The following is a 57,281-nucleotide window of genomic DNA, read 5'->3' as shown; positions in this document are numbered from 1 at the left end:
TTGCACACGACTTCAATAATCTCCTGCAGGTGATGATTGGCTATCTGGACATGATCCAGCGTACCGCCGATAAACCGCATTACGATCAGCAGCGGATTCTGCGCAGCGCAGGTAACGCACGAGACGCTGCTGAACGGGCGAAAACGCTCACTCAACAGCTGCTGGCCTTTTCGCGTAAGCAGAAGCTTCAGGGCCGTGTGGTGAACCTGAATGCCATCATCACCTCATCTCAGGAGATGGCCGAGCGCACGTTGATAGGTACCGACATCAGGCTGGCTCTGGCAAGCGATCTATGGAATTGCAGGGTGGACACGACCCAGACAGAGGTCGCTTTGCTGAACATATTCATCAATGCCCGTGATGCCATGGAATCACGACAGCAGCGACTACTGACCATGGAGACCAAGAACGTACAAATTCAGAACCTCGCCTCAATGTCATATGACGGGTTGATGCCTGGACGTTATGTCAGCGTGGCTATTACTGACAACGGCGCTGGTATGCCGGCCTCCATCGTCAGCCGGGTGATGGACCCCTTCTTCACCACAAAAGATGAAGGAAAGGGATCCGGATTAGGGCTTTCCATGGTGTACGGATTTATGAAGCAATCCGGAGGAACGGCCCGGATTTATTCCGAAGAGGGCATCGGCACAACGATTCGGATGTATTTCCCCGCGGATGACAGCCAGCTCAACACCCTGCCCGTCATGGAGGCGATCGTCGAGCCATCAGGCCGAGAACGGGTTTTGATTGTGGAAGACCGTCCGGACGTCGCGGAACTGGCCAGAATGGTTTTGGAAGAATATGGCTATACGTGCGGACTGGCCTACAGCGGCCAGGAGGCACTTGCCATTCTCAAAGGAGAACAATTTGATCTGCTTTTTACCGACCTGATCATGCCTGGTGGAATGAACGGCGTGATGCTGGCCCGGGAAGCCAAGCGCTTTTACCCCACCTTAAAGGTGTTGCTGACAACTGGTTATTCCGAGAACTCGCTAGAACGTACGGATGCGGGGGGCAACGAGTTTGATGTGATATCCAAACCCTACGTGCCCACCGATCTGGCGAAGAAGGTACGGCAGGTGCTGGAGGGACCCAACGGGGTGAGCTGATTGTCCTTTCTTGTTCGGTGCAGTCGTGAAAGCCTGCCAGCTTAATCTAATGGTGCATTGATACACCCTGCGAGACTGAGCTGACTTACTAAGCGTGCGACCACTGCACCTGGACAATACCGTGCCGCTCGGCGAGTGGCTTGCTAACGATCTGGACCCTGTCTCTGCGATGTTTCGGCATCTGCGCAACCCACGAATGCACTACAGCCCAGTGCCCGGCCTCAGCATTGCTCATATTTTGTCCGCGAGTACTACCAGTGCGAGCAGCTAAGTCTTGCAGCAGCTTGGTTGCTTAAAACATACCTCGGCTCTACATCAATGAGAATGATTCAAGAAAAATATGGGTCAGATCCAACGTCTGTCCCGTTTTGCGCTGCGTATCTACACTTTTTATAGGCAAGAAATACGTTATCGTTAGTTTTAAAGGGGGGGCAGCATGGAGACGACTAAACCGTTTAGGGTTCGCGATAGCTGGGTCTTGGTCGATTCTATGGTCGACACCTATTGTGAGATTGCGGAAGAGGCGTTCGGCTGCTTTCTCTTCGAGAAGGGCAACCCGGTTCCCAAACCGCAATGGCTTAGCGAATCGACAGACTACGACGATCAGAAAGCCAGAAAACAAGTGGCTGGCATAAAAACCATCGTCTTCTCTGCGATGGCCTTGGAAGCTGCGGCGTTTGAATTTGCCACCCTCCAGCTGGGAGAGCGCCTAGCAAAAGATTACCTGGACAAGCTGGATGTGGTGGGTAAATGGCTCATCGTCCCACGCTTGGTCTGTGGTCGATCGCTGCCGGAAGGATATTGGTCCACATTTCTGCGCCAGGGGTAATGCCCGCGAGCAGGTAGCTGAAGGCGATCAAGGACAAAAATCCCAGGGTGAAGAACTTTTTGGGTGACGGCGATTTTGGCAACAGCCACGACATCAGCAGCCATGCCGCCAACGTACCCAGCAGCCCGAGCGACTGGAAATGCCCGACGGTCTCCCACGAATAGCCCAGCGCGGACTGCAGGAAAGACGGCAGCACGTAGTTGTTGGCGCCCAGCATCAGATAGCTGAAGCAGAACAGCGCGATACCGTAGACGTAGCGCCGGTTGATCACGTGATGCACTTTCAACAAGGGCCGTGGGTGTTTATTCTCGTTTCGCAGGTAGGCCAGCAGCGCGAACGCAGCCAGCCCGACGAACACCAGAATGATGGTGGTTTCGTTCTAGAAGTCGTAATAAGAGCGTTGAAGCACGTACAGGATCGAGAACGAACTGACAGCCAGCAGCAGCACCTGACCGAGTCGACTCTGACTACGGGACTCGACCGGATGCCGGTCTGTCGGCAGAAATCTCAGCGCCAGCATTGCGACCAGCATCGCCACGACAATCAGAATCCAGAAAATAGCCTGCCAGGTGGAGTACGCAACTGCCAGTGAGGAAAGCACCGGTGCGGCCGAGGTGCCGCACGCTAGACCGATGGCAAAGGCCTTGATGCCGGTAAACCGGTAAGGTCCTGGCGAAATCATCTGCACCATGACCCGAGCCGAGGTCATGAACCCTCCGCCGCCCAGCGCCATCACCACCCGGCCAGCGGTGAACGTGACCAGATCGGCGCTGACGCTGCAGATCACCGCGCCAACGATATAAATGCCGATGGACGTCAGCAGGTAGTTGCGCCAGCCAAAGCGCTCGGTCAGCCAGCGTTGCTTGGAGATCGAGATCACGGCCAGACAGGCATAAAGGGCTGCCACCAGGCTGAACTCTTCAGGACTGGCTTCGATTTCACCGCGTATCGGCGCCGAGGCAAACGCGATCATGCCGGTTTGCAGAAACTCCAGACTGCACAACAGCGTGATGGTAGTCAGCAGCAGCCAGTACTTCCTGAACATCGCAGCCTCCTAACGCCTGGCACTGCTGAGCGCAGGCGCCCGTTGGGCTCCCTCATTTTCAGTGATGACGCTTTCGACCAGCGCGTCGGCGTTTTTCAGTTCGTTATCAAACACTGCCGTGCTGTAAAGGTCCTCGCGGGGTACGTCCGCACGCAATACATCGCCGTCTTGCGCGCGGGTGTCCACCTTTACCCGCATGGAGATCCCCAGGCGCAACGGATTCCGGGCGATCTCCTGCGGGTCGAGCGCGATTTTCACTGGCACACGCTGAGTGACCTTGATCCAGTTTCCCGTCGCGTTTTGCGCCGGCAGCAGGGCAAAAGCGCTGCCGGTTCCTGCATCAAGACCGGCGACTGTTCCGTGAAAAACGACATCAGTGCCATAGGAGTCGGCTGTCAGCGTGACCGGCTGCCCGATGCGGATATGTTCAAGCTGCGATTCCTTGAAGTTCGCGTTGACCCACAAGTGATCCAGCGGCACCACCGTCATCAGGGCCACGCCCGGGCTGATGCGCTGGCCCACTTGCACGCTGCGCCTGGTGACGACGCCTGTCACGGGCGCCAGCACCACGGTGCGGTCCCGGGCGACAAAGGCATCGCGCAGATTGGCAGCGGCGGTCAGTACGTCCGGGTGCGACCGCAGCGTGGTGCCATCCACCATTGCCCTGCGCTGGGCCAGGGGCTGGCGGGTCGACGCCAACCCGGCAGCGGCGTTTTTCAGAATATCTTCGGCGTGGCTGATCTCTTCACGGGACACGGCCCCGCTGGACGCCAGTTGCGCGCGCCGCTGCACATCCGCCCTGGCCTTGCCGACATCGTTGCTGCGCTGATCGACTTCCGCCTGCAGTTGCTCCACCTGGGAGTACTGAGTGCGCGCCATGCGGGTGGCCCTCGCCAACGCAGCTTTGCTGCGCTCGAACTGGATTTCGGCGTCCACCGGATTGAGCCGGACCACCGGGTCTCCAGCGCAGACGTAGTCAGTGTTGTCCGCGCCAATCCCCGTGACGGTGCCAGTGATCTGCGAGGTCACTTGAACGGCGTTGCCGTCCACATAAGCGTCTTCGGTGCGTTCATTGCCAACTTGATACCCGTACCACAGGGCCAACAGCGCAATGAGGATCAGACCGGCGCCGATAAAGACAACGGGGCCGGAGTGGCGAGATGCGGCGACAGGGACGCCGGACGCGGGAGATTGAGTGCTCATCATTTACTCGAAAGATCAGGTGTCAGGGCTGCGTTCGACGCAATGGCATCGGGACTGAAGCCGCCCCCCAGCGCCCGGCTCAGGCTGGCCTGGAGTGAAAGGCCTCGGGCGCGCAAGTCAACGAGTTGGCGTTGCTCGGCCAATGCAGCGTTTTGCGCGATCAGTACCTGGATATAGGAGGCAAGCCCGGCACCGTAGCGGCGATTGATCAGGTCGTAGGCATCATTGGCGGTCTGAACGGCCTGTTGTTGCTGGTCCACGCGTTCTTTCAGCCAGCGCAGAGAGGTCAGTTGATCGGCTATATCGTGGAGCGCGTCGATCAACGTCTGGTTGTAGCCTTCGACCGCAACGTCGTAAGCCGCATCCTGGCTGGCCAGATTGGCCCGTAGACGACCTCCGTCGAAAATCGGCAGGCTGATCGCCGGCCCGATCCCGAGCATCCGGCTGCTGCTGTCCTTGAAGTCGCCAAAGCCAAAGCTCTGCAAGCCCAGGGAGGCCGCCAGGTTGACGTTGGGATAAAAACCGGCCTTTGCCACGTCAATTTCATGCCCGGCTGCTTCGACTCTCCAGCGCTGGGCAACCACGTCGGGGCGCCGGCCAAGAAGCTCTGCGGGAAGACGGCTGGGTATCGAAAAAGGCTCGACCTCGCCGATGGCCGGCCTGCGGATGGAACGACCACGGTCCGGGCCTTCACCCATCAACGCCGCCAGCCGGTTCTGGTCCAGCTCCACGGCCTCTCTGAGCGCGGAGAGGGTGGCTTTGCTGGCCGGAATACTCGCTTGGGCCTGTTTGATATCAACCTGGGAATCCAGCTCGGCGGCGAAGCGCCGGTGCGTAAGATCGAGGATCGACTGTTGCTGGGCGAGCACCTGCTCGGCCAGGTCAATCTGATCGTAGTTTTTCTGCAATTCGATATACGCCTGCACCATCGCCGAGGAAATCATCAGCGTCGTCGCGTACCGGTCAACGTCGGCCGCCCGCTGACGGCCGATGGAGCCTTCCAGCGCAGCACGATTTTTGCCCCAGAAATCCAGCTCGTAACCCACGCCCAGCGAGGTCTGGTAGAGCGTCTGCCAGGTGCCTGAAACGCCGCCCGCTGTTCCGTTGGCACTGTATCGCTGTCGTGTATCGGAAAAACTGGCGTCTACCCGAGGCGCAAGCGCTGCCTGGTTCAGGCCTGTCAGGGCCTGGGCCTGGCGGACCCGGGCGGCAGCGCTGGCCACCCCGGGATTACCCGCAAGCGCCTCGCGGACCATGTCATCGAGCTGCCGATCGCCAAACGCCGTCCACCAGGTTTGCTCGGGCCAATGGGCGCCAGATACCGGTGCCTCATCCAGGGTCTTTTTACTGCTGGCCTTCAGGCCCTGCCACACCGAAGACTGGGGTTTCAGATCACTGTAGGAACATCCACCGAGGGCGACGGCGACCAGTGCGGTCAGAAACAGGCGGACGGGATGTTCGGTGATCAATCGTGTGGCTCCAACGAGAAGTCGTTAAGGGGTTGCGTTCAGGCATTGGCGTTAAGCAGTGATGACCCGTGCTGCCCAACTCTCGCTAACCTGCGGCGGACGATGGCCGCGCGGCGCACAGGGCCGACAGCAAGGGTTGTTCGGCAGACAAAGCCTCGACCGCCTTGTCCCAGGACGCTGAAACGGCCTGTGCCGCGTGCTGGTAGAGCACAGCGCCGTCAGGCGACAGGCGGATGGTAATAAATCGTCGGTCGGCGCCTTCCCGTCCTCTGCTCACCAGTCCGCGATGTTCCAGACTGTCCAGCACATTGGTCATGCCTGAAGACGTCAGATTGATCTCGCGCCCGCACTCGGCCGGGGAACTGGCTCTGCCGGAAGCGACTGTTTCCAGCACCTGAAACTGCGCCACGGTCAGGCCGAAACGGGAGATGGCTGATTTGATCGTGTGTTCGAGCACGCGATGAATCTTACCCACCGAGCGGTAAATGTCGGCATAAGCGGGGGGCATCATTGGGGCGCTCATCATGGTCTGAAATGAATAGCGGTATCGACGCCAGCGATGGACTCACTGCCGCGTTTTCACCAGGGTGGATTGAGTGCAAAGCAGCAAGTGCCGCCAATGGCAAAGGATGCTATCAGCATTTTTTTCCGTACTCATTGGCAACGTCGATAACCGTTATCCCTCTCCCCGATGGGCTTGGGCGGGTTGAACACTTGCCGGCAATGCACGCAAGGCATGCCGGCAAGCACGATGCAAATGGCAGCCATGGCCGGGAGCTCACTGCGCGCCTTGCACGGCAGCGCTCTGATTGCGCCGCCACCCTCGCGACGTGGACATGCCGGTTGTCCGCATACGCGCTGGCGCATGGATGGCGCGCTCCCTAGGCTAGGCACCTTCAAATCATCAAGGGCACCCACGATGTCGGTCGTGGTGGATAGGGCTTATGAATCGCAATGAGCTGCGCAGGGCTGACATACATCTGATGGTTGTGTTCGAAACCTTGATGCTGGAGCGCAATGTCACCCGGGCGGCAGAAAAACTGTTCCTCAGCCAGCCCACCATCAGCTCGGCGCTGAACCGGCTGCGCGGCCTCTTCAATGACCCGCTGTTCATCCGTGTGGGCAACCGGATGGAGCCTACGGCACGGGCCAGCGAGATCATTCATCATCTGTCTCCGGCGCTCGACGCGATGTCCGTCGCCTTGAGCCTGACCCGGGATTTCGATCCTGGCAGCAGCACCATGACGTTTCGAATCGGCCTGTCCGATGACGTCGAATACAGCCTGATGCCCGCGTTGCTGCAAGCGCTGCACGAGGAAGCGCCGAACGTGGCGATTGTCATCAAGCAGGTCAACGCGTGGAATATTTCCGAGCTGCTGGCCTCGGGCGAGATCACCGTGGGGGTCTGCATTACTAAAGACCTGCCTGCCAACGCCAAGCGAAAGCTGCTGAGAAACGTCGTGCCCATGGTGCTGCGCATCGATGTATCCGACACCCCGCTGACCCTGGATGAGTACTGCTCACGCCCCCATGTGGTCGTGTCCCATGTTGCGAACATTTCCAGCTTCGCCGACGAGTGGCTGGAGGCCGTCGGGCGCACGCGTAAGGCTGTGCTCTCAATTCCCCAGTACACAACCCTCCCCGCGCTCATGGCCGTCGGCAACATGCTGTGCAATATGCCGGACTACTTGGCACTAGCGTTGAGCGAGACCGGTGCATTGCATGCTGAACCCCTGCCCTTCGTAACCCCGACACTGGAGTTGTCCATGTCATGGTTAAGCGTCATGGACAGTGATCCAGCAGAGCGGTGGCTGCGTAGAAAACTTGAACGCGTCATGGGGACCGGAAAAAGCTCACTTTAACGGGTGCGTTGATATTAGGTCTGATAAAGCAGCCGCGCAGGCATTCATTGCTGCAGGGACAGCCGCCAATACGGTGCGCAGCCACCGCAGCGCCCTCGCCTACTGGCTGGCCTGGCTGCAACTTCGCTACGGTAGGGCCCTTGGGGACAGTCCACTGCCTGACCCCGTGGCCATACAGTTCATCCTCGATCACCTGGCGCGACCGCTGGACAATGGCGAATGGTCCCATCTTCTGCCGGCGGCCATCGACGCAGCACTAGTTAACGCCAAGGTAAAAAGCAAAACGTCGGTGGCCGAGCCCCAGCGAATCCATCGCCGTTAGGACCCTGCTACGTGAGGCGCGCAAGGCACAAAGTCGTCACGGCATGCGGGTGCGCAAGAAGACCGCGGTAGTGCTTGAGCCGCTGCAAGCGTTATTGGCCACTTGCACCAACGGCGTGCGGGGCATTCGTGATCGCGCCCTGCTGCTCCTGGCCTGGAGTGGTGGCGGTCGACGACGGTCTGAAGTGGTCGGTATTTCAGTCAATGATGTACGGCCGCTAGATGCAGACACCTGGATCTACACCTTCGGCGCGACCAAAACGGATACCAGCGGCGTGCGCCGTGAAAAGCCGTTGCGAGGCGCCGCTGCGCAGGCGCTAACCGCCTGGCTCGAAACAGCGCAGCCACATCTGGGCCACTGTTCCGGCGGCTGTACAAAGGGGGCAAAGTCAGTCGAAACGGGTTGTCAGGAGATCAGGTGGCAAGGATTGTTCAGCGTCGCGCGAAACTTGCGAGACTTGAGGGTGACTGGGCAGCGCACAGCTTGCGATCAGGCTTCATGACCGTAGCAGGACGGCGAGGCGTACCAATGGGGGACGTAATGGCGATGACAGAACACCGACGCGTGTCCACCGTAATGGGTTACTTTCAAGCCGGGGGCATTGTTTGAAAGCCAAGCGACGATGCTTTTGGCCAGGGCCAGCCTCCACCCGCGAGACACTCCAAGTGATATGAATGACGATGCGATACCGGACTGCGTCACGTAATCCAATGCGAGATCCATGCAGCGCATTTATCTGGCGAGCGCCACGACTACTCTCAGACAAAGCCCGACTGTATAGCTTGTGCAACCCACGCTCTCGCGGTGAAGCCTCAGATATGAAATTGAGAGCCGAAGAGAGCATGCCCGCAATGTTTGCCGTACGGCACTCGTGTAAAAAAAAGAAACAGACAAACGGCAAACAAAAAGTCAAATACCAGATACGCTGATCAGTGACCACAATTAATAAAAAAAGCTTAAATTGAATAGGTATCCTTGGGCTGGACACGACAAAAATGGTCTCTCTTCTCAATTACCAGAAGAACGTACGCATATGAAAGAAAAAATGGTTGGTCAGACTAATAGCGACGAGATGGTGACGGGGACACTGAGTACGGTGCCCAGACAAACCCTTCGTACATACGCCGACAACTCTGTCAGAGCTTACAAGTCGCACATAAGACACTTTCGGTACACCGCCGAAAAATCTCTGCCATCGGACCCGTTAGAAATCGCGGATTACCTGCTAAAATACAGCTCAACGCTTGCACCAGGCACGTTGATTGCACGATTAAGCGCATTATCTAAGTGGCATAAAGAACAAGGGTTCCAGGACCCAACTAAGGATCCGAGAATCTCCCAGCTTGTCTCCCACATCAAAAATCACAGTCAGCATACGACGACAAAAACTGTACCACTTCTGGTAGCAGACCTCGCAAAAATAGATATCCACATGCGAGAAAAAATTGAACGCCGTGAAAATTTTGAAAGGGAAGGTGTGGAGGAAAGGCTTATAAGAGATAGGGCGATGATGCTGTTGGCATTTTGGAGAGGGTTGACATTCACACAGCTGGCAGCTCTGAAAATTAGCGATATTGTCTTGCAGGATGGCGGCAGAATAATACTCAGTGCCCCTGCTACGGAGGGGACAGTCACGAGCATGAGGATGCCCGCAAGGAAGACTTTATGTCCTACTCAGGCACTTCAGGAGTGGCTAGAAATAAGAAAAAGCCGTCGCCACAATCTATTCTATGGCATCGACAGATGGGGAAAGGACACAGAAAAGAAAGTCAAACATTTTGTGGCCGGCTATGCTTTGGTGACCCGCTGCCAAGATGCCGAATTATCTTTTCCATTAAGCTCGCTTAGTTTTAGGCGGGGATTCGAACAGTGGGCGTTGTCCGCAGGATGGAGCGTTCAATCCATCCGCGAATACGTGGGCCTCAATGGCGTTCAAGAAGCTCTGCTACCTTTAACTAAGGGCATGTCTAACCAAGAGATCTGCGACAGCCTAGATGAGCAGTAATCGAAGCTGGGCTTCAGGGCAACGTTAAATCTTCAAGCAAGAAATGCGGCAAATTGAGCTTTTCACCATTTGAGCTGGTCAGCCAACCTCTCACGCCTTGATCGGCGGTGCCGGTACAGGTTGTGAATAACCAAGTGGGATTATTCGGGACCAGCACCCCGATGTCGGCAAACAGCGCAACGATATTTTGCCAATCGGCTCGAGCGGAAGAAACATCCAGTATTACCGCCGTCATCACGAGCCCGATCATTCTCGCAGTGACGGACGTCGCTCTTGTATGCCCAAAGAAAAGATCTCCGACAGCGGAACCGTGATTAGCAACAGGGGCGACGTTTTCCCGCAATAGACTCTTCGATAGTTGATAGCAGTAAGGTGGAGCGTCAACAGGCTTCATGTAGGCCCTGAGCACTGCCGAAAACAAGCCAAAGAACAAATTGGAGCGCTCAGTCATAGATTGCTCACGCCACGCACATAATTGATCTTGTATCTTATTAGCTACAACCGCCATAATACTAAGCAACCTCCCAACCTCCCCGGAATAACTAGGCCCGACCGCTTCACTGGGATGGTCGAGGATATACCTGCCCACTGAATTAATTCGGTACAGTGGGTTGTTGCAACGATATTCGCCTTTGAGAACCTGCAACGGGCAGAGGTGAATATCGCAAACTGTATAATGCGCGTATCCCCAATTTAGACGCCAGACGGGAAACCTTATGGATTTCAAATCTTCCCTGATACAGCTTGGACAAAATTGAACTCGCTCACAGGGGGCAAGCAACAACCCCCAAGAAGGCGCGCGATTGATAGACGCTAGAAGAGACAGCTCAATCTCTAAGGACTCACTGACACACCGCAGCTTATCCTCGGCATAATCAAAGTCGATGTCCCCATTTGCTATCGCGCTTTGCATTATCTCCTGAAGCATAAGCCTGCCGAACTCACTGACCATGGAGGTGTCAGGGATTTCTATATATCGAAGTATTAATGATGACAAAACCTCCCCTTGAACATACATTTCAACGCTCCACCTTTACGGGAATCTCCTTTCCCTTTTTCAAAATATCCAAGTCAATGCGCTCTGTCCCATCTATAATGGACCACCAGGCAGCATTTTTCAAAAGGTTGACTACCCGTCCGAGTACGCCCCCAGTTTCGCTAATCAAGTATTTCGTCACTGCCGGCCTGTCGATCAATGAAGGCTTTCGGAGAGGAAATGTGGATACATAGGAGTACACAAACGCCCGAAAAGTCTCATCGTCTTTCCAAGGAAGCAGCTCTATCTCATAGAAGCGTCTGGAAAACTGGCTATCGTGTTCGATTGCCTCTCTGCATTCGCTCGTTCCAAAAATAATCACAACCAGAGAAAAGGGAGGTCCCGACATCGTTTTCATATGAATGAGGTTTTTTAATTGTTCACGCGGTGTCGTGGCCAATAGGTTGTTGAACTCATCGATACCTATGCCCCTGACGTTACGAGCGCCGATAGCATTCAACAATCTTTTTTTGCTTCCCGAGTAGCTCGTTATAGTGCCTAACGTCAGCGCTGAGACGAGATCATTACTGAAGGTTTTATGATCGCGAGCGCGCTCGGAATCAATTTCAAGCTGGGCTAAACAATCAGTTGCGCCCGAGCTCATGCCAAATTCCATCATGACGCGGCGAAATAATGCACTTTTCCCCATTCCCGGTTGCGAATGAATAACCATGCAATACCCATCCCCTGTTCGAGGCAGGTCGACTATAAATCTCACCTGCGACAGGATCTTTTCCGCTTGAGGATAATTTATCCAAAAGTTCTCGGCGATAGCAGCCTTTCTGGCATCTAAACCTGCCTCTACTAGCTGTCGGCGTGAGGGTATCACGTGCTCGTAACTATTCAAGCTAGCCATGTTGATTCACTCAAATTCGATCTTAAACAAAGTGGGTGGGGTAGCAAAGTCATCATCTGGTTGCTGGATCTCAACACTTGTTTTTTCATCACTATTGATATAGGTCTCACGATCTTTATAGACAGATCTAGACTCCTGCATTTTTTTGAGCGTTTTGGTCGCTCGCTTAGCCGTCTCAACGATTTCTCTATTCTTTTCCACTAAGCGAAAAACTTCACGTTTGCTGACCAGACGTTTTCCGCTCACCTCACCCGCCGCTTTGATTTGACGATTCGCTGCTTTAAGTTCTTGTAATGACAGATCAGAGAGCGTCAGATCGGCAAACGGCACCCGAACATAACGCTCACCAGTCGGATTCACCCAGATAAAACGCAATGACAATGGATTATATTTGACCGCAACTTTTTTCTTTACGTATGCTGATAACGCACCAGACCAGTATCGAAAGCCATACATCTCGATCCCCTGTCGCGAAATAGTCCTCATTTTCTCCGGATAAAAATCCAAGAAAAATCGCACTTTATTCTCGACAATTGCCGGCTGCCTGAGACGTCCCTCACTATCAGTCCATGCCGACACCCACTTATCGTGCGGCGTCTGCTTGATGGAACGATGCTCAGTATTATGATAAATTGCAACAGCTCTAGCGAACCACTTTTCAAACTCGCTAAAAGTCAAACAGGCTTTCCCTTCACTATCATAATCGCCTTTCTGAACCACGTTGCTCATCGTAGTGCCAGGGAGAAAATGTATATACCCTACCGCCAACGTTCCAAACAACCGTTCAATATGCCCTCCCCACCAAGGCCTTCCCGGAGGTCGATAGTTCAGTTTTATCGCGTGCTTGTCTGCTGCTATCTTCAATGCTTTAGCTTTGAACTCCTTCGCATTATCCATTGCCAAGGACTCTAGCTTTCCATAGTAAGGATAGGATATATCTTCCAGATCCAGATGTGCGACCCAGTCGTCTTTCGGAAATGTCGCATGTGTGATCGCTTGAGCAACGCTGAAGCTGCTTGGCGCATCGATCGAAAGATAATATCCTACGAGCACTCGTGTATGCAGATCGATTATGACAGTTACCCAGGGCCTGCAAAGTGGCATCCTGGTTTTTTCGTCCACGATAATGCAATCTACCAAGCAATGATCCATTTCAGTCTTGGCTAATGGATGACTAGCCTTATTCTTCCTCGGGCGTGGCTGGTACATATCATTCGCACTTTTGTGGCCGTCCCTAAGCATCGCCAGCTGCGATTGTGATATGCAACGTATACGGTTCGCTACCGTGCCTACCGCAGGTGCTTTGAGCCCAGCTTTATCACATAGCTCTTCTACGTATTTAACAACCTCTGCGATATTAGACCCTGGGCCTTTCCACTTTTGCTTTATTGATAGAGCAACAATAGCCTCAATTCGTGTAGGAATTAATCGCTTCCCCTGCTTAACTCCCGGCTTGTCTTTGAGAAAGTCAGCAGGGCCGCTGGCGTTTTTAAATATTTTAACGAGTGCATAAGCTCTGGGCTCGCTAATTTTGAGTTTCGCCGCAAGATCACCAACTTTTGAATCGTCTGCTTCTACATAATCCTTTAGTGCGCTATACCTAAACTCAGCTAGTGCCCAGTCCTCGGCACTGGCCTTGGTTTCGATCGCGGGAACCGCGTATTCAGTCTCCTCAGGATCTTCATCTATCAAATCGCCCAGCTTTACTTCTCGATACTCGCTAAGGTCCTCGCTATACATGAGCGCGAGCCCACTTGGGGCGGCCCCCTCATAGACCCATTTCTTACTGTCAATCCAGAATCGTGCGCCCTTACGAATGGAATCCATGACGAATCACCGAGAACAGTCATTCACAATAATTCAAGCATAAATCTGCTCATTCGCAATAATTCATGATCTAGGAATGCTCCGTGGCCTGCCAAGTTTCCTAACATGCTGAAAATAAAAGAATTTAAAAAATCGTACTAATAGCTGATGCTGACAAATCGAGCGTGGCGATTCTCCGTTTCCTGCTCCAGGTACCAAAGCACCCAGTCTGATCCCGATACCAACGCTTGCCCTCGACGTTAACCACTCATCATCAGTTACCGCTCGCCACCCACGGCTGATAGCTTGCCGTTCACCCAAGCCCGACGATTCAACAATCGCGATCACCGCTTAACCCCAACGCAGCGCCCAACCCACTGCAGCGTTCAGCGGATCAATCACACAGACATCCAGCAACCCAATCGCCGTCAGGCTTCACACAGAGCGCACGTCAGCATCTGGCCGGCACCAGCAACAAGCGCCGCCGATCAAGCACCACAGGCGCAGCGCCCAAGACGTCGCAAAACCTATGACGACGCAGTCCACCGACATCTGCCTGACCACCCGCAGTGTGAACAGCGACTGCTTAATGCCAAGCTTCGAACTCGACCCCCAGATTAACCCGTGCCGATCCGATACCCGTGCAAGCCTTATGGACAGTCAGCCAAACTGCGTATCGGCCAGCTCACAAACTGGGATCATCAAGGTCCGCAAACGCCTGACCTGCCTCGAAAGCCCATAAAACAAGGCCTGCAGAGCAGCAATGCGCCCGCAGTAGCGCCTGATCAGCCCGCGAAATCACCACTCTTGGAGCCCAAAACTCACCCAAAAAGCGCAAAATCACCGATCAACATACGAATACACCACCAGATTGCGCTAAGAAGGCGTAAATCAGCCCCAATAAGCCAAGTCGCTCCAGGCAACCCCGCTAACACACCCCAACCCACAAATGCAATATCCGATAACTGTCAGACCCGGATATTGCATCTGCACGCATCCTGCTGGATTATGCCGCCATCTTCCGCATTTCCAGTCAGCGAATTCAAATGCCCGCGCCCTCGTCACCTCATCCGCTGTTCGAAACCTACGCCAAGTTCGGCGAGCTTAATTTCAGCTCCTTAAAGGAAGAGCTTCCGGCGATCCGTGATTATCTCGAGCAGTTCCCCGCAGAAACCCAGTCCATCGAAGGCTACCGCGCCGTGCGCAGCTTTCTCAAGTCCTACGCCGGCAACGAATCCACGTTCAATTCCTACCGCACTCACGTCGAACGACTGCTGCTCTGGACGATGCTCAAATCCAGAACGCCCCTCCTCGCCATGCGCCGCACCCAGGCCGAAAGCTTCATGGAGTTCTGCCTGGCGCCTGACCCCGCCTGGGTCGGTCCGGTGGTGAAATCCCGCTTCACTCGCCTGGGTGCGCGCAAGAAAACCGCGACGGACACCTACGTGCTCAACCCCGATTGGCGGCCATTCAGCCAGACCGTCGCCAAGGAAGAACGCAAGCGCGCTGAAGAAGAAAACCGTCCCGCCCTTCAGGACACGTACCGGCTGGCCCAAGGCTCTATCGCGCAGATCTTCGCGGTGTGTGGCAGCTTCTTCCAGCACGCGATCGATGAAGGTTTTTGCGAGCAGAACCCGTTTCGCGCGGTAAAACAAAAGAGCAAATACAAAGAGCGCAACACCGATAACCAGGACACGCGCATCCTGACCTCCCTGCAGTGGGATTTCGTGCTGGAGACCGCTGAGCTTATGGCCGCCGAAGACACCAAGTACGAGCGCACGCTGTTTATCGTGGCGACGATTTTTGCCATGTACCTGCGGGTGTCCGATCTGGTGGGCCGTGACAACTGGAAACCGACCATGGGCGATCTGCGCAAGGACAGCGCCGGCAACTGGTGGTACCACGTGGTGGGCAAAGGCAATAAAGCCGGCAAGATCAGCGTGCGGGACGACTACGTCGAGAACTACCTCAAGCGCTGGCGCCTGCATCAGGGTCTGTCCCCCCTGCCCGGCTTCCGTGAAAGCACGCCGCTGATTGCCACCCAACGCGGGCGCGCTGGTTTGTCGGACCGGCATATCCGCGTGCTGCTGCAGGAAGTGTTTGATCGCGCGCTGCAGCGCATGCAGGCCGAGCACTGGCCGGATGAAGACGTCGGCCGCCTGCGCGCGGCGTCCTTGCACTGGCTGCGCCACACCTCGGCGACCTTCGATGCGCCGCACCGCGACATGAAGGATCTGCAGGTCGATCTGCGTCACAACAGCCTCAGCACGACACAGAACGTCTACTACAACTCCGAGGATGAAAAACGGGCTTACTCGGTCAAGCGTTTGCCCATGAAAGAGCGATCGTGATCGGTCATTCCCCGTTCAGATTCTGAAACTCAGCGGCCAGGCTAACCGTTGAGGATCGCCTGATGAATATGCTCCAGCGGCATGATCCGCTGGGCAGCGTTGAGTTTGATGGCCTCCTTGGGCATGCCGAACACCACGCAGCTCGCCTCATCCTGTGCAACCGTGGCAGCGCCGGCGTCGAGCATCTCCTTGAGGCCGCGCGCACCGTCGTCGCCCATCCCGGTCATGATGATGCCGGTGGCGTTCTTGCCGGCGAACTTCGCCACCGAACGAAACAGCACATCCACTGAAGGCCGATGCCGGTTGACCTGGGGCCCGTCGATCACCTGGGCGTGATAATAGGCGCCACTGCGCGTGACTATCAGATGCTTGCCACCGGGGGCGATCAAGGCCAGACCTGGGAGAATGCGGTCGTTGTTACGCGCTTCGCGGACCTCGATCGCACAGATGCTGTTGAGCCGTTCGGCAAAGGAGGCCGTGAACTTCTCAGGCATGTGCTGCACGATCACAATGCCCGGGGAGACCCTCGGCAAAGCCTTGAGCACTGCTTCCAGCGCCTGGGTTCCGCCCGTGGAAGTGCCGATCGCGACGATGCGTTCAGTGGTCTGTGCCATGGCGTGGCCAGTGGCGGCCGGGAGGATGGCGTCGGCAGTGAGCTTGCCGGCCGGCGCTACCGGAACCGGGCTGGCGGTGCGCTTTCCCAGGTTCCTGACGTTGGAGTTGGCGGCAGCGCGTATCGCGGCCACCAGCTCGGCCGCCGATTCGAGCAGGAAATTCTTCAATCCGGTCGTGGGTTTGGTGATGATTTCCACAGCGCCTGCCGACAGGGCCTGCAAGGAGGTTTCGGCGCCTTTCTGGGTCAGCGAGGAACAGATCACCACCGGCGTAGGTCGCTCGCTCATGATTTTCTTGAGAAAGGTGATCCCGTCCATCCGTGGCATTTCCACGTCCAGCACGATCACGTCGGGCCATTCCCGGGCGAGCTTGTCCATGGCGAAAATCGGGTCGGACGCGGCGCCCATGACGTGGATATCCGGCGTGTCGCTGAGAATGGCCATCAGCACCTGACGCACCACGGCCGAGTCATCGACCAGCAGTACGCTGATTTTTTTGGTAGGCATCGTGTTGAAGTGTTCCCATTGGTTGGTGCCGAACCCAGACGTTGCCGTTCCACACGTCGAACATGATCGTGCGGTGACCGGTGCTGCCCATGTCCTGAGCCGTCAAGTGCAGGTGGTAGCGCTCGGCCAGGGCCAGCGCCGCGCGAATATTCAGGCTGGCCACGTCCTCCGTGCGCAGGTCGCGCGGGTGGTCGGGAAACATCCTGCCGCCGCCGAACAGCTTGACCTGGTAATCCTGCACCTGAGTGCCGTTGCTAAGGACGTGTCGAAGCAGCAATTCCATTGCCTCATCGCCATATCGGCCGTCCAGCGGCTGATCGTGACGCAGGCGTCCTGGCAGCATGAAGTGACACATGCCGCCGATCAGCCGTTGCGGGTGCCAGAACGTGATCGCCACGCAGGAACCGAGCAGTGTGCGCAAGCGCGTCGGCCGCGTCGCGAAACTGACCTGTCCCGGGGCCAACACCACTTCGGCCGCGCCGACGGGCATTTTCATGGCTTGCGATAAATCGACGGCGCCACCAGCTTCAAGGTGTCGTTTACACCGTTGAGGCTTTCCGAGTGACTGATGATCAAGTAGCCGCCTGGCTTAAGGAGCGGAAGCATGCGTGCGACGACCTGGGTCTTGGTCGGCTGGTCGAAATAAATCATCACGTTGCGCAGGAAGATCACCTCGAACTCACCCAGGGCGGGCAGCGTTTCGTTGAGGTTGACCTGGACGAAGTTGACGCGGTTGCGCAACGCCTTGTCGATCAGAAAGGTGCCCTCCTGGCGCCCGATGCCTTTCAGGCAGTACTTGACCAGCAGCGGCTGGGGCAACGTCTCGGCGCGACCCATGGCGTAATGGCCGCTGCGCGCTTTGGCGAGCACTTGGGTACTGATGTCCGAGCCGACGACTTCCCAGGGCGTGGTTCCAAGTCCCTCGGCCAGGGTCATCGCCAGGCTGTAGGGTTCTTCGCCCGAGGAACTGGCCGCGCTCCATACCCGAAACACCTTGCCCGGCGCAGCCTTGGGCAGCACCTGCTGACGCAGGAAGTCGAAGTGCTTGGGCTCGCGAAAGAAATAGGTCTCGTTGGTGGTCAGCAAATCCAGGGCGACCTGCAGCTCGCCCTTGCGCTCGTCCTTCATGATCAGCTTGAAGTACTCGCCATAGCTCTGCAGCTCGTAATGCTTGAGGCGCTTGAACAGGCGCCCGGCCACCAGCGCTTTCTTGGCGGGTGACAGGTTGATGCCGGCCGCGCGGTACAGCCAGCTCTGGAACTGACCGAACTCACGATCATCGATGGTCGCGTTGTCTGGCATAGGTTCGGGCCTCAACGCGGATCGAGATCAAGGGCCGGCGCTTGACCGGCTTCGGCAAGGCTGGACATCTCGTCGATGGACAGCACGTTGTCCACGTCCAGCACGATCACGAACTTGCCATCGACCTTGGCCATGCCGCTGATGAAATCGGACCGGATCCGCGCGCCGAAGCTGGGCGGCGGCTCGATATGTGAGGACGGAATCTCTTGCACCGCAGAGACGGTGTCGACCAGCAAACCGATGTCCTGCGCCTGCCCCTCCGCGGTGCTCGCCTCAATGATGATGACGCAGGAGCGCCGGGTGATCGCCGAGTTGGCCCGCCCAAAGCGCGCCGAGAGGTCAACCACCGGCACCACCGCGCCGCGCAGGTTGATCACCCCGCGCACAAACGCGGGCATCATGGGCACCACGGTCAGGCTGCCGTATTCGATAATTTCCTTGATCCCCAAGATGCCGATGGCAAACATCTCGCCGCCGAGCATGAAGGTCAGGTACTGCGCGTCCTCATCCACCGCAACTGCGGTCTGCCGAGTGGTCGTCACTGCGCCCATGTCGTTCTCCCTGTAGTCCCGCATCGATGCTTGTGATCAGAAGCGGGTGAATTCCGATTCGTCCGGGGCACTGGCCATGCTGTACGCGAACGCTTTGCGCGGCGGCTGCGGTTTCACCCGTGGCGGCTGATGGCCTGGCTTGCTGCCGGGGTTGTCCGCGCTGCTGCCTTGAGTGACGGGCCGCGGGGTTGAATCCAGCACGAAGAAGCTCATGGCCTGTTGCAGCTGTTCGGCCTGGCTGCTCATTTCTTCGGCGGTGGCGGCCAGCTCCTCGCTGCTCGACGCATTCTGCTGGGTCACCTGGTTGAGCTGGGTCATCGCCGTGTTGATCTGCGCAACACCGGCGGCCTGCTCTTCGGATGCCGCGCTGATTTCCTGCACCAGATCGCTGGTCTTGTTGATGGACGGCACCATTTCGCCGAGCAACTTGCCGGCCTTCTCCGCCATGTCCACGCTGCTGGAAGACAGCTCGCCGATTTCCTGGGCGGCGACCTGGCTGCGTTCGGCCAGTTTGCGCACTTCGGCTGCGACCACCGCGAACCCCTTGCCATGCTCCCCGGCCCGAGCGGCCTCGATGGCGGCGTTGAGGGCCAGCAGGTTGGTCTGGTAAGCGATGTCATCAATGATGCTGATGCGCTGGGCGATTTTCTTCATCGCCACGACGGTTTGCTGGACCGAGTCGCCGCCCTCGGTGGCTTCCTTGGCGGCTTTGCTGGCCATGCCATCGGTGACTTTGGCGTTCTCGGTGTTCTGGTTGATGCTGGCGCTCATCTGCTCGATCGAGGCACTGGTTTCCTCGACGCTGGCCGCCTGTTCACTGGTGGCCTGGCTCATCGATTGCGCGGTGGCGCTGACCTGCTCGGAGGCGCTGGCCAGGTTGTCAGCGGCGTTGCGCACCTCGCCGATGATGTGTCCCAGCTTGCCGACCATGTTGCGCATGGCGTTGAGCACCATGCCGGTTTCATCTTTCGTGCCCGGTGCGATAGGTGCACTGAGGTTGCCTTCGGCCAACTGCTCGGCGGCGGAGGCGGCTTGTCTCAACGGACGCGAAATGATCCGCGCGATGAACACGGCCAGGCCCAGGCCGATCAACAGGGCAGCGACCAGTGCCGCGATGATCGCCAGGCGGGCACTTTCGTACAGCGCCGAACCCTTGTCACCGGCCGCCGTTGCGCCAGCGTCGTTGAGCTCGACCATTTTCTGCAAGCGGTTGGTCAAGTCTTCGAAACGCACCTTCGACTCACCCCGGAGCAGGCTGCGGGCCTGGTCCTCTTGGTTCTGCCGGGAGAGATCGAGCACCTGATTGCTGCTGGTCAGGTAGGAAGCCCATGCGCTTTTCGCCGCTGCCAGAAGCTGACGATCTTCGTCGTTCGACAGCAAGTTTTCGTAGGTGCCCATGCGGGTTTCGAACTGCTGGCGGGCCTCGGTGGCTTCCCGCTCGGCCTGGGCCTTCTCTTCAGCGACATCGGTGCTGATGTGGCGGTTTTCTTTCAAGCGATAGTTGGCGGCAAAAAAACGCATGCCGGCCGCTGCGCGCATGGAGGGCATCCAGTTGCCACGGATGTCCTGAGCAGCCTGGTTCACGGCTCCTAGCTGGTGGATGGCGAAGACGCCCATCGCCGCAGTGAGGGCCAGAACCACCAGGAATGAGCTGATCAGCTTGGTGGAAATTTTAAGATCGTAGAACCATTTCATCGTGGAACCTCCAGGGTGTTGCAAATACGTCAGCGGGCGACGACGGTTGGCGAATAAGGCGCCTGGGTCGTGCGGGCTTCCAGTTGTACGATTTGATTGAGCAGTGCCGGTACGTCGAGGATCAGGGCCACCGCGCCACTGCCCAATATGGTGGAGCCGCTGATGCCGCGCAGTGCGCCAAACAACTTGCCCAACGGTTTGATCACGGTCTGGAACTCACCCAGCAGGTCATCGACGACCAGCCCGGCCTTGTGCTCGGCATAGCGCACCACCACCACATTCTGGCGTCGGCCGGCGCTGCCTTCGTGGCTGAAGTGCTCGCGCAGGTCCACTAGCGGCAACACCTCGCCACGCAGGTCCAGGTAGCCCTTGTCACGGCTTGACTGGCGCTGGTGTTCGTCCAGTTCGATGCATTCCTGAACCATGTCCAGCGGAGTCACGTAGGTGGATGTATCGATGCCGACCAGAAACCCGTTGATGATCGCCAGGGTCAGCGGCAAGCGAATGCGCACCACGGTGCCCTGCCCCGGGCGACTGTCCAGATCAACGGTGCCGCGCAACAGCGTGATGTTGCGCTTGACCACGTCCATGCCGACGCCACGGCCCGACAGGTTGGTCACTGCCTCGGCGGTAGAGAAACCCGGTTCGAAGATCAGGTTGTAGATCTCCTGATCGGAGAGCACCGCACCGCTCGCCACCAGGCCGCGCTCTTGAGCCTTCTCCAGGATCCGTTCGCGGTTGAGTCCGTTGCCGTCGTCGGCGATTTCGATGACGATGCTGCCCGAGTCGTGGTAGGCGTTGAGGCTCAGGTGACCCTTCCCCGCCTTGCCTGCAGCGCGCCGCGCATCGGCGCTTTCGATGCCGTGGTCCATGGCGTTGCGCAGCAGGTGCATCAACGGGTCGCCGATTTTCTCGACGACGGTCTTGTCCAGTTCGGTTTCTGCACCGCTGATGGTCAGCTCGATGTCCTTGCCCAGCTCCTGGCTGATGTCCCGCACCACGCGGCGGAAGCGGTTAAACGTGTCGCCGATGGGAATCATGCGCAGGTGCAGTGCGCCGTCGAGAATTTCCTCCACCAGTCCCGAGACCGTCGACGTCGCTTCCTGCAGCGGGTCGTTGTTGCAGGAACGGGCCAACAAGCTGGCGCCGGCGCTCGCTATCACCAGTTCGCCGACCAGGTTGATCAGTTCGTCAAGCTTGTCCGCGTTGACGCGCACGTAATTGCCGTCACGGGTTTTCGGCTCACTGGCCGCCGGCAGACGCTGCACCGAAGCGGTCAGTGGGCCCTGCTCTGCCTGGGCCACCAGCTCGCTGCCGATGGCCACAGCGCTGTGGGGCGCTTCGTCGATGGCCTCGATGCGCACCTCACAGTCGTCCCGCACAAAGTCGAAGACTTCATTGAGGGTGGCGTGGCTGGCCGTCGAGCGCAAATCGATCTCGAAGCCTAGGTAGCAGCTTTCCGGGTCCCAGCTGTCCAGTGCCGGAATGCTGTCAGTGAGGGTCGTGACCTGTGTTATCTGCCCCAGGGTTTCCAGGTAGCGCAGGAACGACAGCGGGTCCATCCCATTGCGAAACACGTCCACGCCGAAGCGCAGGGAGATATGCCAGAGCACCTCGGCGGACGTGTCTGCGCCGCCATCAACGCCCTCTTCTTCAGTGTTTTGAACGCTGGCATCGGGGACAGGGTGCGGCGCCTGATAGGTGCTCAACGCCTCGCGCAACGCCGCTTCACGCTCCAGGGCTGCCGGCTGGAGCGTCTCGCCACGACTGGCGACGACGTTGATCAGCTCCAGCATATGGTCGCCGCACTTGAGCAGCACCGCGATCAGCCGGGAGTCGACTGCCACACTGCCGTCGCGCAGTCGGTCGAGTACGTCCTCGACAATGTGCGTGAAGCTCACGACCGGGTTCAGGCCGAACAGGCCGGCGGACCCCTTGATGGTGTGGGCGGCACGAAAAATCGCGCCGATGGCATCCTGGTCGGCGGGCTCGGTTTCCAGTTGCAGGAGGGATTGCTCCATGACCTGCAACAGTTCGTGGGCCTCGACGATGAATGTCTGCAATGCCTGGTCGAGATTGATGCTCACCTGGACCTTCCTTGTCTATCAATGAACGTGCAATGAACGCGATTGGGGCACGCGTCGCTGGACTGGCTATGAAGCGGCTTTGCGACACAGCTCAAGGGCCTGCGTGACCGCCACGCTCTGGCCGGTGACGCTCAACGCGGTGCCAGCGCTGTCGGCTTCACGCTGGATGACCGCGAGCAACTGCAGCCCCGCGCCATCCATTTCGGTAACCTGCGAGAGGTCCAGCATCAGGCGTGGCGCGCCGCTCATCCGGGGCAACAGCTCGCCCGCCAGCTCGGCAACGGTGTAGATCGTCAGCTCGCCGTCAATGCTGACGCAGGTGCTGTCGTCGAGCGTTTCGATGGTGATCGGCATCGCAGCCTCCCTCGCGCAAGGATTCAGGGCAGGATCAGTTTCGACACCGCTGCCAGCATCTGTGCGGGCTGGAACGGCTTGACCACCCACGCCTTGGCACCCGCCGCCTGCCCCTCGGCCTTCTTCGACTCCTGGGACTCGGTGGTCAGCATGATGATCGGGGTGAACTTGTAGCTGGCCAGTTTCTTGACCTCCTTGACGAAGGTGATGCCGTCCATGTTGGGCATGTTCACGTCGCTGATGATAAGGTGCACTTTCTGCCCGGTGAGCTTGCCCAGTGCATCCTTGCCGTCGCACGCTTCGATCACGTCGTAACCGGCGCTTTTCAAGGCAATGCCTACCACTTGCCGCACGCTGCTGGAGTCGTCGACCACTAATACATTCTTCGCCATTATGAGCTCCTAAAAGAAGGTGATGTCTTGAGAGTTCTGCTGCACAGGCGTCTCGCCACGATGGGTGCGCCGCTGCTCGTCGGTGGCGTAGGTAGCGTCCATTCGCGCCAGCCACTGGCGGGCGTCGATGGACGTTGCCTGGTCCGGGGCCTCGTTTGCCTGCCGCAGGTGACCATGCAGGTCTTCCATGTTGTCTCGCACATGGCTGAGGATCTGGCTCACACGGTCCTGGAATTGCAGGTCGACCAGCACCTCCGTCATCTCATCACCAATGCCGCGGCTTTCCTGCTTGAGCAGGTCCGCGGATTCGGCCAGGCGGCCAGTGATGTTATGGAAGCGTCCGAGCACGACTTGAATGCTGTTTTCTGACGCGGCCACCGATTGGCTGTCCTGATCGGCGCTGCTGGAGGCGGCGTGCACCAATTGGGTGATGCCGTTATTGATGATGTCGACCTTGGCCGACATCTGCTGGCCGGTTTCACTGGATTTGCTCGACAGGCTGCGCACCGCGTCGGCCACCACGGCAAAGCCGCGACCGGCTTCACCTGCACGGGCCGCTTCAATGGCCGCGTTGAGGGCCAGGAGGTTTGTTTGCGCGGCGATCGCCGCTACGTCCGCGGCCATGGTGCGCAGTTCGCCGGTGTAGGCCGTGAGGCCGCGCACCTGGGCCAGGGTCTGGTCACGGCTGGTTTGAGCGGCCTTGAGCGAGTTGATCACCTGGCTCAAATCGCTTTCGCTGAGGGACAGCACTTCAAGCGCCCCGTCCGCCGTTTGCCCGTCGAGTTCGCCGGCAGCGCGCTGGGACGCCTGAACTGTTTCCTGCAATCGCGCGGCAATCCCGATGAACCGATGGGTCAGATTCACAATCGCTTCTTCGGTCTGATGCCGTGAACTCTCCACCTGCCGGGCCCAGATCGGCATGGCGCCCAGCAGCACCTCATCGAGTTGTACCCGCGAGTTAATGCTGTGGCTCGCGGCGTCTGCCGCTGACTGATCCGCTTGAGCCCGGGCAGTGGCGCGCAGCACCACGTCACGCCGGGAAGCAGCACTCCAGGCCCCCGCGCCAAGGCCGACGAGAACCAGCGCCGCGCACGCGATCAGGTTAGGGAGAGAGGTTGACTGACTGAGTACCCATGCAACGGCAGGCACGACCGGAATGAAAGCGAACCAGAGAAAACGCGGCTGAGCGGAACGGGGAATGCGGATGGATTGACGCTGGGTCATGGGTTCGATCCTTGAACAATGCTGCTGATGTAACTGACATCACGGTTATCTGCCCAGTGCGTCACAACTTGAGTCACCCCCGATGCCTTCCGTCTGGTTTATGACTGTCGCGTGACGCTGAAGATGCCTGCGCTCCCTGTAACCGCCGGCCACGATGACCCGATTGAGAGTCATTCCAACGTGCCAAATCGTAAACTTTTTTGTTGCGGCACGATGCGCAAAGTGTCCGAACCCCCTGCTATCGCATTGGCAGGATGATGGGATCAGGACTGGGCAAAGATCGACCATCGTCAACATCCTGATTAAGACTTATATAAGTGTCTGGCGATTGAAACGCGCTTCCCCGGGCAACTGGCGCGCTCTGCCCTGCAACGTTCCGGCATTGGTGAAGTTTGTTCATAAAAGCATTCTGGAGAGCCGTATGGTTCAGGCCAATACCCCGACGTAGAGTGTTGTGACAGCAGGTATCCGATGGGGATTGGACGCGAAAGCAATGACATCGCTGACCACTTACTCCATCACGGCTGATTAACATTTTTCGAATCACCCCACTGCATAAGGTGCCCACAGGATGCGCGACAAACGATTCGCCCTATTCACCCAAGCTCATGTCGGCGGCGCAAGGGGACTGACGCGGGCCTTCGGACTTCTGTTGGGCCTGACGGCGTTGAGCGAAAGCAATGCCTCGCCTGCGACCCCCGTGGGCCCTGCCCCCGCGGCCACGTCAGCCACCGCGCAGCTTCCAGAATCCCGTATCTGGATGACGGTTCGCGACACGCGCTTCGCGATCACCCTGGCGGATACACCAGCGGCGCGGGCATTTGCCGCCCTGCTCCCACTCTCCATCGACATGCCTGACCTGAACAATAACGAGAAGCACGCTGAACTGCCGACATCGCTGCCAACAAGTACGATTCGCCCCGGCACGATCCACAGCGGCGATCTGATGCTGTACGGACCACGCACGCTGGTCGCGTTCTACGCTACTTTCTCATCGCCCTATTCCTACACTCGTTTGGGCCGCATCGACAATGCCGCCGAACTGGCCCGCGTCTTTGGCAGCGATGCAGTACGCATCGCTTTTTCAAAACAATAACGTCAGACGATCTTTCTCAAAGGGCTGCGCTTTTTAACGGCCCGTTGGTGGACATCGTTTTTATAACGAAAGCACTCACGTTGCGATTCTTGAGTGACGGCGCCTGCCGTCATGTCGAGCGCCGCGGGCGAAGCGTGGTGCGCGTTAAATATTCAAAGACATTAACCAATTAATGAACGGGCATCCCATGAAATTACGTACTTTTGCGACAACCTTAGTGTCTGTCGCGGTCATAGCCGGCTGTACCACTGGAACACCGCGCGCTGAACCTGGAAAGTCCATCGTCGACATTAAGGCCCACGCAGGAGATGACGTGATCGCGAGACGTCTCGACGGAAATCAGGCCAACAGTTTGAATCACTTCATTGTCTCGCCAGGCAGGCATTCGATGGAACTGGGGATTGTGATGATCGGGTATCAGAACAGTCATCGTCGTTGCACGGCGACACTTGATTACGACGGGTTTGCAGCCGATGAACGCTATACGCTGGTACAGAGCCGAGCGGACGCAGAGGTCAAGGTGTCGCTGGTGGACAGTCGAGGCGTTGCGGTGGCTCAAGCCGGCAAGGTGCCTTGCCTTTAATGAGCCCATTGGCCCTGCAGGCATTGGGAAATGAAACGAGCGTGGCATCCAGCAAATGTGTGGATGCCACGCTGGCGTTTCAGGGTTTGGGCGCCGGCAACGCGAACGCCACGATCTTGTTGTTCAAGCGCGTTTTGAGCGCCTTCTTGCCCCCTGCCGCAATGACCACGAACTGCCTGCCGCTGTGGGGACCGATATAGGTCACGGGGCTGGCATTGCCGCCCCCTGGCAAACGCGCCGACCAGAGTTCTTCACCGCTGTGCACATCCAGTGCCCGAATCGTGCGCTCGGCGGTCGCCGCAATGAAGATCAGACCACTGCGGGTGCTGACCGAGCCGCCGGCCATTGGCGTCCCCACCGTCACGGGCAACATCGACGGGATGCCCAGCGGGCCGGTGTCTCTTGCCGTCCCCAGTGGTCTGGACCAGAGCAGCTTACCGCTGGCCAGATCCACCGCCGAAATCAGGCCCCATGGCGGCGCGTTGCAGGGCGTGCCAAGCACCGATAAGAAGGTTGTGCCGTAAGCGCCATAAGGCGTGTTGAGCATGGGCCGCTGCGCATCACCCCCCGGGCTCTGACCGTCCGACAGCCTGAACTTGCGTTCAACCGCCTCCTCCCGGCTGACCAGTTCGACGCGGTCCACCATCCGCAGCCAGTTGACGACCATCACGCCATGGTCGAGGTCCACCGACACACCGCCCCAATTGATCCCTCCGGCCGAACCCGGCGCGATCAGCACGGGCTTGCCCAGGGTAATCGGCGTCAGGTGCCCCTCGTAGCGTGACTGGCGAAACTGAATGCGGCACAGCATCTGGTCCAATGGGGTGATGCCCCACATGTCACGTTCCTGCAGCGTCGGCTGGCGAAACGCGGGCAAGCCGATCGACGCAGGCTGAGTCGCCGACAGCCGCTCGCCCTCCGCGATTCCGCCCTGAGGCACTGCCTGCTCTTGAACGGGCGCAATCGGTTTGCCCGTCTCCCGATCCAGGACGAAGACCTCGCCGCGCTTGGTCGCCTGAATCAGCGCATGGCGGATGACGCCGTCGACGGGCAGATCAACCAGCGTCGGCTGAGCCGGCACGTCGTAATCCCAGATGTACGGCGCAGATGACCCAGACGATGCCGGCCACCCCGTACCAGGCAGATCCGCCGTCACTGAGCAATACCGCACCGCCTAGAGTCATGGCGACACCCAAAATGGACAATACGCCGCCAACGCCCCGTCTGAAGAGCCGGGCTGTTCTGTTTTCCATGCGCATGATGTGCCTGTCTGTGAAGGTCTGTTGTGCTGCGGTCGGGGCTGGGCTTCGAAGCCGGATTCAGCCGCGCAAGCGACTGCCGTTCCCGACGATCAACGCACCGAGCACCAGCAATGCGGCGGCGCCCATGAACGTCGCGGCAATAGAGAGGTGATCCAGCAGCAGGCCACCCAGGGCGCCACCGACCATGATCGACAGCTGGATCGCCGCAACCAGCAAGCCGCCTCCGCTCTCCGGGTCATCACTGACGCTTTTGCTGAGCCAGGTGGACCACGCCACCGGAATGGCGGCGTTCAGCCCGCCCCAGCAGATCATTGCCACGGCGACGCCGGGCTTCAGGTGGCCGAACAGCAGCATCAACAGCGTCACCGTCGCCAGCAGCCATGGCAGCCAGCGCAACAGCGCATACATCCGGTCACTCACCAGCGCCGTTCCCGCATAGGTGCCGGCAAAACCCGCTACACCGAGCCCCAGCAGGAACAGCGACAGCTGCGGGGTGGTCGCGTGCGTGTAGGTTTCAAGGAACGGCCGAAAGTAGGTGAAGCCCGAGAACGCACCGGCGAAGGTCAACATCACCGCCATCATCCCGAACGCCACGTGGCGACGACGCAGCAGCGCGAACAATTGACGGACCGAGCCCGCCGACTTGGGCGGCATGGACGGAAGGCTGATCCACTGCCACAGCAGGTTGATCAGCACCAGCGGCACCAGTCCCCAGAACACGCCTCTCCACCCGATGATGCCGCCCAGGTAGCTGCCGATAGGTGCAGCAAATGCCGTGGCGATGGCATTGCCGGTGAAAATGATGCCGAGGGCTTTGGGCACGGTGTCGGATGGCACGAGCCGCATGACGGTCGCCGTGGACAGTGCCCAGAACCCGCCGATGGCAATCCCCAGAACGGCGCGCGCAATCATCAGGACCAGGAAGCTCGGCGCCTCGGCAATCAGGATCAGCGAGGCCAGCATCAGGCTGGTCAAGCCGATCAACACGTACCGACGATCAATGCGCCCGGCGATGACCGACATGAACAGGCTGGTGACGACGGCAAACAGTCCCGAAATGGAGATCGCCTGGCCGGCCATCCCCTGGGTCGCCCCAAGGTCGGAGGCAATCGGTGTCAGCAGGCTGACCGGCATGAATTCGGATGAAATGAGCATGGCTACGCACATGGCCATCGCACCCACGGCGCTCCACACACCTCGATCTGGCCTGGCAATTTCAGGCTCGGCTCTTTGTAGCTCAGCATTACGCATTCATACCCTCGACACGCGTCCGGCCCGTGCAGTCGCCTCACGCCAGGGTGATGTGCAACAGACGCCGGTTTTGATGGATTGAGTGGCGTCACGGTACAGGCGCGCTCCGCCCTCGCCTATCGGGGGTACGTGTGATGCGGTGATGAGCAATGCTCACTAATGACGGGAAGCGGAGCACTCTGTGGAACCGGCTTTAGCCGGGAAAGCGTCAGGCGTCCCGGTTTGAGCCGTTGCGGATCACCCCAGCGGCGCGATATCCCGGATCATGTCGATCAGCAGACGCAGCCCCAGCGGTTGCTGGCGATAGCTGGAGTAGTAGATGTGGAACCCCGGGCTCACGCACGCCCAATCCTCAAGGACGAGCTTAAGGGAACCGCTCTTCACATAAGGTGCGAGGATCGGTTCAGCGGCGTAAATCAGTCCGCTCCCTTCACAGGCCAATGCAATCGCGATTCGGGTCTCGTCGAGAATCACGCCACCGAACACCGGGACCGCCAGCTGCACGCCTTCTTTCTCGAATTCCCAGTCGTAAAGTTTGCCGGTGCCGACCTTGAACTTGAGGCAGCGATGCTGCTTCAGGTCTTCAGGGTGAACGGGAGTGCCCCACTTGCGCAGATAGTCGGGCGTGCCGGCGACCAGCCAGCGCACATCCGGCGACAGCCGATGGGCAATCATCCCTTCCGGCACGGTCGCGCCAAAGCGCATGCCGGCGTCGAAGCCGCCCTCCACGACATCAACCATGCTGTTGGAGATCGAAATATCCACTTCGATGTCGGGGTAACGCTCACCGAACAGCGGCAGTACGGGCGCCAGCAGCAACAGGGCGGCGTCGCTGAACACGTTCAGCCTGATCCTCCCCGTGGGCTCGTCCCGGTAACGGTTGAGCACCTCCATCGCTTGGTCGATGCGGTCGATGGGCTCACGAATCGACGCCAGCAACTCCTGACCGGCAGCGGTCAACGTGACATTGCGGGTGGTCCGGTTCAGCAAGCGCACGCCAAGCCTGGCTTCCAGCGCCTTGATGGCATGGCTGAGGGCCGACGGGCTGATGCCGACTTCCAATCCCGCACGGCTGAAACTCAAATGCCGGGCGACGGCCAGGAAGTACATGAAATCGGCGAGGTTGGCACGGGTGAGCTGCATCATCTACCTACGCAAGGTGTGAATCGGACCGGCAATGAACGGGTCGATCAACCCGAATGCGTGCGTTGCGCGGAGTATATCCGGGTTGACCGGCCGCTTTAGACGAGCTTGGCTCATTACTGCGCTGAGGGTCACTCAGCAGTCAACGCGTGTCGGGCAAGGATTATCGGGAGGCCTCGTACCGGGCAGCGGAAACGGGCTCCATCCACTCCACATTCTGGCCATTGAGGGATTCCTGGATCGCCATGTGGGTCATGCCCGTGCGGGCCGTGGCCCCGTGCCAATGCTTGACGCCGGGCGGCGTCCAGATCACGTCCCCCGGACGAATCGCCTGTTTCTCCCCGCCTTGTTGCTGCACCCAGCCCGTGCCTGCGGTCACCACCAGCGTTTGCCCCAACGGATGCGTGTGCCAGGCGGAACGCGCCCCCGGCTCGAACGTGACATAGGCCGCCGTGACCCGGGACGGCTCATGGGCGGATACCAAGGGATCGATGCGCACCGTGCCGACGAACATCGCCGGGCTCCCGAGAATCGAGGCTTGCTCGCCGTTCGGGACGAGGGTCACGGCGGGCGTGCTGTCGTCCGCCTGAACCTTGGCGAGCATCAGCATCATCCCCAGCGTGGTGATTGCTGCGACTGTGTGCATGGGCGAGCTCCTGGGTGAATGAGATGTCCTCATCAACCTAATTCACGCGGCAGCGATGTACTACAGGGCCCTGTGACAAACAGCAGTGAGCGATGCTCATGAATTCAGGCTGATCGCCCCTCTCCTGAAACGCACAACACTGCGAAGGTGTTCAACGCCACGACGGCGCCGTTAGCCCTGCTCAGGGGTGAATAAATCAGACCGTTTCAAGTAATCGGCAATCGCCGCCAATGCCTGCGCCGGGGAATTGAGCGCTGTATCTACGGTGAAGGGTTCTGTGTCCCAAGATTCATACTCATGATTCAGCACGGATTGCCAGGTAGGAGGCGTCAGCCCCGGGATATCGACCTGCCTGGTCTCCACCCTGCGTCGATGCTCCGTCCTGTCGGAACAGATGACCTGAAGATTCACCAATGGAGCACCGAATCGAGAGGATATGGCGCTCCATTCTCTTCGGCTTTCAAGCACGGGATTCACACAATCGACAACCACCGTGCCGCCCAAATCAAGGTTGCTGGCCGCCAACCCGTAGGCAATCAGATACCCCGTGCGGCCCACATCCCGCGCAAAATCCGGCGAATCACGAAGGGCTTGTTCAATCGTATCGATGCGCACATAAACAGCACCCAGCGTTGCGGCCAGACCCTTGGCGAGGGTCGTCTTACCGGTACCGGGCAGACCACTGAAGACGATGAGCATTTGAGACTCCCCATAGGATGTGCTGTTCAAGCAGGCTAATTTACTCCTGTGAGGGATGCCAACGCCGCCGGTGGTGTTCAAGATCAAATAAATCAGACCCTTTGAATATTCCCGCTGCTGGAGTTGTTTCGCAAATAGGCGCAGAGCTATCAGGCACGCTGGGACGGTTTGCGCGTTGTTGAGCGCGAGCCCGATTGCGGTCTCCAGGAAAGTTTCAAAAACCCCACGCCAGCGCGGTTAAGTGACGTCAGACTTAAGTAAACCGGCCCGTATTAAAAAACGTGACGTCAATTAACCGACTGCAAATTTACGCTCTAATCCCTCGAAAACCCAAAACCGTCATATTCCCGACGAAACGCACTTTCACCGCATTGCCTTCTGCCACCACCTCCCCTCAGAATCGCCACACACCCGCTGTCCCGCGCCGTGATTTGCCAAAAAGGAATGAGAGCAATGAAGAGCATCTTTGTGGTTGTGATGAGTATGTGTTCCGGTGCGGAAGGATGTGTGGACGAGAACCAGCCGACGGCGTATTCGACCCGCGCAGAATGCATGGAGAGCGTCGCGCTGATGCCGACGAGGAAAGGCATCAAATACCACTGTTCTTCGGTGCCTCAGGTGCTGATCACGCAGCAGCGTCGCACCACCAAAAACCACCTCGTGACCAACTCCGCCGAAGCGTCTGTCCGCCCTTGAGCGGCAACGCCGGGTCGGGATAAACCCGGCCCGGCGCAGTTCATTCCTGCAGCAGCTGATCAGCCCGCGGCCACCACGGTGATTTCCACCAGCAAATCCGGCGCGGCCAGACGTGATTCCACGGTGGCCCGCGCGGGTGCGTGCCCTTCCGGTGCCCAGGCGTCCCAGACTTCATTCATGCCGGCGAAATTCGCCGCGATGTCCGAGAGCCAGACCTGTGCGGTGAGAATCCGCGTCTTGTCCAGGCCGGCCTTGGCCAGATAGCTGTCGATCTTCTCCAGCACTTGCGCGGTCTGTCCTTTGATGTCGAGGGTGCGATCCGTCGCGGTCTGGCCGCCGAGGAAGGTAAAGCCATTGCACTGCACGACACGGCTCATGCGTTGGTTGGTTTCGATACGGTTGATTTCCAGCATGTGAACTCCTGATGGGTCGGTAGGGTGTACGGAATCAACGGGCCACTGACGGTACGTTGATCGGGATGTGGGCGTCATTGAGGCGTGTCTTATCAAAGCGGGCGCTATCAAAGCGTCCTATGTCGAATGCCTCCAGCGAAATGTCCGAATGCTCGCCAAGGATCTGCTGGGCCAGGCGCTTGCCGGTGCCGGGGCCCATCTGGAAACCGCTGCCGCAGAATCCGAACGAATAGCTGAGGTGACTGGCCTTGCGGCTGGCCCCTATCACCGGCAAGTCGTCAGCGGTAAACGCTTCGACGCCGGCCCATACCCGATTGACGCCCAGGTGCTTGAGGTGGGGAAACAGGTCGGTGACGGTCCTCGCGCTGATGCCCAGGCGCGCCAGATCCACTTCGCCGTGGCGGGCCGGGAAATCCACGCTGCCAATGAGCTTGCCACCAATCACCACGGTGCCGTTGGCGAATTGCTTGAACGACAGCGAGCGACCCGTTGCGCCCAGCACCGGCGCGCAAAACGGCGCGACGCGGTGGGTCACCATCAGCATCAGGCCCTCGGGATGAGCCGGCACCGATTCGCCGACCTGTTCTGCCAGCTCCCGCGCCCAGGCACCGGCGGTGATGACCAGATGCCCGGCGCTGAACACCCCGGCGGGCGTGGTGACCTGCCATCCACTGCCCCGTTGCTCGATGCGCTGCGCCGGCGTCGTTTCAAGCACTTTCACGCCGAGCTTTTCGGCCGCCAGCCGAAAGCTCGTCACCGTCTTGTAGGGAATGGCGTAGCCGTCGTCCTTGACCCAGATGCCGCCGACCACATGCCGGGCGACAGTCGGAATGATCTCGAACACCTGTTGAGCGTCGATCAGCACTTCGTGGGTGAAGCCGAGGCGCTGCAGATGTTCGACGCGCTGTCGGCATTCGTGGAGTTCTGCAGCGGTTTCCGCGAGTTTGAGTTGGCCGCTGGGGACGAAACCGCCGTCATCGCCCAGCGTCTGGACAAGGTCGTGCCAGAGTTCGCGGGACGACAGCGCCAGCGGGATTTCCGCCTCGTGACGGCCCAGGGTTCGAACCCCGCCTGCGTTGACCCCGGAGGCATGACGGCCGCAGTAATCAGCCTCCAGCACCGTGACCTCAACGCCGCGCTGGGCCAGATGCAGTGCGGTGCTCAGTCCATGAATGCCGCCGCCTATCACCAGCACGTCGCTGTGCCTTGCCCGCGCCTCACTCACCGGCCAGTTCCCCCAGGGTGATGGGCTTGATCGGCGGGCGAATGCGGTAGTAGCCGACTTCCGCCGCCGACACGCCGCGGGCCTTGGCGATCACTTCGGTCACCGTCAGGCCGCACATCCGCCCCTGACAAGGGCCCATGCCGCAGCGGCCGAAGGATTTGGCCTGATTGGGCCCGGCGCAGCCCAGGGCGACGAACTTGCGCAGGTCCCCCGCGGTGACTTCCTCGCAGCGGCACACGATGACTTCATCGGCGGGAATGCGGTTCGCTTCCTTCGGCTGATAGAGCGCATCGAGAAACGGTCGGATGCGCAGGTTCAACGCCAGCTTTTCACGCAGCGGCGCGGCGCGTTGATCACGCTGAACGGTATCGAACGTCACCAGCCGTTGCCCGATGCCCAGCGCCGCCAGCTCCCCCTGCAGCGCCGCGGCCTGAGCCCCGCCAATGCCGGCGCCGTCACCGGCGACGAACATCCCCGGCACGTCCAGCTCACCCCACGGGTCGATCACCGGGCTGAAGCACAGCTGGTCGACGTCCCAGTGATGGAGTGCGCGCAACGACTGACTGAATTGAATGTTCGGGACCACGCCCTGATGCAGCAGCACGCAGCTCGCCGCAATACGCTGAGCCTTGCCGCCGACGGTGAAGGTCAGCGCGGTGGCGGCTTCGTCACCCTCGATCGCCAGGTGCTCGGCGCCGGTGTGGTGCGGGATGCGGGCGCTGCGCAGGCTGCGCATCAACTCCAGGCCCTTGCGCAAATACGGCCAGGCGCGCAACGCCGCGAACAGATGACGCCGGGCCCGCCAGTAATCTTCGGGGCCCGTGGTGTCGACCAAGGCCTGGATCGGCACGCCGGCGCGCAGGTATTGCCAGCCCAGCAGATACAGCAGCGGGCCGCAGCCGGCCAGGACCACCGGCTCGGTCGGGGCCAGGCCCGCACTTTTCAGCAGAATCTGCGCAGCGCCCGCGCTCATGACGCCGGGCAAGGTCCAGCCCGGGATCGGAAACGGCCGTTCCATGGCGCCAGTGGCGAGCAACACGGCCTTGGCCTGCAGGGTGCGCAGACGCCCGTCGCACAGGTAGCTGACCTGATGATCCCGGGTTACCTGCCAAACCGCCGCGCCGTGTTCATAGCGAACCGACGAAGACGCCAAGGCCTGGGCGAGCACGTTGCCATGGGCGTAGTCCGGTCCCAGCAGGTCCCGTCGCGACAGGGGCGCGAGGGTGATGCCGCGATAAATCTGCCCGCCCGGACTGCCCTGCTCGTCCAGCAGCACCACCTGCAGGCCGAACCCGGCCAAGGCCACCGCGCCTGCCATGCCGGCGGCACCTGCGCCCACGACGACCACGTCCACCGCTTCCACGACACCGCCAAAATGATCATTCATGACTGCACCTCGACGGTCTGCACACTGGCGGTCTGCACATCGCCGGGTTGGAAAATCAGGTCGCGAGCGCCTTCCTGGGAACGGATGCGCATGCCGTCCGCCACTTCGATCAGGCAGCTCTGGCGATTGGGTACGCCGTCGATGTCCACCAGACACTCGAAGCACACGCCCATCATGCAATACGGCGCCCGGGGCGATTCGCTCACCGGCGTCGCGCGAAAGCGGTTGATGCCAGACATCAGCAGCGCCGCCGCCACGCTGATGCCCGCCGGCACTTCAAAGGATTGGTCGTTGAAGCTGAGTCTGACAGTCCGTGTCGACCTGACTTCACTCGTGACCGGTTGAAACAGCGAATCAGTGCGCATGGGAAAACACCTTGTCAGTCAGGAAACGCTCGCCGGCAAATACGCCGAGCTCGTCGGGCATCGCACCGCCCATCACCCACGGCGCGATGCGCAGGGCATGGGCGGCGGCCAGGGTCACGCCGCTGTGGCAAGTCACCACGAAGGCGCCCGGGTGGCTGGCCGATTGCTGATAGATGGGGAAGCCGTCGGGGCTCAGAACCCGCAGCGCCGCCCAGGCACGAATCAGCCGCACCTCCCGCAGTAGCGGAAAGGTCGCCACGCCGCGCCGGGCAATGGCTTCCAGCACCTGGGTGGAGGTGCTGTCGTCGTACCCCACCTCCTCCATCGAATCGCCCAGCTGAACGGTGCCTTCGTCGGTCTGCCGAACATGGACCGTCGGGTGATCGAGAAACGGCCGCACCCGCTCGCTGACCAGCACTTGGCCGCGATTCGGCGCCACCGGCGCATGCAGGCCCACCTGCCGGGCCAGCCCCGGATTGCCCAGGCCGGCAGCGAGTACCACCCGTGGCGCGATGAAGCGTTGAGTGCCGGCTGTGACGCAAAACTCACCTGTCGCGCCGTCGATGCGATCCACCTGAATGCCGCCGTGAAACCGCGCGCCTTTGGCCTGGGCCGAGGTGTGCAGCGCGCGCAGCAGTTTCAGCGGATTAACGTGACCGTCCTGGGGCGTGTAGCTGGCGCCCACCACGGAGGGGCCGATCAACGGCAGGCGCGCTTTGAGTTCAGCGGCGTCGAGCATCTGGAACGGGTAATCGCCGAGGGCGTCCTGCAGGGTTTGCAGGCGTGACTGTCTCTCGATCAGCTCCTCGTCGCTGAAGCACATATGGAAGCCACCGGGCTGGTGGAGCTGCACGTCCACGCCGCTGTCGGCCATCAGCGCCCGAGCGAAGTCCGGCCAGCGGGTCGCTGACGACTGCGTCCAGCGCGAATAGTCCGGCAGGTCGTGGCCCTTGCCCTGGACCCAGACCAGCCCGAAATTGCCCCGCGAGGCGCGAAACGCATCGTCGCCCTGGTCCAGCACCACGGTGTCGGCGCCGCTGCGGGCCAGGCCGTAAGCGACTGCCGTCCCCACCAACCCGCCACCGATGACGATCACGTCCGACTGAATGTCCCTCTGTGTGCCCTGGCTCATTTGCCTTCTCCAATCAACACCCGGTCCAATCCGACCATTCGGTCCAATATCAGCATCAGCAGCAACGTGCCGACGATCAGCACCGTTGAAACCGCCGTGATCAGCGGGTCGATGGTCTGGGAAATCTGGTTGTACATCGCCACCGGCAGCGTGGTGGTGCCGGGGGTGGCGACGAACACGGTCATGGTCAGTTCGTCGAAGCTCTGGATGAACGCAAGCATCCAGCCGCCGACCACGCCGGTGCGAATCCGCGGCAGCACCACCCGGTAGAACGCTGTCCAGCGACTGGCACCGAGTGACAGCGCGGCGTGCTCGATGTCCCGCTCAAGGCCGATGGTCGAGGCCAGCGTCAGGCGCAACGCATAGGGCAGCACGACAATCACGTGGGTCAGGGTCAGCGCCCAGAACGAGCCGCCGATCTGCGCAAGGGAAAAGAAGCGCAGGAACGCGATGCCGAGGACCACCGACGGAATCATCAGCGGCGACAGCAAAAAGCCGGTGACCGCGCCCCGGCCAGGAAAGTCATAACGGCTGATGGCCAGTGCCGCCGGAATCGCCAGCAGCGCGGCGATGGTCGCCGACGCCAGGCCGAGCTTGATCGACAAGGCAAAGGCATCCAGCATTTCCTGATTGTCCGCCAGCGCCCGGAACCAGCGCAGCGACAGGCCGTCGGTGGGCAACGACAGGTAGCCCTTGCTGGTGAACGCCATGGCCATCACCACCACCAGCGGCGCGACGATGAATGTGACGAACAGGGCATGGAACAGCAGCGAGAAAAATCCGTTCTTGTGCATGGTCGGCTACTCGAAGACTTGCTTGAACCGGCGCTCGGCCAGTTTGCTGCAACCCAGAATGATGATCAGATTCGCCAGCAGCAGAAGCATCGCGATGGCCGCGCCGAGGGGCCAGTTGAGGGTGCCGAGGAACTCGTCGTACGCCGCCGTCGCCACCACTTTCAGGCGCCGCCCGCCGATGATCGCCGGGGTGGCGAAGGCCGAGGCAGCCAGGGCAAAGACGATGATCGAGCCGGACAGCACGCCGGGCATGATCTGCGGCAGGATGATCCGGCGGAACACCGTCAACCGCGACGCGCCAAGGGAAAGGCCCGCCCACTCCACTTGAAGGTCCAGCCGTTGCAGTGTGGCCCAGACGGCAATGACCATGAACGGCACCAGCACGTGGGTCAGGGCGATGACCACGCCCACCTGGGTAAACAGCATTTTCACCGGTTGGTCGGTGATGCCCACGGCTTGCAGGGCATCGTTGATCAGGCCGTTGTTGCCCAGCAGAATCGCCCAGCCCAGGGTCCGCACCACCACGGAAATCAGCAGCGGCCCCAACACCACCAGCAGGAACAGCGACCGCCAGCGCGGCGCCATGCGCGCAATGATGATGGTTTCCGGGATGCCCAGCAGCACGCACAAGACTGTGACCGCTAACGCCATGCCACCGGTGCGCAGGAATATCTCGTGGAAGTAGTCGTCCTTGAACACCTCCAGGTAATTGCCAAGGCTGTAGCTCGGCACCACGCCGTCGGTGTCGCTGAACAGGTTCAACGACAGCACGGCGGTCAGCAACAAGGGCGCCAGCAACAGCGCGATGAACACCAGCAATGCCGGGCCGCTCAGCAGCCACGGCGCCACGCCCACCCGTTCGGCGTCATACCTGGCCATGGGCGACCTCCCGGTCCAGCAGGCGCAGGTCGTCGTCGGACCAGTCCAGCCCGACCTCGCTGCCCTCCTCCGGCGGCGGTGTGCCGAGGTTGGGCAGGGTCATGTGCACCAGCCCCAGGCGACTTTCCACCGCCATCAACCACAGGTTGCCGAGAAACACCCGCAGCCTGACGCGCCCGGAAAACCGTCCGCTGCCCAGCGCCACCAAACGGATTTTTTCCGGACGGATGTAGACGTTGACGTCATTGCCCAGCGTGCGGTCTTCGTGGGGCACGTGCATCAGCGTGTCGTGGACCTGCACGTGGCAGCAGCGGTCGTTACGCAATTGCACCGCGCCAGCGAAGGCGTTGGTTTTGCCGAGAAACGCTGAAGCAAAGGGCGAATGCGGCCGCTCGTAGGCTTCGAACGGCGTGTCGATCTGCACGATGCGGCCCTTCTGCATCACCGCGATGCGGTCGCTCATGGTCATGGCTTCGACCTGATCGTGGGTGACCAGGATGGTGGTGATGCCCAGCTCGCGCTGAATCGCCCGCAGTTCGATGTGCATCTCTTCGCGCAGCTTGGCGTCGAGGTTGGACATCGGCTCGTCGAGCAACAGCAGGTTCGGGCGGATCGCCAATGCGCGGGCGATCGCCACCCGCTGGCGCTGCCCGCCTGACAGGGCTTTCGGGTAACGCTCACCGAGGCCGGCGAGGCGTACCAGATCCAGCGCTTCATCGACGCGCTTGCCGCGCTCGGCCCTGGGCACGCCGCGCATCTCCAGGCCGAAGCTGATGTTCTGCGCCACGGTCATGTGCGGAAACAACGCATAGCTCTGGAACACGATGCCCAGCCCGCGCTGTTCAGGCCGGACGTGGGTGATGTCACGGCCGTCGAGAACGATACGACCTTCCGTGGGCTGTACGAATCCGGCGATGGATTGCAGGGTGGTGGTCTTGCCGCACCCGGACGGGCCGAGCAAGGCGATGAACTCGCCGTGCCGGACTTCCAGGTTCAAACCGTCAATGGCCCTGAACGTGCCGTAGGTCTTGACGATGCCTTCGAGGGTGAGAAATGCCATGGGCGTGCCACGCAGGCGGACCTGCGTCTCCAGAAGGGTGCTGGGGAAGATCGGCGTGTACGTCGATCAGCGACTGTCGATCAGCGAGAGCAATCGGTGACGCTAGCGCTCGACGGTGCGGTTCCAGCGCGTGGTCCACTCGCTGCGCTGCTGGTTGATGGTTTCCCAATCGACCTTGATCAGCGCGTTGACCTTCTCCGGCCCGTACGGCATGCGCGCGGCGACATCATCCGGCAGCTTGACCGTCTGGTTCACCGGCGCGAAGCCGTTCTCCCGCGCCTGGATTTCCTGCACTTCAGGGGACAGCACGTACTGAATGAACGCCTGGGCGAGTTCGGATTGCGCGTTGGGGGTCACGCTGCACGCGGCGACCTGCAAGGCGATGCCGCCTTCCTTCGGGTAGATGAATTTGAGCGGAAAGCCGGTGCCCTGCAACGCCACGGCCCGACCGCTGCCGTACACCGCCATGACGATGTCGCCGTTCTGCATCATCCCGTCCATCTCGCCCGGCGCCGACACCCAAGCGAGCACGTTAGGACCGATTTCGTCCTTCAGCGCCTTGAAGCCGGGGTCGATGTTTTTCTCGCCGCCACCCCTCAGCCGGGCCATTTCCACCAGCGTGTGCAGGCCATAGGTGTTGGTCACCGGCGGCATGCCGAGCAGTTGTTTGAAGCGTGGGTCGGTGAGGTTTTCCCAAGAATCCGGTGCCGCCCAGCCGCGCTTCTTGAACGCCTCTTCGTTGTAGCCGATGCCGGTGGCCACCACGCCGATCCCCGTGGCTTCAGGGCTCAGCCGTGCCAGCGGATAGAGGTCCTTGTAGATCGGCGCATCGCTGAGCTTTTCGCACAGGCCCATCTGCAACGCCTGGTACATCGGGCCGTCGTCCATCATCGCGACGTTGATCTGCTGACGGCCTTTCTGCGCCTGGAGCTTGGCCAGGGTTTCCGTGGAGTTGCCGGCGACGTAGACGACTTTGACGTTGTGTTGTTTTTCGAAGGCGGGAATGACGCGGTTCTTGTACATCTGCTCGGTGGAGCCGCCGACGCCGGCCACGTACAGCGTGGTCTCGGCGAAGACGGGTGTGCTGCCAACGGCGGCAAGCGTCAGGGCAACGGCCATGGCACTGCGGTGGAAGGGACGAAACGGTCGTGCTGCTGAGGAAAGGTCGAGGCTATTCACAGACTATCTCCGAAGTGCATGGGGGCAGATCGAACAATGCGTCAGTCGCTTCGGTGTGAACCGAAGCCATGCATGCAGCGTGCATGCTCCCGGCGAATCCATCGCGGGGTGGCGCATCTTCATGTGCGCTATGGGTGGCTGGTCCGAGTATTGCGACGGGGCGTCCATATGGTCAAATACGGATATAGGCCTTAGTTATTCATATTTGATATGGAGCGCGACATGAACCTGAGACAGATCGAAGCCTTCCGCAGCGTCATGCGCCTGGGTTCCATGACCGCTGCCGCCGAGGTGCTGTTTACCTCGCAGCCCAACATCAGCCGGCTGATTGCCCAACTGGAACTCAGCACCGGGCTGACCCTGTTCAAGCGCGCCGGCGTCAGGCTGATGCCGACTCAGGAGGGTCAGGCCTTCTTTCAGGAAGTCGAGCGCGCCTACGTCGGGCTGGACAGCCTCAAGTTGTCGGCGAAGAACATCCGCAATCTGGGTACGGGCCGCTTGCGGGTGGCGGCAGTTCCTTCCACCGGCATGAGCATGATGCCCCGGGTGCTCAAGGCGTTTACCGAGACGCGACCGGAGCTGACGGTGTCTCTGCACGTGAACTCCTCGCCCACCGTCGAGCAGTGGGTAAAGTCGCAGTTCTGCGATGTGGGGATTGTGGTGCACCCCGGCGATGTCGACAGTCAGCAGATCGAGTTGCTCAGCGAAGTGGCAGCGGTGTGCGTGTTGCCGGCGTCCCATCCCTTGGCAAGCCGAACGCAGATCACCTTCACCGATCTGGAGGGAGAGACCTTTGTGTCGCTGTGCCACGGCGACGGCACCCGGGCGCTGGTGGACGGTCTGTTCGAGCAGGCCGGCGTGGAGCGGGTCATGACCGTGGAGGCGCAGTACAGCGCCATCAATTGCGAGATGGTGGCGCTGGGCATGGGCATCACCCTCGCCCACCCGCTGGTGGCCCGGGATTATCGCCACCGCGATATCGTCATCCGCCCGTTTGTGCCGCAGATCCTCTTCCCCACCTACGTCATGTGGGCACCGGCCCAGGTGCGGACGAAATTGTCCGAAGAGTTCGTTGACACGCTGAAGGCGTTCTACCGGGACATCGTTTTTTAGGAGCACGCCGCGGCAGCGCCCCCCTTCAGACACCGATCGACTGTAGGAGCGTGGCTTGTCCCGCGATCTGGCGCGCAGCGGCAGCATTCCAGGCGCCGCATTCCGTCAGGCGAAGCGGGTCCAAAGGTTTCACGACCGGTCCCCGGCCGATCGCGGGACAAGCCACGCTCCTACAGAACCTGCGTGGGCCGCGTGCTTAGGGTTCCAGAGATTCATTGGAGGACGGCGGGAGTAGCGTTCAATGCCCGGCATAAAAAAAGGCCGTGACGCACATCGGCGTCACGGCCTTTTCCACACGTCAATCAATCAATTCAGACGGAACGCGATCACGCTGTCGCCCAACGTGGTGCCGAGCGAGCCGTGCCCGCCGGCGGAGATGACGACGTACTGCTTGCCGTCGCTGCCCAGGTAGGTCGAAGGCGTCGCCTGACCGCCCGCCGGCAGCTCCTTCTCCCAGAGCACGTCACCGGTGTTGATGTCGTACGCGAGGATGAAGTTGTCCGCCGTGGCGCCATGGAACACCACGCCCCCCGCCGTCACCAGCGGACCGCCGTGGGCGACCATGCCCATCGGGAAGCCGATCGGGAAGCGGCCCGGCAGGAAGCTGGTTTTGAGGTTCTGGGTGGTGCCGGTGCGGCGCATCCACGCGGTTTTGCCGGTGGTCAGGTCCACCCCGACCATGCGGCCCCACGGCGGCGCAATGCACGGCACGCCCAGCGCTGAAGCGAACTGCTTGATCCGAATCGCGTAGTCGCCGTTGAAGTTCTCGTTCCAGTACGGCGTACCGTCCTGGGTGAACAGCCGCTTCTCGGCGGTTTCCGGGGTGCGCTTGATCAGGTGATAGGTGTAGGCCAGGCGTACTGGTGCGGCGATCAGAATCTGGCGATCCGGATCCACCGCCACCGAGCCCCAGTTGAACGCCCCGATGTTGCCGGGGAAGATCAACGAACCCTGCTCGGTGCTCGGCGTCCACGGGTTGCCGTCGTAGCGCAGCGTGTTGTAGGTCGTGCGGCAGGCCATCTGATCGAAGGGCGTCAGGCCCCACATCGATTTCTCGCTCAGGGGTTCCGGGATGAAGTTGATCTTCGACACCGGCTGGGTCGGCGCGAAATGCTCGCCCGGCACGCCGCCCTGGGTCGACACATTGACCTGATCGACCGGGACAATCGGTTCCCCGGTCAGGCGGTTGAGCACGAAAATATTGCCCACTTTGGTTGGCAACAGCAGCGCCGGTTGCTGGCTGCCCTCTTTGCCCACGTCCATCAGGGTCGGCTGCGACGGGTTATCGCGGTCCCACAGGTCGTTGTTCGAGGACTGGAATTTCCACTTGAACGCACCGGTGTTCAGGTCCAGCGCCACCAGCGTGTCTCGGAATTTTTCCGTGTTGCTGTTCGGGTCGCGGTTAATGCCCAGCTCGTCTGGCGAGGCATTGCCGAACGGCACGAACACCAAGCCGTTTTTCATGTCGGCGCTCAACGTGCCCCACGCCACGGGTGTGTCCTGCGGGTAGGTCTGTTCGGCGGCAATGGGCTGGGTCAAGTCCGGATTGGCCGGGTCGAAGTTCCACACCAGCGTGCCGGTCACAGCGTTGTAGGCGCGGATCACACCCGACGGGTTGCCATCGTTGTAGCCGTTGTCCATCACCGAACCACCGACGATGACCAGATCACCGGCGATCAGCGGCGCAGCGGTCTGCATCAGCGCATGGGGACGGATCTCGCCCATGTTGGTGCTGAGATCGATCACCCCGTTGTCGCCGAAATCGCTGCACAGCGTGCCGGTGTCAGCGTCCAGGGCCACCAGTTTTGCGTCCGCAGTGGCCGTGATGATGCGCTTGGCGCACTGGCTCGATGGGGTGGCTACAGCGGTTGCGGCCGGCGCGTAGTAACTGACGCCACGGCAGGTCTGATGCTGCTGCAGGTACGAACGGTTTTTCTCCGGCGCCCACTTCCAGTCCGGCTTGCCGGTTTCGGGGTTCAGCGCGTGCACTTCGTTGTGCGCCGTGCAGACGTACACCCGGTTGTTGACCTTCAACGGCGTGGCTTCGAAGGTGTACTCGCCGGCGTCTTTGGCGGCATCGCGCAGATCGCCGGTGTGGTATTCCCACGCCACGGTCAGTTTCTTCACGTTGCCGGCATTGATCTGGTCAAGGCTGGAGAAACGCTGACCGCTGTTGGTGCCGCCATAGGCCACCCAGTCATTACCGGCTTCACCCGTGCTGCGGGTCGCCAGCGGGGTGTCGATCTTGCCGGCCACCGGGTAAGGGTCGTAGAAAATCATCGCCAGCACGATCAGCATCATCACGCCGACGGTGCCGCCCAGAAACGGATGGAAGCGGCGGGTATCGCCCGGGTTCTGCGCCTTGTACAGCGGGCGCACCACCCACGGCAGCGCCAGCCACAAACCCAGCAGCGCGAACAGGTCGCCGCGCGGAATCCACTGCCATTTGTCGAAGCCGACCTCGTAGACGATCCAGATCAGAATCGCCCACATCAGCAGCGCATACACCGTCAGCGCCGACTGCTTTTTCAGCATCAGCAGCACTGCCGAGGCCAGTACCGCGAGGGCGATCATCGAGTACGCCGCCGAGCCGCCGGCGGCCACCAGTTGCGCACCCATGTACAGCAGGGCAATGGCGAAAATCGCCATCACCGCCCCAGTCACTCTCAAGATCATTGTTGGTTTTCCGTGTTGGGGCCGGTGATGGCTCCCGAGTGGGAAGTGGGCGAAAGCGGGAGGTCCGAGCCGCCCGTTCGCAAGCGTTCCCGACCATACTAGCGCCCACACCCTGCGCCACAAAAACCTTTGTGCCCCCTTTCCGAATGTCTGACGCAGGGCTTTTAGCGTTAGGGGTGGTTGCGGGTGTAAAGGGACGACGGCACTGGCGTGCTTATTAACTCATGAGAGAGGCGCACTTTTACATCGCTCACGGTTCAGCGGTCGCCAGTGTTTCTCCAGAGACTCCTGATCAGTTCACATTAAACTTTGGGCGCAGTCACTCACATAATGAGCGACACAGAAGTGCTACTAACCGCCAAAGATGACGAATATGTATCCGCAACTAAGGCGGCTATGCAGTCGTCTGAATGGTCGAGGATTCCTCAGCGCGGAGAGAGCTTACCAGCAACCTAAACCTAATAGCAATTAGGTTTTCGATACGGCAAGTCAAGCTATGGTTTTGCTCTGTTATTGGCAATAATCATCTCCTTAATTCGTTTAAAGGGGCTTTTTGTTGCGGTGAATCAAGATTATCGGTCTTCAGCTCAGCACTGCACCCTCTTCGGAAACCTTCCTGAACGGGCCTTTTCGATCACCGCTCGTCTAATTAAAAATTAATCTTGCAAACGCTGAACTAATCAGTAGATTCCGCAGACTTAACGTTCGCCCTGTTCTCACAGGGCGGGTTTGCGCGTTCATTTAATTTCCACACCCCATCAATCGAGAAACAATCGATGAATAGAACCATGCTGTCTGTGTGCAGCGTCGTGCTTTTCGGCGCCTGCAGTTTTGCTGCTGTTGCGGCGGACTCCACGTCCACTCAAAACGCAACTTCTGCAGAAACAATTCGCGCCCAAGTTGAGAAACAGCGCGACCAGCTTTCCGGCGTTGACAAGGTTGCAGTGCCAGCTACCCAGACTTCGTCCGCCGTGCTCGATGCGCCGGTCGACACCGGTGACGCGCCGGTACTGGTGCAGAAGCCATGACCGAACCACGCACCCCGCCGTCCGGCCACCGTCAGCAACCCGTGAGCGCATTCCCGATGTCAGCTTTCAAACACACCTTGGCCTTGAGCCTGTTGTCCCTTGGCGTACTGCAAGCCAACCTGGCCCTGGCGGAGGTCACGCCGGCCACCGGCAACGCCGTCGAAGCCCGAGTCAGTTCGATCCTGGACAACATGAGCCAGTCCGAGAAGATCAACTTCACCCGCGTCAACGACGGCCACATGATCCCGTCTTTGCTCAAATGGGGCATCAAGGGCACCGTGGCCTACGACTCCTCCATGGGCGTGCACGTCAACAACGCCACATTCGGCGCGCAGTACCCGTCACAGTCCGCTCTCGCGGCGACCTGGAGCATCAACCGCGCCAAGGAATTCGGCCTGGCAATCGCCTACGAGACGCGGATCTCCGGTGGTCAGCAAATGCTCTCCCCGGGCGTTAACCTGTACCGCACGCCGTACAACGGGCGCTCGGCGGAATACGCCAGCGGCGAAGACCCGTTCATCGGCGCCGTACTGGCGCCGGCCGTGGTCAACGGCGTTCAGGCACAGGGCATTCAGGCGAGCGGCAAGCACTACCTGGCCAACGAACAGGAAGCCAACCGTCAGGCGCTGAATGTCGTGGTGGACGAGCGCACCCTGCGTGAGCTGTATCTGCCGGGCTTTGAGTCGATGGTGAAGAACGCCAACGTCGCCTCGATCATGTGCGGCTTCAACAAGATCAATGGCGATTACGCCTGCGAAAACCATCACCTGATTACTGAAGTGCTCAAGGGTGAATGGGGCTATCAGGGCACCGTGATCAGTGACTTCAACGCGATCCATGACGCGTTCAAAGGCGCGTGGGCCGGCACCGACATCGACATGCCGTCGGGCCTGCAATTCACTGAAGCCAACCTGATGCCCTATGTCTGGAGCGGCCAGCTGAGCCAGAACGTCATCGACGACAAGGTCAAACGCAACCTGCGCGCCATCGTCAGCTATGACTTCCAGGAAAACCTCAACACCGCCAAGACCCTGGACCACCCCGAGTACGGCCAGCGCGCTTCGCTGAACACGGCGCGTGAGTCGATCGTGCTCCTGCGCAACGAGAACACCGCAGCGGGCAAACCGCTGCTGCCGCTGGCCCGAGACGCGAAGATCGCGGTCATCGGTGACTGGGCCTATCAGGCGCCGGCCTCGCCGTTCGGCACCGCGAACTCGCCGCCCAACAGCTACGTCACCGAGCTGAGCGGCCTGCAGCAACTGGCATCCAGCAGCGCCAACGTCACCTACCTGCCCGAGCTGAGCCTGAACCCCAAAGCCTCGGCCTGGTTTCAGCCCGCGGTGGGCAGCAATAACGTCAACAATGCCGGCGTGAAGGCGGAATACTTCGCCAACACCAGCTTCTCCGGCAGCCCGGCCGTGACCCGCGTCGAACCTGGCGTGAACCTCAACTGGACCACCGGCACCAACGAAACCAACGCCGGCACCACCGCGGTGTCCGGTTTCAGCCCGACCCCAGGCGCATTCTCGGCACGCTACACCGCCACCATCAAGCCGAGCGTTTCCGGCGCCCAGGTGTTCAAGGTGCGTGCGGACGGCCCGTACAAATTGTGGGTCAACGACGAGCTGGTCCTGCAGAGCGACGGCGCGCCGTACTCCGGCGACGTGGTCAACGCGCTGACAACGTCAGGCAAAACCGCCGCGCTGGTGGCCGGCAAGTCGTACTCGGTGAAGCTTGAGTACCAACGCATTCAGGGCAACTTCATCCCTGCGCTGGGTGGCGTGACCGGCGTGCAGATGAGCTGGGCCGCGCTGCGTCCGCCGAAGGACCTGTCCAAGTACGACGCGGTCGTAATCGCGACAGGCTCCAACTACGAGCACGAAGGCGAAGGCTCCGACCACGGTTTCGAACTGCCTGATCAGCAAGCAGAGTTGATCAGCTTCGTCACCAAGGCCAACCCCAACACCATCGTGGTCATGCACGGCGGCGGTTCGGCGGACATGCAGCCGTGGGCGAGCAAGGTCGGCGCATCGCTGCAAGCCTGGTTCCCGGGTCAGCAAGGCGGCCAGGCCCTGGCCGAGATTCTGTTCGGCAAGGTCAACCCGTCGGGCAAGCTGCCGATCACCATCGACAAGAAGATCGAGGACAACCCGAGCTACGCGTCGTACCCGGATCCGGCTGCCTACCGTGGCGACAACGCGCTGACCGAAATGACCTACAGCGAAGGCCTGTACATGGGTTATCGCGGTTATGACAAGAAGCACGCCAAGCCGCTGTATCCGTTCGGTTACGGCCTGTCCTACACCACGTTTAGTTACAGCGACCTGAAGCTGTCGACCAACGTCATGGCGCCGGGCAGCACGGTCGATGTCACCTTCAAAGTGACCAACACCGGTGACAAAGCGGGCTTCGAAGTGGCGCAGCTGTACGTTCACCCGAACAACCCGGCGGTCGACCGTCCCGAGAAAGAGCTGAAGGGCTTCACCAAGGTTTACCTGCAACCGGGTGAAAGCAAGACCGTGAGCATCCCGATCGATTCGCGCTCCCTGGCGCACTACGTCGAGAAGACCGACAGCTGGGATGTGGACGCCGGCAAGTTCAAGATCCTCGTAGGGCCTGATTCCGAAGACCTGCCGCTGGATCGCACCTTGATCACGCTGTTCCCGGAACACCTGACCACCCGCGACAGCAACCCGCTGCCGCTGCCACTGCGCAAGGCAGTGCAGGTCAGCGCTTCGCAAACCTACTGAGTGGGTAAGCCGGTCGGATTTCTGATCGCGTCTTAAATCTTGGCTAAAACGGCCACTTCAAGCTCAGGGACGAGCTTGAAGGTCGGCTTTCAAACGGCGCAGGTAGCCCTCGAACACCGCCATCACGTCGACATCTTCCGGGGCCCTGAGCCACTGGATCTGCACACCGTCCATGACCGAGAAGATCTCCTGAGCGAGTGCCTTCACGTCGATGTCCGGGCGCACCTCCCCCGCCTCGATCAACGCCTGCAGATGCCCGCGCGCATGCTCGTGGGTGATGTGAAAGCGCGTCTTGTACCAGTCGAAGGCCGGATGCGCCTCTGACAGGCTTTCCGTATTGAGCACCATCGCCGCCTGACACTCGGCAGCGGCCTGGACGCTGAAACCCATGCTCATCCGCACGAATTTGATGAACCCCTCCAGCGTCATCTCCATGGTCAGTTCACTGAACCGCGACACCACTCGCTGATCTCGCCGCTCCAGCAGCGCATTGAGCAGCGCCTCCTTGTTCGGAAAATGATGCAGCAGGCCGACGGTGGTGATGCCGGCGAGCTGCGCGACATCTTTCATCGACGCACTGGAATAACCATTGCGGGCGAAGATCAGCGTCGCCGCATCGAGCAAGGCCGCGCGACGCATTTCACCCTTGGGTGCACGCCGCCGCTTCGGCGAGGCCATCTCGGGCGAGTCATTCCCTGATTCGTCGTCTGTCATAAGCCCTTGTCTCGCAGATTCAAATAAAGCCCAACCGAGCACGGCAACTGCCTGCTCACGCCACGGCCTGCGCGGCGCTCCGGCGCTGAAAAAACCGCCTGGCCGTCAGGGACGCGATTGTAATCGAAGTCACGGCAATCAATGCGTTACCGGTGAGCATGGCCGGGAACGCACCGGCCGCACCGAACAGGTGAATCCCCCCCAGCACGAACGGCACGGTCCCCAGCGTTGCCCGCAGCCAGGCGAACAGCGCCACCAGCCACGGCCGGCCCAGGGTCACAAACATCGCGATGGCGACGAAATCCAGCCCGATCAGCGCCCACAGCCCGCCGCCGATGTGGCAGAACGCTAAAAAGATCGCCCGCCCGGCGCCTTCCAGTTCGTAGGTGTCAGCCAGCGGAGTGGCCACCAGCAGCAGCACGGCCCAGACCAGCAGGCCATAGACGATCACCAGCCTGCGGCTGAACACGATGGCTGAGGCGACGCGAGCATCGCGATGGGCGCCGATGTTCTGCCCCAGCACCGGCGCCAGCGCGCTGGGCAGGGAGAAGAACACGCAGTAGGCAAACTGCATCACGCGGTCCATCACCGCCATGGCCGCCAGCGCCGACGTGCCATAGGCGCCGATCGACGAGACCAGATAGGTGAGGCCCACGGGCGTCGCCAGGTTGCCGACCATGGCGGGCAAGCCGACCTGCATGACCTTGCGCGTGTGCAGGCGCAGCAGGCGCCAGCGGAGGGTAAACGGCATCCCCAGCCGCGCCCGCAGCCAGTAAATGCCCAGGCCCAGGGACACCAGCGCCGACAGCGCATAGGAAATCCCCGCGCCTTCGAGCCCGAGGCCAAAGCCGAAAATGAACAAGGGGTCAGCCAGCGCCAGGGTCGCCGCACCTGACAATACGACCCACAGGGCGCGGCGGCTGTCGCCGGCGGTTCGCAGGATTTGCGCCGACATCTGCATGGCCGACTGCAACACGCTGAACGGCAGGGTCAGCCAGATGAAAATTCGCGCGGCTTCGTAGGTGCTGGCGTCCGCGCCGAGCCAATGGGTGAGCGGTACTAGCAGCGCCAGTTGCAACGCCGCCGCTGCGCCCGACGCGATCACCACCATCACCATCAAGTGGGTGACCAGACGCGATGACGCCTTCGCGGCGCGATGGCCGATCCGCTCCGACAGCACCGTTGCGGCGGCAATGATCAGCCCGCTGGACACGGCACTGTTGAGGAAGATCAACACCTTCGCCACCCCCGTCGCGGCGAGCAGCAACGGGTCGTGAAGCATCGAGACGTAGAGCAGCGTGAAGATGTCCACCAGGAACACCGCGAGCAGGCTCAAGGCGCTGGTGCTCGACATCACCAGCACGTGCCGGGCCACCGAGCCTTCGGTGAAAACAGCGCGCGGGTGAGTCATGAACACTCCAGAACTAAACAGTGGCCAGATGCGGCAACGGGTGTGATGGATGGAAGGCGCTGCCGGGACAGCGCGCGCACTTTATACGTTTGTGCCCAGCGCCGCCGTATTTCTCGCCGCCAGCAGCGCGTGAAAGTCCGAGGTGGTCAGCGGGAAACTGAGGAAATAGCCCTGCCCCTCCTCGCACTGCACTGACTTGAGCAATTGCAGATCCTCGGCGGTTTCGATGCCCTCGGCCGTAACCGTGAGTGACAGCGCCCAGCCCAGCCCGACGATGGCCTGCACGATGGAGCGATCGCCCTCGCTTTCGCTGAGGCGGGTCAGGAAGCTGCGGTCGATCTTCAGCCCGTCGAAGGGGAAGGTGCGCAAGTAACTCAACGACGAATACCCGGTGCCGAAGTCGTCCATGGCGATGCGCACCCCCAGCTGCTTGAGCGTCTGCATGACATCGAGCGCGCCTACGGCGTCATCGATCATCACCCCTTCGGTGATCTCCAGTTCGACCCGCGACGGCTCGATCCCGGTGGCCTTTAGGGCAGCCTGAATGCGCGCCGGCAGGTTGCCGCGCTTGAATTCGGCCGGCGACAGGTTGATGGAAATGAACAGGTGCTTCGGCCAGCCCGCGGCTTCACTGCAGGCCTGGGCCATGACCCAGTCGCCGAGGGGGATGATCAGCCCGCTTTCCTCGGCGATGGGGATGAAGGTGTCCGGGGGAATCAGGCCGCGCTGGGGATGCTGCCAACGCACCAGCGCTTCGGCGCCGACCATTTCGCCGTCGGAAATACGGAAGCGCGGCTGGAAATGCAGGCGCAGTTCATCGTGTTTGATGGCATAGCGCAGGTCACTCTCCAGCCGACGGCGCTCGATGATCTTCGCGTTCATGTCGCCTGCGTAAAACCGCCAGGTGCCTCGACCGCTGGCCTTGGCCTCGTACAGTGCGATGTCGGCGTACCGCAGCAGCTCGGCGGCCTCGCGCGCATCGGTGGGCGCCATGGCGACGCCGATGCTGGCGCTGACGAATATTTCCTGGTCGTCGATCTGCACCGGGCGTTCGATCGACTCGATCAGCCGTCGGCACAACGCCTCGACTTCGTCCTGGGTCTGGGGGTCGCTGAGGATCAGCACGAATTCGTCGCCGCCCACCCGCGCGACCAGATCGCCGTGGCGCACGCAATCGGACAGCCGACTGGACACGTCGTTGAGCACGCGGTCGCCGGCGGCGTGGCCGAGCAGGTCATTGACCGGTTTGAAGCGGTCCAGGTCAATGCTCAGCATCACCAGTGGCTGATCGAGGGTCGGCAACGCTTTCAGCTTGCCGTCCAGAAACTCCTGCAAGCGGACCCGATTGGGCAGCCCGGTCAGGGCGTCATGCTGGGAGAGAAACTCAATGCGCCGACGGGCTTCCACTTCTTCGGTGACATCGGTGGCCGTACCGCGGAATCCGCCGACCGCCATCGACCGCGCTGACAAGCGGCTGATGCGCTCGCGCCCGCAGGTCTCCAGGTAGCGGCACTGAATGGTGATGTCGGGGCGACGGTTGGGGATCGCCAGCCACTGCGACACCTGGCCGAGCTCGGTTTGCAGCAGATCGTCCATCGAGGCGCCGACCCACTGGGCGCGGTTCAGTCCGGTCACGATTTCAAAGCGGTCCGAAAGGTAAGTGAACCGCCCTGCGCTGTCGATTTCCCAGACCCAGTCCGAGCTGGCCTCCACCACGTCACGAAAGCGCGCTTCACTGGTGGCCAACGCGCTTTCACTTTTTTGCAGGGACGCGTAGCTGTCATCCAGGGAGCGCGCGGCGGCGGTGGCGCGACGCAGGATAGCCCAGGTCATCAGGCACACCAGCGCGGCGGCCAGACCGATCAGCGGCAGGCCGAGGGTCAGCAGGCGCAGGCCTGGCTTGGGGGGCGTCCAGTGCAGGGCGCCGGCAGTACCGCCTTCGCCCAATGGAAAGATCGAGACTTGGTTAAGCTCGTCGGGCCTTGCAATGTGCAGGCCGTCTACGCCGTATTCCTTGCCCAGAACGGCCAGCTTGGCGTCGTCCAGCACGTCGACGAAGATCAGCACCGAAGGCGCCCGGCCATCGGCGGTCACACCCGGGTCGGTGCCAGGGGTGATAGCGGCTGCGGCAACCAGCGCGGGTGTGCCGTTCAGGTCGACGAAGGCGGTGACCGGCGTGCCTGTCTCGGCCCCTTCCCTGGCCTTGACCAGCAGCCGGTCCTTGGCCTGTCCCAGCCACGGATCGGCATCGACCTTTTGCAGCTGTCCTGCGATCACCGCATACACCGTACGACCGGCGTCATTGATGACGAACAAACCCTTGAACCCGAAATCGCTGTACAGCGTAGGTCCGATGTTCTGGCGGACGAACGCCCATTCCGTATCCACCTGCAAATGCAGGTAGCGGTAGGCATCGCCCCAGTAGGCGTAGTCCCTGACCGTGACGGACAGCGATTTTTGAAGAGAGCGCATTGCCTTCTCGGTGTAGAACGCGCTTTCGATCTCCTCGTTGTGATCGAGGTCATGGGCGAGGAAGGCCAGCAGATAGGCGGCCAGCAGAAAGACGCCTGCCAGCAGGAACACGAACTTGAACAACGAACCCCGCGCAAGGGCGACGGTCGAGGGGCTGGCGGGTTTGATGACATTGGGGATGGGCTGGTTTGACATGGCTTTCCGCAAGCTGAAGACCGGTGGGTCGCTTAGGTCTGTATCGGCGGCGCCGTGGCAATAATGAGCTGGACCTCAGCGCGCAGGCTGTCGTTGTCTTCGCTCAACACGGCCACACGCTGATTGGCCTGCGCCAGTTGCTCGTTGGCCTGTGACACCGCTTTCGCCAGGGATTTACTGTCCGCTTTTATAGCCACCAGTTGCTCTTGAAGCTGCTCACGGGCGCCGTCGGCTTTGGCGGTGGCCATCTGCGCGCTGAGAAGTTCTGTGGCGAGGCGCTGCGCCTGGTCTTGCTGATCGGACAACGCCCGGGCCTGTTGACGCATCTCGCCGAGCAAACGCTCGTTGTCGCGGTTCAGGCGCGTGGATTCATCCTGCTTGACCACCAGCGTCTCCTGAAGCTTTCGCTGCTCCAGCTGGATCTGCTGAAGCTGGGCTTCATGGCGACGCTGATCCTGCTCGCGCTGCTCCTTGATAGCCTCGCGGTAATGCTCCAGCGCGGCGCGGGCGTGCACATGCTTTTCTTCGAGGGACTGAATTTGCACGTCCTTGTCCTGCACGCGCCTTTCAAGGTCCTGGCACTGCTGGCTCAGACCGGCATTGCGCGTCAGTTCCGACTGCCAGGAGGAATGGGTGGTGTGCAACTGGGCGCCCTGTTCGGTCAGCGCGGCGTGTTGCGATTCGCACTGGTGCCGGGCTGACTTCAGCTCCAGCTCAAGGGCTTCCAGCCGGGTTTCCCATGCTGATCGTTGTTGATCGAACGCCGCCTGCGCCTGGGCAACGACCTGCGCACCCTCCTCCGTCAGCCGATCAAGCAGGCTTTCAACCAGCGCCTTCAGCTCCTCACTCATACGCTCCCGCGACGACACCTCGGCCGGCGCCTGGGCGTCCAGTTCCTTCAAGTACCGCGCAATGGTGGTTTTCGACCCGGTGTTACCCAGTTCCACCCGTACCGCGTCGATGCTGGGGTAGGCGCCCTTGCTCAGCAACGCCTGTCGTGCGCGCTCTACCACCGCCTTGTTAATGCCTCCGCGTGCCATGTCCGCTCCTACTATTTCGTACCGTGTTACGTAACACGTTATTACAGGCTACATTAGCAGCTAAAACCTTGTGTGGAAATATTGCTGCCAGCAGCCGATAATAGTGCTTTATCGCTTTTCAGACGGGTGAAAGGCGATCACCACCAGCAAAGCGCCCGTGTCACGCCGCCGAGGGATGTATGGAAAAGGCAGATCGATACCTGTCAGCAGGCACCCGCGCCAATACGCGGCGGAGCTATCGCGCCGCGATCGAGCATTTCGAAGTGGTCTGGGGCGGTTACCTGCCCACCACAGGCGACGGCATCGTCCGCTACCTCGCCGAGTACGCTGACAAACACGCCATCAGTACGCTGAAGCAGCGGCTGGCGGCGCTGGCCCAGTGGCACGTCACCCAGGGGTTTCCGGACCCGACCAAAACACCCACCGTGCGGCAACTGCTCAAGGGCATTCGCGTCGTCCACCCGGCGCAGGCCAAACAGGCGGCGCCGTTGCTGTTGCGTCACCTCGAGCAAGCGGTGGCTTGGCTGGAGAATGAGGCGAACGCCGCCTGGGCACGGGGCGACCACAAGACACTGATGCGTCATCGTCGCTCCATCGCGCTGGTGCTGATCGGCTTCTGGCGAGGGTTTCGCGGCGACGAACTGGCCCGGCTGGACATTGGCAACACCCAGGCCCAGGCCGGCGAAGGCATCAGCTTTTATCTGCCGTACACAAAAGGCGACCGCCAGCATGAGGGCAGCACCTTTCGCACCCCGGCGCTGAAGACCCTCTGCCCGGTCAATGCGTACATCAACTGGATCACCGTGGCCGGGCTGACCCAGGGGCCGGTGTTCCGCCGGATCGACCGCTGGGGCAACCTGTCCATGGACGCCATCAACGCCCACAGCCTGGTGCCGATGTTGCGGCGCATCTTTAAAGACGCCGGGCTGCCCGACGACCTCTACAGCAGTCACTCGATGCGCCGGGGATTTGCAACGTGGGCGTCAGGCAACGGCTGGGATATTAAAAGCCTGATGAATTACGTCGGCTGGAAAGACATTAAATCAGCGCTGCGTTATGTAGACCCGACCACGTCGTTTGGCGGCCTGGCATTGAAACCCGCTTTGAACACAGCGTTGCAGCCTGCAGCGCTCGGCAACAGCTGACAGGCGTGCATGTTTTAAAGCGCACCACAGCGCGTGAACTGGCAACCTTGCAGTCAAGGCAGAAAAGTTTGCTGTTAGTACTGGCATCCATGCACCCACTCGCACTACAGTGTCCACGGTTACACCAGTAATCACCGTGCGCTCCAATGTTCGCCAGTGCTAACGCCGCACGTCAGTATCAACAAACCGAAACATGGAGTTCCAATGTCTAAACTTGCTGAATACCGCCAACTCGAACGTCACCTTGCCGATCAGCTCGCTGCCCTCGAGGCCATGAAAGGCGATAAAGGCCTGGAACAGGAAATCGAATTCGAAGGCAAATTGCGTACGCTGCTCGGCGAATACAATAAGAGCCTTAAAGATATTATTTCGATTCTGGATCACCCGACCGGATCCAAACAGGGCAAGAACGCCAGCGCCCCCGAGAAAACCACTCGCAAAGCCCGCGCCGTTAAAGTGTATAAAAACCCGCACACCGGTGAAGTCGTTGAAACCAAAGGTGGCAACCACAAAACCTTGAAAGAATGGAAAGCCGAACACGGTTCCGACACGGTCGAATCCTGGGTTTCCTGATCGGCCTGGCTACGGGGCTGGCTCACTGACCACTGCCCCATTGCCGATCTCCCGATGCATGCGCCCGCGGCGCTGCATCGGTGATTCAAACGCTGCTCCCGTATTGATTTGCGCTTCGCCGTCGCACACGCTCATCAGCTAGATCCCCCCTTATTTCAGCCCGGCATGTCCTCAGGGCTTCGCTACTACCTTTCTGTCGGAGCCATCCCGTGAAGAATATCGTTGCCGGCGTGCTGAATGTTTCATACCGCGACGTGGGACCCAGCGACGGGCCTGTCGTGATAGTGCTCCACGGATTTCCCTATGACATCCACGCCTATGACGAGGTGTCGGCGCGACTGGTTCAGGCTGGCTGCCGCTGCATCGTGCCTTATCTGAGGGGATACGGTCCCACCCGATTTGTCGATGCCGCCACACCGCGCTCGGGCGAGCAGGCGGCACTGGGCGCCGACCTCCTGGCACTTATGGACGCGCTGAACATTCCTCACGCCATTCTCGCCGGTTACGACTGGGGCGGACGCGCCGCATGTGTGGTCGCTGCGCTGTGGCCGGAACGGGTAACGGGACTGGTCAGTTGCGACCCCGGCTACAACATTCAGGACATCGCCACTGCCAACACGCCCGCCTCCCCCGAAACGGAACGGCGCCTGTGGTACCAGTATTACCTTCACGGCGAGCGCGGACGGGCAGGCCTTGCGGCCAATCGAACGGAGTTCTGCCGTTTGCTGTGGACGCTCTGGTCACCGACATGGGGATTCTCCGAATCCACGTTCACTGACACCGCTCAGTCGTTTGAAAACCCGGACTTTGTCGAGGTCGTGGCGCATTCCTACCGTCATCGTTACGGATTGGTTCCGGGCGATCCCGCCTATGCCTTTATTCAGGAGAAGCTCGCGCAAACGCCACCGATCAGCGTTCCGGCGGTGATCCTGGCTGGGGCAGACGATGGCGTGTCTTCAAAACGTGAGGGCGTTGCGGCGGTGCGGGGATTTGCAGGGCAAGTGCGGCGGCAGGTGATAGAGGGCGTGGGCCACAATGTGCCGCAAGAAGCACCGGCAGAGTTTACCGATGCAATACTGAGCCTGCTGGACGATCATTGAGTGCATATAACCAGAGCCACTAACGACTCAGGACTGCTCGGCATTGCTTAGCTCGACGGCCGACTTGGCCGCTTCAACTTCATCTTCAAAGTACAGTTCGGCGCCCTCCTCATCCTTGACGCGGAAGACCGCAGTTGCACCGGACTGCCGGTGTTCAAGTGGGATGTCTTCACCTTCCAGTCTGACGACGGCCACGGCCATTATGATTCTCCTGCGGGCAACACCGACAATCAACCGAGCTGTTCACACTGGAACCTGCTCACATTGATGATCAGTTTGAACATTCAAGGGCATGGTCATTACGCACGATAATCAGCGTAGAACCGAGGGTTGTGTGTGGGAACGTGGGGTGCTGAAGATTTGTGCACTTTGCAGCGTGACAGGCAGCGGGCTGTATTCAAGGTTGATCAGGCGGACCCCGTTGATGTGAGGCTGCCCACAAGGAAGTGCACCAAAGGCAGTGGCCAGCACCATCTGGTCGTGCTCAAACAAAACGATGGTTTCCGCGGTCAGGGCGTCCATGTAAAGCGAATAAGGGCACGACGCATCGGGACAAATCTGATGGCGAAGTTCGTTTAACACGCGCAGGCGGCGGTAGACAACGGTGCCTTCACCCAACGATTTGCTGTACC

At 60.3% G+C, this 57,281-nt stretch carries 53 protein-coding genes and 1 pseudogene (2 of these 54 cut by a window edge); 15 read left to right on the top strand and 39 right to left on the bottom strand.

Annotated elements, in window-relative coordinates; all coding sequences use genetic code 11:
- Positions 1–1,112, top strand: partial view of a histidine kinase famiy protein gene (locus SLW75_RS03725; RefSeq protein WP_133777123.1) — the 3' portion only. It extends 484 nt beyond the left edge of the window; 1,112 of the gene's 1,596 nt are visible here — the last part of the coding sequence; its start codon lies off the left edge, out of view; the stop codon is at positions 1,110–1,112.
- A gap of 88 nt (positions 1,113–1,200) precedes the next feature.
- On the opposite strand, the gene SLW75_RS03720 is transcribed toward SLW75_RS03725, so the two are convergent.
- On the bottom strand, positions 1,201–1,392 hold the full coding sequence (locus SLW75_RS03720) for a DUF6555 family protein (protein ID WP_369305797.1): 192 nt from the start codon (positions 1,390–1,392) through the stop codon (positions 1,201–1,203).
- 156 nt (positions 1,393–1,548) lie between these two features.
- On the opposite strand from SLW75_RS03720, the gene SLW75_RS03715 reads away from it, so the two are divergent.
- Positions 1,549–1,941: a hypothetical protein gene (locus SLW75_RS03715; protein ID WP_369305658.1), complete on the top strand. Its 393-nt coding sequence runs from the start codon at positions 1,549–1,551 to the stop codon at positions 1,939–1,941.
- On the opposite strand, the gene SLW75_RS03710 is transcribed toward SLW75_RS03715, so the two are convergent.
- The 5 genes from SLW75_RS03710 to SLW75_RS03690 all read right to left on the bottom strand — a co-directional run bounded on the left by SLW75_RS03710 (position 1,868) and on the right by SLW75_RS03690 (position 6,169).
- Positions 1,868–2,299 (bottom strand): hypothetical protein, encoded by a 432-nt coding sequence (locus SLW75_RS03710; protein WP_410933573.1) that lies wholly within the window; start codon positions 2,297–2,299, stop codon positions 1,868–1,870. The two genes, SLW75_RS03715 and SLW75_RS03710, sit on opposite strands and share 74 nt — an antisense overlap.
- Before the next feature lie 21 nt (positions 2,300–2,320).
- A complete protein-coding gene (locus SLW75_RS03705; protein ID WP_410933572.1) occupies positions 2,321–2,986 on the bottom strand; it encodes an MFS transporter in 666 nt (221 codons plus the stop codon).
- 9 nt (positions 2,987–2,995) lie between these two features.
- Positions 2,996–4,189, bottom strand: coding sequence for an efflux RND transporter periplasmic adaptor subunit (locus SLW75_RS03700; RefSeq protein ID WP_410933571.1), 1,194 nt, complete (start codon positions 4,187–4,189; stop codon positions 2,996–2,998).
- Positions 4,189–5,658: an efflux transporter outer membrane subunit gene (locus tag SLW75_RS03695; protein ID WP_410933570.1), complete on the bottom strand. Its 1,470-nt coding sequence runs from the start codon at positions 5,656–5,658 to the stop codon at positions 4,189–4,191. The genes SLW75_RS03700 and SLW75_RS03695 overlap by 1 nt, the downstream gene beginning before the upstream one ends.
- An 85-nt stretch (positions 5,659–5,743) precedes the next feature.
- Positions 5,744–6,169 (bottom strand): MarR family winged helix-turn-helix transcriptional regulator, encoded by a 426-nt coding sequence (locus SLW75_RS03690; RefSeq protein WP_369305654.1) that lies wholly within the window; start codon positions 6,167–6,169, stop codon positions 5,744–5,746.
- 433 nt (positions 6,170–6,602) lie between these two features.
- Here SLW75_RS03690 and SLW75_RS03685 point away from each other — a divergent pair, with 433 nt between their 5' ends.
- The 3 genes and pseudogenes from SLW75_RS03685 to SLW75_RS03675 all read left to right on the top strand — a co-directional run bounded on the left by SLW75_RS03685 (position 6,603) and on the right by SLW75_RS03675 (position 9,847).
- On the top strand, positions 6,603–7,520 hold the full coding sequence (locus SLW75_RS03685; RefSeq protein ID WP_410933569.1) for a LysR substrate-binding domain-containing protein: 918 nt from the start codon (positions 6,603–6,605) through the stop codon (positions 7,518–7,520).
- Positions 7,521–7,533: 13 nt separating this feature from the next.
- Positions 7,534–8,548 (top strand): annotated as a pseudogene (locus SLW75_RS03680) (site-specific integrase).
- Between the two features lie 327 nt (positions 8,549–8,875).
- Entirely contained in the window at positions 8,876–9,847 is a 972-nt protein-coding gene (locus SLW75_RS03675; protein ID WP_369305652.1) for a hypothetical protein, read from the top strand.
- A gap of 13 nt (positions 9,848–9,860) precedes the next feature.
- Here SLW75_RS03675 and SLW75_RS03670 read toward each other — a convergent pair whose 3' ends face one another.
- The 3 genes from SLW75_RS03670 to SLW75_RS03660 are packed head-to-tail and all read right to left on the bottom strand — an operon-like array spanning position 9,861 to position 13,566.
- Positions 9,861–10,865, bottom strand: a complete 1,005-nt coding sequence (locus SLW75_RS03670; RefSeq protein WP_369305651.1) for a TniQ family protein — start codon at positions 10,863–10,865, stop codon at positions 9,861–9,863.
- Between the two features lies 1 nt (position 10,866).
- Positions 10,867–11,739, bottom strand: coding sequence for a TniB family NTP-binding protein (locus SLW75_RS03665; RefSeq protein WP_369305650.1), 873 nt, complete (start codon positions 11,737–11,739; stop codon positions 10,867–10,869).
- Positions 11,740–11,745: 6 nt separating this feature from the next.
- Positions 11,746–13,566 (bottom strand): Mu transposase C-terminal domain-containing protein, encoded by a 1,821-nt coding sequence (locus SLW75_RS03660; RefSeq protein ID WP_410933568.1) that lies wholly within the window; start codon positions 13,564–13,566, stop codon positions 11,746–11,748.
- A gap of 1,025 nt (positions 13,567–14,591) precedes the next feature.
- On the opposite strand from SLW75_RS03660, the gene SLW75_RS03655 reads away from it, so the two are divergent.
- Positions 14,592–15,896 carry a tyrosine-type recombinase/integrase gene (locus tag SLW75_RS03655; protein ID WP_410933567.1) on the top strand — a complete coding sequence of 435 codons (1,305 nt, stop codon included), beginning with the start codon at positions 14,592–14,594 and terminating at the stop codon, positions 15,894–15,896.
- A 41-nt stretch (positions 15,897–15,937) separates the two neighbouring features.
- Here SLW75_RS03655 and SLW75_RS03650 read toward each other — a convergent pair whose 3' ends face one another.
- From SLW75_RS03650 to SLW75_RS03610, 9 genes are all read right to left on the bottom strand, one after another.
- Positions 15,938–17,017: a chemotaxis response regulator protein-glutamate methylesterase gene (locus tag SLW75_RS03650; protein ID WP_369317884.1), complete on the bottom strand. Its 1,080-nt coding sequence runs from the start codon at positions 17,015–17,017 to the stop codon at positions 15,938–15,940.
- Entirely contained in the window at positions 16,980–17,513 is a 534-nt protein-coding gene (cheD, locus tag SLW75_RS03645; protein ID WP_410933566.1) for a chemoreceptor glutamine deamidase CheD, read from the bottom strand. The genes SLW75_RS03650 and cheD overlap by 38 nt, the downstream gene beginning before the upstream one ends.
- Positions 17,510–18,319 carry a CheR family methyltransferase gene (locus SLW75_RS03640; protein WP_410933565.1) on the bottom strand — a complete coding sequence of 270 codons (810 nt, stop codon included), beginning with the start codon at positions 18,317–18,319 and terminating at the stop codon, positions 17,510–17,512. Before SLW75_RS03640 ends, cheD begins: the two co-directional genes overlap by 4 nt.
- Positions 18,320–18,330: 11 nt before the next feature.
- Positions 18,331–18,870 (bottom strand): chemotaxis protein CheW, encoded by a 540-nt coding sequence (locus SLW75_RS03635; RefSeq protein ID WP_410933564.1) that lies wholly within the window; start codon positions 18,868–18,870, stop codon positions 18,331–18,333.
- A gap of 36 nt (positions 18,871–18,906) precedes the next feature.
- Positions 18,907–20,565, bottom strand: a complete 1,659-nt coding sequence (locus tag SLW75_RS03630) for a methyl-accepting chemotaxis protein (RefSeq protein ID WP_410933563.1) — start codon at positions 20,563–20,565, stop codon at positions 18,907–18,909.
- Positions 20,566–20,594: 29 nt separating this feature from the next.
- Complete coding sequence (locus SLW75_RS03625) at positions 20,595–22,652, bottom strand: chemotaxis protein CheA (protein ID WP_410933562.1); 2,058 nt, start codon at positions 22,650–22,652, stop codon at positions 20,595–20,597.
- Positions 22,653–22,718: 66 nt separating this feature from the next.
- Positions 22,719–23,006 (bottom strand): lipid asymmetry maintenance protein MlaB, encoded by a 288-nt coding sequence (locus SLW75_RS03620; protein WP_065990831.1) that lies wholly within the window; start codon positions 23,004–23,006, stop codon positions 22,719–22,721.
- A 23-nt stretch (positions 23,007–23,029) separates the two neighbouring features.
- The gene (locus SLW75_RS03615) at positions 23,030–23,398 is read right to left on the bottom strand and encodes a response regulator (protein ID WP_065990830.1); all 369 of its coding nucleotides are present in this window, start codon (positions 23,396–23,398) and stop codon (positions 23,030–23,032) included.
- Positions 23,399–23,407: 9 nt separating this feature from the next.
- Positions 23,408–24,319, bottom strand: a complete 912-nt coding sequence (locus SLW75_RS03610; protein WP_410933807.1) for a methyl-accepting chemotaxis protein — start codon at positions 24,317–24,319, stop codon at positions 23,408–23,410.
- Positions 24,320–25,193: 874 nt separating this feature from the next.
- Between SLW75_RS03610 and SLW75_RS03605 the strand changes: the two genes are divergently transcribed.
- Positions 25,194–25,718 carry a cyclophilin-like fold protein gene (locus SLW75_RS03605; protein WP_192131680.1) on the top strand — a complete coding sequence of 175 codons (525 nt, stop codon included), beginning with the start codon at positions 25,194–25,196 and terminating at the stop codon, positions 25,716–25,718.
- A 187-nt stretch (positions 25,719–25,905) separates the two neighbouring features.
- On the top strand, positions 25,906–26,301 hold the full coding sequence (locus SLW75_RS03600; protein WP_410933561.1) for a hypothetical protein: 396 nt from the start codon (positions 25,906–25,908) through the stop codon (positions 26,299–26,301).
- A gap of 79 nt (positions 26,302–26,380) precedes the next feature.
- Here SLW75_RS03600 and SLW75_RS03595 read toward each other — a convergent pair whose 3' ends face one another.
- From SLW75_RS03595 to SLW75_RS03575, 5 genes are all read right to left on the bottom strand, one after another.
- Positions 26,381–27,382, bottom strand: coding sequence for a PQQ-binding-like beta-propeller repeat protein (locus tag SLW75_RS03595; RefSeq protein WP_410933560.1), 1,002 nt, complete (start codon positions 27,380–27,382; stop codon positions 26,381–26,383).
- A 238-nt stretch (positions 27,383–27,620) separates the two neighbouring features.
- A complete protein-coding gene (locus SLW75_RS03590) occupies positions 27,621–28,730 on the bottom strand; it encodes an MFS transporter (protein ID WP_410933806.1) in 1,110 nt (369 codons plus the stop codon).
- A gap of 321 nt (positions 28,731–29,051) precedes the next feature.
- Positions 29,052–29,957: a LysR family transcriptional regulator gene (locus tag SLW75_RS03585; RefSeq protein WP_065990892.1), complete on the bottom strand. Its 906-nt coding sequence runs from the start codon at positions 29,955–29,957 to the stop codon at positions 29,052–29,054.
- A 163-nt stretch (positions 29,958–30,120) separates the two neighbouring features.
- Entirely contained in the window at positions 30,121–30,570 is a 450-nt protein-coding gene (locus SLW75_RS03580) for a cupin domain-containing protein (protein WP_410933805.1), read from the bottom strand.
- A gap of 204 nt (positions 30,571–30,774) precedes the next feature.
- On the bottom strand, positions 30,775–31,302 hold the full coding sequence (locus tag SLW75_RS03575) for an AAA family ATPase (protein ID WP_410933559.1): 528 nt from the start codon (positions 31,300–31,302) through the stop codon (positions 30,775–30,777).
- A gap of 453 nt (positions 31,303–31,755) precedes the next feature.
- On the opposite strand from SLW75_RS03575, the gene SLW75_RS03570 reads away from it, so the two are divergent.
- Positions 31,756–31,998, top strand: coding sequence for a hypothetical protein (locus tag SLW75_RS03570; protein WP_065990812.1), 243 nt, complete (start codon positions 31,756–31,758; stop codon positions 31,996–31,998).
- 59 nt (positions 31,999–32,057) lie between these two features.
- Here the strand turns inward: SLW75_RS03570 and SLW75_RS03565 are convergent, their stop codons facing one another.
- The 9 genes from SLW75_RS03565 to SLW75_RS03525 form a co-directional block, all read right to left on the bottom strand.
- The gene (locus SLW75_RS03565; protein ID WP_410933804.1) at positions 32,058–32,408 is read right to left on the bottom strand and encodes a RidA family protein; all 351 of its coding nucleotides are present in this window, start codon (positions 32,406–32,408) and stop codon (positions 32,058–32,060) included.
- 37 nt (positions 32,409–32,445) lie between these two features.
- Positions 32,446–33,606, bottom strand: a complete 1,161-nt coding sequence (locus SLW75_RS03560) for an NAD(P)/FAD-dependent oxidoreductase (RefSeq protein WP_410933558.1) — start codon at positions 33,604–33,606, stop codon at positions 32,446–32,448.
- Between the two features lie 22 nt (positions 33,607–33,628).
- Entirely contained in the window at positions 33,629–35,023 is a 1,395-nt protein-coding gene (locus SLW75_RS03555) for an NAD(P)/FAD-dependent oxidoreductase (protein ID WP_410933557.1), read from the bottom strand.
- A complete protein-coding gene (locus tag SLW75_RS03550) occupies positions 35,020–35,388 on the bottom strand; it encodes a (2Fe-2S)-binding protein (RefSeq protein ID WP_410933556.1) in 369 nt (122 codons plus the stop codon). The genes SLW75_RS03555 and SLW75_RS03550 overlap by 4 nt, the downstream gene beginning before the upstream one ends.
- A complete protein-coding gene (locus tag SLW75_RS03545) occupies positions 35,378–36,520 on the bottom strand; it encodes an NAD(P)/FAD-dependent oxidoreductase (protein ID WP_369317870.1) in 1,143 nt (380 codons plus the stop codon). The genes SLW75_RS03550 and SLW75_RS03545 overlap by 11 nt, the downstream gene beginning before the upstream one ends.
- Positions 36,517–37,314: an ABC transporter permease gene (locus SLW75_RS03540; RefSeq protein ID WP_192131696.1), complete on the bottom strand. Its 798-nt coding sequence runs from the start codon at positions 37,312–37,314 to the stop codon at positions 36,517–36,519. Before SLW75_RS03540 ends, SLW75_RS03545 begins: the two co-directional genes overlap by 4 nt.
- A gap of 6 nt (positions 37,315–37,320) precedes the next feature.
- Positions 37,321–38,193 carry an ABC transporter permease gene (locus SLW75_RS03535; protein WP_410933555.1) on the bottom strand — a complete coding sequence of 291 codons (873 nt, stop codon included), beginning with the start codon at positions 38,191–38,193 and terminating at the stop codon, positions 37,321–37,323.
- Positions 38,180–39,253: an ABC transporter ATP-binding protein gene (locus tag SLW75_RS03530; RefSeq protein ID WP_192131700.1), complete on the bottom strand. Its 1,074-nt coding sequence runs from the start codon at positions 39,251–39,253 to the stop codon at positions 38,180–38,182. Before SLW75_RS03530 ends, SLW75_RS03535 begins: the two co-directional genes overlap by 14 nt.
- A gap of 102 nt (positions 39,254–39,355) precedes the next feature.
- The gene (locus tag SLW75_RS03525) at positions 39,356–40,432 is read right to left on the bottom strand and encodes an ABC transporter substrate-binding protein (RefSeq protein ID WP_410930125.1); all 1,077 of its coding nucleotides are present in this window, start codon (positions 40,430–40,432) and stop codon (positions 39,356–39,358) included.
- 222 nt (positions 40,433–40,654) lie between these two features.
- Here SLW75_RS03525 and SLW75_RS03520 point away from each other — a divergent pair, with 222 nt between their 5' ends.
- Positions 40,655–41,545: a LysR substrate-binding domain-containing protein gene (locus SLW75_RS03520; protein ID WP_065990796.1), complete on the top strand. Its 891-nt coding sequence runs from the start codon at positions 40,655–40,657 to the stop codon at positions 41,543–41,545.
- A 306-nt stretch (positions 41,546–41,851) separates the two neighbouring features.
- Here SLW75_RS03520 and SLW75_RS03515 read toward each other — a convergent pair whose 3' ends face one another.
- Positions 41,852–44,221 (bottom strand): membrane-bound PQQ-dependent dehydrogenase, glucose/quinate/shikimate family, encoded by a 2,370-nt coding sequence (locus SLW75_RS03515; RefSeq protein WP_410933554.1) that lies wholly within the window; start codon positions 44,219–44,221, stop codon positions 41,852–41,854.
- A 776-nt stretch (positions 44,222–44,997) separates the two neighbouring features.
- Between SLW75_RS03515 and SLW75_RS03510 the strand changes: the two genes are divergently transcribed.
- Both SLW75_RS03510 and SLW75_RS03505 read left to right on the top strand, forming a co-directional pair.
- Positions 44,998–45,249: a hypothetical protein gene (locus tag SLW75_RS03510; RefSeq protein ID WP_410930128.1), complete on the top strand. Its 252-nt coding sequence runs from the start codon at positions 44,998–45,000 to the stop codon at positions 45,247–45,249.
- A gap of 56 nt (positions 45,250–45,305) precedes the next feature.
- On the top strand, positions 45,306–47,999 hold the full coding sequence (locus tag SLW75_RS03505; protein ID WP_410933803.1) for a glycoside hydrolase family 3 protein: 2,694 nt from the start codon (positions 45,306–45,308) through the stop codon (positions 47,997–47,999).
- A gap of 63 nt (positions 48,000–48,062) precedes the next feature.
- Here SLW75_RS03505 and SLW75_RS03500 read toward each other — a convergent pair whose 3' ends face one another.
- The 4 genes from SLW75_RS03500 to SLW75_RS03485 all read right to left on the bottom strand — a co-directional run bounded on the left by SLW75_RS03500 (position 48,063) and on the right by SLW75_RS03485 (position 53,831).
- The gene (locus SLW75_RS03500; protein WP_410933553.1) at positions 48,063–48,713 is read right to left on the bottom strand and encodes a TetR/AcrR family transcriptional regulator; all 651 of its coding nucleotides are present in this window, start codon (positions 48,711–48,713) and stop codon (positions 48,063–48,065) included.
- Between the two features lie 55 nt (positions 48,714–48,768).
- Positions 48,769–50,124, bottom strand: coding sequence for an MATE family efflux transporter (locus tag SLW75_RS03495; RefSeq protein ID WP_410933552.1), 1,356 nt, complete (start codon positions 50,122–50,124; stop codon positions 48,769–48,771).
- A gap of 81 nt (positions 50,125–50,205) precedes the next feature.
- Positions 50,206–52,791, bottom strand: coding sequence for an EAL domain-containing protein (locus SLW75_RS03490; protein ID WP_410933551.1), 2,586 nt, complete (start codon positions 52,789–52,791; stop codon positions 50,206–50,208).
- Positions 52,792–52,823: 32 nt separating this feature from the next.
- Positions 52,824–53,831, bottom strand: a complete 1,008-nt coding sequence (locus SLW75_RS03485) for a DNA-binding protein (RefSeq protein WP_410933550.1) — start codon at positions 53,829–53,831, stop codon at positions 52,824–52,826.
- A 179-nt stretch (positions 53,832–54,010) separates the two neighbouring features.
- Between SLW75_RS03485 and SLW75_RS03480 the strand changes: the two genes are divergently transcribed.
- The 3 genes from SLW75_RS03480 (at position 54,011) to SLW75_RS03470 (ending at position 56,649) form a co-directional block, all read left to right on the top strand.
- Positions 54,011–54,976, top strand: a complete 966-nt coding sequence (locus SLW75_RS03480) for a tyrosine-type recombinase/integrase (protein ID WP_410933549.1) — start codon at positions 54,011–54,013, stop codon at positions 54,974–54,976.
- 204 nt (positions 54,977–55,180) lie between these two features.
- A complete protein-coding gene (locus tag SLW75_RS03475; RefSeq protein ID WP_065990779.1) occupies positions 55,181–55,549 on the top strand; it encodes a histone-like nucleoid-structuring protein, MvaT/MvaU family in 369 nt (122 codons plus the stop codon).
- 209 nt (positions 55,550–55,758) lie between these two features.
- Positions 55,759–56,649 (top strand): alpha/beta fold hydrolase, encoded by an 891-nt coding sequence (locus tag SLW75_RS03470; protein WP_410933548.1) that lies wholly within the window; start codon positions 55,759–55,761, stop codon positions 56,647–56,649.
- A 27-nt stretch (positions 56,650–56,676) separates the two neighbouring features.
- Here the strand turns inward: SLW75_RS03470 and SLW75_RS03465 are convergent, their stop codons facing one another.
- Positions 56,677–56,850, bottom strand: coding sequence for a hypothetical protein (locus SLW75_RS03465; RefSeq protein WP_167355811.1), 174 nt, complete (start codon positions 56,848–56,850; stop codon positions 56,677–56,679).
- Positions 56,851–56,961: 111 nt separating this feature from the next.
- A protein-coding gene (locus SLW75_RS03460) for a hypothetical protein (RefSeq protein WP_296308123.1) crosses the window boundary here: on the bottom strand, positions 56,962–57,281 show its 3' portion. Its footprint extends 10 nt past the window's final position; only the last 320 of its 330 coding nucleotides appear in the window; the start codon falls outside the window, past its right edge — the gene reads right to left on this strand; it ends in the stop codon at positions 56,962–56,964.

It is taken from the genome of Pseudomonas sp. W5-01, from assembly GCF_046540435.1.
Classification (GTDB): Bacteria; Pseudomonadota; Gammaproteobacteria; order Pseudomonadales; family Pseudomonadaceae; genus Aquipseudomonas; species Aquipseudomonas graminis_B.
Note: the sequence above shows the minus strand (reverse complement) of the source record. Positions and strands in the feature narration are given on the sequence as shown.

Bases quoted from the DNA above. Each gene is read 5' to 3' on its own strand.
- SLW75_RS03715 (WP_369305658.1), top strand. From the start codon at position 1,549: ATGGAGACGACTAAACCGTTTAGGGTTCGCGATAGCTGGGTCTTGGTC.
- SLW75_RS03705 (WP_410933572.1), bottom strand. From the start codon at position 2,986: ATGTTCAGGAAGTACTGGCTGCTGCTGACTACCATCACGCTGTTGTGC.
- SLW75_RS03700 (WP_410933571.1), bottom strand. From the start codon at position 4,189: ATGAGCACTCAATCTCCCGCGTCCGGCGTCCCTGTCGCCGCATCTCGC.
- SLW75_RS03690 (WP_369305654.1), bottom strand. From the start codon at position 6,169: ATGATGCCCCCCGCTTATGCCGACATTTACCGCTCGGTGGGTAAGATT.
- SLW75_RS03685 (WP_410933569.1), top strand. From the start codon at position 6,603: ATGAATCGCAATGAGCTGCGCAGGGCTGACATACATCTGATGGTTGTG.
- SLW75_RS03675 (WP_369305652.1), top strand. From the start codon at position 8,876: ATGAAAGAAAAAATGGTTGGTCAGACTAATAGCGACGAGATGGTGACG.
- SLW75_RS03670 (WP_369305651.1), bottom strand. From the start codon at position 10,865: ATGTATGTTCAAGGGGAGGTTTTGTCATCATTAATACTTCGATATATA.
- SLW75_RS03665 (WP_369305650.1), bottom strand. From the start codon at position 11,739: ATGGCTAGCTTGAATAGTTACGAGCACGTGATACCCTCACGCCGACAG.
- SLW75_RS03660 (WP_410933568.1), bottom strand. From the start codon at position 13,566: ATGGATTCCATTCGTAAGGGCGCACGATTCTGGATTGACAGTAAGAAA.
- SLW75_RS03655 (WP_410933567.1), top strand. From the start codon at position 14,592: ATGCCCGCGCCCTCGTCACCTCATCCGCTGTTCGAAACCTACGCCAAG.
- SLW75_RS03650 (WP_369317884.1), bottom strand. From the start codon at position 17,017: ATGCCTACCAAAAAAATCAGCGTACTGCTGGTCGATGACTCGGCCGTG.
- cheD (WP_410933566.1), bottom strand. From the start codon at position 17,513: ATGAAAATGCCCGTCGGCGCGGCCGAAGTGGTGTTGGCCCCGGGACAG.
- SLW75_RS03640 (WP_410933565.1), bottom strand. From the start codon at position 18,319: ATGCCAGACAACGCGACCATCGATGATCGTGAGTTCGGTCAGTTCCAG.
- SLW75_RS03635 (WP_410933564.1), bottom strand. From the start codon at position 18,870: ATGGGCGCAGTGACGACCACTCGGCAGACCGCAGTTGCGGTGGATGAG.
- SLW75_RS03630 (WP_410933563.1), bottom strand. From the start codon at position 20,565: ATGAAATGGTTCTACGATCTTAAAATTTCCACCAAGCTGATCAGCTCA.
- SLW75_RS03620 (WP_065990831.1), bottom strand. From the start codon at position 23,006: ATGCCGATCACCATCGAAACGCTCGACGACAGCACCTGCGTCAGCATT.
- SLW75_RS03615 (WP_065990830.1), bottom strand. From the start codon at position 23,398: ATGGCGAAGAATGTATTAGTGGTCGACGACTCCAGCAGCGTGCGGCAA.
- SLW75_RS03610 (WP_410933807.1), bottom strand. From the start codon at position 24,319: ATGCCGATCTGGGCCCGGCAGGTGGAGAGTTCACGGCATCAGACCGAA.
- SLW75_RS03605 (WP_192131680.1), top strand. From the start codon at position 25,194: ATGCGCGACAAACGATTCGCCCTATTCACCCAAGCTCATGTCGGCGGC.
- SLW75_RS03600 (WP_410933561.1), top strand. From the start codon at position 25,906: ATGAAATTACGTACTTTTGCGACAACCTTAGTGTCTGTCGCGGTCATA.
- SLW75_RS03590 (WP_410933806.1), bottom strand. From the start codon at position 28,730: ATGTGCGTAGCCATGCTCATTTCATCCGAATTCATGCCGGTCAGCCTG.
- SLW75_RS03585 (WP_065990892.1), bottom strand. From the start codon at position 29,957: ATGCAGCTCACCCGTGCCAACCTCGCCGATTTCATGTACTTCCTGGCC.
- SLW75_RS03580 (WP_410933805.1), bottom strand. From the start codon at position 30,570: ATGATGCTGATGCTCGCCAAGGTTCAGGCGGACGACAGCACGCCCGCC.
- SLW75_RS03575 (WP_410933559.1), bottom strand. From the start codon at position 31,302: ATGCTCATCGTCTTCAGTGGTCTGCCCGGTACCGGTAAGACGACCCTC.
- SLW75_RS03570 (WP_065990812.1), top strand. From the start codon at position 31,756: ATGAAGAGCATCTTTGTGGTTGTGATGAGTATGTGTTCCGGTGCGGAA.
- SLW75_RS03555 (WP_410933557.1), bottom strand. From the start codon at position 35,023: ATGAATGATCATTTTGGCGGTGTCGTGGAAGCGGTGGACGTGGTCGTC.
- SLW75_RS03550 (WP_410933556.1), bottom strand. From the start codon at position 35,388: ATGCGCACTGATTCGCTGTTTCAACCGGTCACGAGTGAAGTCAGGTCG.
- SLW75_RS03545 (WP_369317870.1), bottom strand. From the start codon at position 36,520: ATGAGCCAGGGCACACAGAGGGACATTCAGTCGGACGTGATCGTCATC.
- SLW75_RS03540 (WP_192131696.1), bottom strand. From the start codon at position 37,314: ATGCACAAGAACGGATTTTTCTCGCTGCTGTTCCATGCCCTGTTCGTC.
- SLW75_RS03535 (WP_410933555.1), bottom strand. From the start codon at position 38,193: ATGGCCAGGTATGACGCCGAACGGGTGGGCGTGGCGCCGTGGCTGCTG.
- SLW75_RS03530 (WP_192131700.1), bottom strand. From the start codon at position 39,253: ATGGCATTTCTCACCCTCGAAGGCATCGTCAAGACCTACGGCACGTTC.
- SLW75_RS03520 (WP_065990796.1), top strand. From the start codon at position 40,655: ATGAACCTGAGACAGATCGAAGCCTTCCGCAGCGTCATGCGCCTGGGT.
- SLW75_RS03515 (WP_410933554.1), bottom strand. From the start codon at position 44,221: ATGATCTTGAGAGTGACTGGGGCGGTGATGGCGATTTTCGCCATTGCC.
- SLW75_RS03510 (WP_410930128.1), top strand. From the start codon at position 44,998: ATGAATAGAACCATGCTGTCTGTGTGCAGCGTCGTGCTTTTCGGCGCC.
- SLW75_RS03505 (WP_410933803.1), top strand. From the start codon at position 45,306: ATGTCAGCTTTCAAACACACCTTGGCCTTGAGCCTGTTGTCCCTTGGC.
- SLW75_RS03500 (WP_410933553.1), bottom strand. From the start codon at position 48,713: ATGACAGACGACGAATCAGGGAATGACTCGCCCGAGATGGCCTCGCCG.
- SLW75_RS03495 (WP_410933552.1), bottom strand. From the start codon at position 50,124: ATGACTCACCCGCGCGCTGTTTTCACCGAAGGCTCGGTGGCCCGGCAC.
- SLW75_RS03490 (WP_410933551.1), bottom strand. From the start codon at position 52,791: ATGTCAAACCAGCCCATCCCCAATGTCATCAAACCCGCCAGCCCCTCG.
- SLW75_RS03485 (WP_410933550.1), bottom strand. From the start codon at position 53,831: ATGGCACGCGGAGGCATTAACAAGGCGGTGGTAGAGCGCGCACGACAG.
- SLW75_RS03480 (WP_410933549.1), top strand. From the start codon at position 54,011: ATGGAAAAGGCAGATCGATACCTGTCAGCAGGCACCCGCGCCAATACG.
- SLW75_RS03475 (WP_065990779.1), top strand. From the start codon at position 55,181: ATGTCTAAACTTGCTGAATACCGCCAACTCGAACGTCACCTTGCCGAT.
- SLW75_RS03465 (WP_167355811.1), bottom strand. From the start codon at position 56,850: ATGGCCGTGGCCGTCGTCAGACTGGAAGGTGAAGACATCCCACTTGAA.